The sequence below is a fragment of the Enterococcus sp. DIV1937 genome, from assembly GCF_050535975.1.
Taxonomy (GTDB): Bacteria; Bacillota; Bacilli; order Lactobacillales; family Enterococcaceae; genus Enterococcus; species Enterococcus faecalis.
This window is the reverse complement of the sequence record NZ_CP172909.1, coordinates 1-57,671: the sequence shown is the minus strand read 5'-3', so window position 1 is coordinate 57,671 and position 57,671 is coordinate 1. Positions and strand designations below refer to the sequence as shown.

Sequence of the window (57,671 nt, the reverse complement as noted above, 5' to 3'; positions counted from 1 at the left end):
AATTCGAGGATTTTTTTCAAATAACTGAAAATAGTTCGCCATTTCTTAAAAAAAAAGAAATAAAGGAGAAAAACTTTCGTTTTTCTCCTTAGTTTCTTTGCATTTTTTGTTTTCGTTGGACCATGACAACCACTCGGCGATAAATATTGACTAATAAGAATAAACCAATAAAAATTAGGGTAATGCTTGCACTCGGTGGTGTTTCCAAATAATACGAGCTAGTCAACCCTGTTAGCATGCCAATCAAGCCCATAAACACACTGATGATAATCACCGTGTTGAAGCCTTTACCAATTCGCATACCTATCGCAGCTGGTAAGACCATAATTGCTGAAATTAACAAGGCTCCCGCGATCGGAATCATCACAGCAATCGCCACACCAGTAATTACATTAAAAAGCATCGACATCCAATGAATAGGTAGCCCATCAACATGAGCAGTATCTTCATCAAATGTTAAAACATACATTGGGCGTTTAAATAACATAAACAATAGAACTAAAACTACGAATAAAATTGCCAACATAACCACTTGATCCCACGTAATCGTGACGATGGAACCAAATAAATACGATTGAATACTAGCAGCTGAATTGCCTCCTGTTAAATTCATTAAAACTAACGCCAAAGCCAAACCGCCTGACATTAAAATAGCAATCGAAATTTCTGAATAGGTGCTATAAATCATTCGTAAATATTCTAGAATGATTGCAGCCACAATCACGACAATTAAGGTCATTAAATTAGGATTCCAATTAAAAAAGAAGCCTAGTGCCACACCGGCTAATGACACATGTGAAAGGGTATCTGCCATTAAAGATTGTCGGCGAATAACTAGAAAGACGCCGAGCATTGGGGCAATCACTGAGATAAACAGTGCTGCTAAAAAGGCCTTTTGCATAAATGCATAAGAAAGCATTTCTGCCATACGATTCACTCCTTACCGCTAAAATGAACACTACCATTGTAGCGACGTTTAAGCGAATTAAATTTTTTAATTCCTGCTTATTTTTTAAATTTTTCCAACATTTCTTTAAGCCGTTCCTTGGCTTTCGTTATTATCGAGCCAGATAACGTTTTATTGGAAAATTTACGTATACGATTCTTCACTCATATGGAAGCAACGCCATTTCGAATCTTCTTTGCGGACAAGACGAATTTGACGATCCACATAGGTTTTGATATCTTCATGATCATGCGTAATCATCAAAATAGCTTTTCCATGTTCATGCGCACTGTGTTGCAACAATTGATAAAATTCGTTTCGCGATTGTTCATCCATACCTGTTGTTGGCTCATCTAAAATAAATAAATCTGGATCGGTCGCAAACACTCGTGCTAAACTAATTCGTTGCTTTTGCCCGCCAGAAAGCTCGCCAATTCGTTTGTGGCGCATTTCCCACATGTCCACTGATTTCAAAGCTTTTTCCACATGAAGATGATCTTTTTTCGTCAACGGTTTGAACCAACGATTTCTGGGAAAACGACCTGAACGTACTAATTCAATGACGGTGCTAGGAAAGCCCGCATTGAAAGAAGCGACTTGTTGTGGAATGTAGCCAATGCTGATTTTTTCACCAGCACTATTTTTTTTAGCGACCGTAATTTTGCCACTTGTTGGTTTTAATAACCCTAAGGTACTTTTGATCAGCGTTGACTTGGCAGCGCCATTTTCTCCTGTTAAAATAACGAATTCCCCTGGATCAACATAATAAGAAACATCTTCTAAAACAGGTTCATCATCATAATAGAAGGTTAAATTTTCGACTTCAATATAATGCATAAGTTGGCTCCTTTCTGTTGCCAGATTAATGAATGCTTTTTTGTAAAGCAGCGAGGTTTTCTTTCATGACAGACACGTAGTTCTCGCCTGCTTCTTGTTCTTTTTGAGTTAAACTCTCTAAAGGATTCAATACGGCTAATTCGACGCCTGTCTCGTCTGCCAATGTTTTGGCTACTTTTGTAGAAGCCGATGCTTCAAAATAGATCACAGAAACATTGTTTGTTTTAATATATTTTTTTAATTCGGCTAAACGACTTGGCGAAGGTTCTTGGTCTGGAGAAATCCCAGCAATCGGTTCTTGGGTCAAGCCATATTGTTTCGCCAAATAGCCAAATGCAGCATGTTGCGTCACAAAGGTCCGATTTTTAGCGTCTGCAAATGCAGCTTGGTATTCCTTATCTAGCGCAGTCAATTTTTCCAAATAAGCAGCGGTATTTTTTTCAAATACGGCTTTTTTCTCAGGATATTTTTTGATAAGCGCATCCCGAATCGCTGTTACTTCTTTTTGCGCTAACACGGGATCTAACCAGACATGCGGATCCAGTTCGTGGGAATGGTTATGGCCTTCATGACCTTCTTCGCCAGATTCTTCCTCTTCTGTTCCTTGCATCAATTGAATGGATTGACTGGCTTCCACGATTGAAACTTTTTTCGTGTCCAAGTTTTCAATAACATTCGGAACCCAAGTTTCTAGCTCTTTACTATTATAAACAAAGACATCCGCATCAGTAATTTTCGCTAAGTCTTTTGCGCTTGGTTCATAATCGTGTGGTTCCGTTCCAGCTGGAATCAACAGCTCAACCTCTCCCTCATCACCAACGACTTGTTTTGCGAAGTCGTACATCGGATAAAAAGTAGTCATTACCGTGAGCTCTTTCTTCTCTTTTGGCGATTGTGTGGTTTGCCCACAGCTAGCTAAAAGAAAAGCACTGATTGCTAAAGTAACGCCGATTATCAAACGGCGGTAGATTTTCGTCATGTTCTGTCCTCTTTTCGATTTACCTATTATAAACCGTAATATTTACGATTTGCCAGGAATAATGTACCAAATGGATCACGGGACGTCAAGGAATAAATTTAAAAAAACAACAGAGCGTGGGACAAAAATCACTTTGGGTTTTTGCTCCACGCTCTGTTGTTTTTATTTATTTCAATGTCCGAACCAAATAAACTTCTTCGCAAAAGCCTTTAAGTCCATTATAAATCCGTTGTGCTCGTGTTTTCTTTTCACATAAAGCAAAGACTGTCGGTCCACTGCCGCTCATCAACGCTGCATCAGCGCCGTACTTCAGCATGCGATCCTTGATTTGTTGCACGATCGGATGTCTGGCAATCGTGACACTTTCCAACGCATTGCCGACCGTTTGGGTCATCCCAGTATAATCACCATTTTCAATAGCTATTCTTAGTCCAGCAATATCTGGATGGTGCAATTCATCTACCGCTAAATCATTAAAAACGGTACTAGTGGATACACTAATTCTTGGTTTAACTAACACAATCCAACATTGAGGCATGGTCGGTAATGCTTCAATTTTCTCCCCACGTCCGTTTGCAAAGGCTGTTCCGCCCCTTAAACAATAAGGAACATCCATACCAATTTGGCTGCCAATTTCACAGAGTTCGTCCATCGTCAACCCCAGATTCCACAGTTTGTTCAAGCCTCGTAATGCTGCGGCACAGTCACTGCTCCCCCCTGCTAAACCAGCTGCCACGGGGATACGTTTTTCAATATATATTTTAATTCCTTTATGAATATTATAGGTACGCTTTAATAAGTCAACTGCTTGATAGACATGATTCCGTCGATCCACGGGTAAAAAAGAGCTGTCCGTTTCAATACGAATGATGTCTTCTTCTAGATTTTCAAAAGTTAAATGATCGGCTAAATCTACACTTGCAAAAATAGATTCAACTTCATGATAGCCATCCACACGTTTATGCAGAACATCTAACCCAAGATTAATTTTCGCAGGAGCTCGTTCGATTATTTCCATCGGTTCCCTGATTCACCTTCCTTAATCTTTTGTCTACCAACATTTTAATCTTTTAGATTCTATCATATGTCCATGAAGAAGTACACCGAAGATTGCTCTTTCTCTGACAACAGATGGGTGAAATTAAAAAGAGCTTAGGAACGAAGGGCTCTTCCTTCACTCCTAAGCGGACTTTCTAAATTATACGGCTTGACCGATGAATTCGATTTCAACGGTGCGTGTTAAAACATCTGAATAGCTATAAGATACACGTTCAAATGAGTTCTCGTCTGGATCCAAGTCAACAACAAAAACAGATGGATAAGTCTCCGTTAAGATTCCTTTACGTTCTGTTTGGCGCTTTCTTCCAGTCTGAGCAACTAACATAATTTCACTGCCGATACGGCCTTCCAAATCTTTCTTAATTGACGATAACGTTGTTGGCATTGCATTCACCTCGAGAAACATTATATCACTTTTTTTAAAAAATTTCAAGTTTATCATACTAGAAGTCTGTTTGCAACTACTTTTGCTCGACAAACCGGCTGTTTTGTCGAATTTTTATTCATTTTCTAATGTATATTTCATTTTTGCTTTGGCACGATCATAGGCACTTCGGACAGCTGAAAAAGTTCCCCCACGTACTTTAGCGATTTCTTCTAACGTGTAGCCTTTTAAGTATGCGTTTAAAATTTGTTGTTCCAACGAGGAAAGACGTGTCGGAAAAGCTGCCAATTTTTCTTGAATCATTAATTGACCTAATGGGTCGGTAGCCGCTGTCCCTAAATAGTCCACTAACTCTTCACCAGCGCTTTCTAATCGTTGTTCCAGAGAAATAGACAAGGTATCTGTTCGCCGCTTATAGGCGCATTGATGGCGAATTAAGCTATGTACGTGATTTTCAAAATTTCGTTTAAAAAACTTTCCTAATGATGCTTGTTTTTCTGAATCAAATCGTTCTAACGTCCGAAAGAAGACAATTCGTCCTTCTTGAAGCCAGTCCTCAGTATCATAATCTTTTAAATAGTATTTTTTCATGCACTTATAAATCACTGGCTGATATTGCCCATATAAGGCTTGAAATTGTTCTTGGTCTCCTGCTAATGCTTGTTGAATCTGTTCTAACATAAAAAGCCCTCCTTTTCGATAAACGTATCGAATGATTTAGGAGAGCATAGCATGTTAGAAATTTATGACTTAAGCGAACATTTGTTTAATCTTTTTTTTGAGACAATTCTTCTAGCTTCTCAGAAAGTTTTGATAACTGCTCCACGTTCCATGGAGAATTTCGACGAAATTGCTGGAAATGGATATCCGTTGCATGAATGGCAATCGTCTTTTCTGTTTTCTGGACAGCTTTGTAAAGTTCATTGGCCGAAGTCCGCAATGCACCTTGTGAAAAGACCACCCATTGTTCAGCCAAATCACTCGTTGCGACTGTTACTTGCGTTAAACGATCATTTTTTTCACCAGCTAGACGTTCAATATAACTATCTGCTGTTTCATCTTCTTTGGTGAAAACCACGGTCAAAAGGTACTTTTTGTACGTTTGCTGAATACCTGGGACTAATTGGGCATCAAAGACCACAATGATTTCCAACCCTTCATATTTGGCATAATTGGACAGACGACTAAGAAGCAGTTCACGCGCATCCTCTAAACGCTCTTGCTTTTTCAACTGGACCAATTCTGGCCAAGCACCAATCATATTATAGCCATCAACGATTAACAATTGTTTTTTCATACAATCGCCTTCTTCTATAATGGGTTGCGGCCACGATAGACTTCATACATTAGCAAGCCTGCAGCCACACCAGCGTTTAAGCTTTGAACGTGTCCAGTCATTGGAATCGTTAATAATTCATCCACTTCTTTATGAAGACCTTGACTCATGCCACGACCTTCATTTCCGATGATTAAGGCAATTGCGCCTTGTGTATTCCAGCGACGATAATCCGTCCCAGACATATCTGTACCAAAAATCCAAAATTGATTCTCTTTTAGCGTTGCAATACTTTGCGCTAGATTCGTTACACGAGCCACTGGAATATGTTCCACGGCCCCTGTTGACGCTTTGGTTACGGTTGGTGTAATTCCCACTGCACGATGTTTCGGAATGATAATACCGTCCACGCCTGTCGCATCAGCTGTTCGCAAAATTGAGCCAAAGTTATGTGGGTCCTCTAGACTGTCTAAAATTAGGAAAAATGGTGTTGCTGTCTTTTCTTTTGTTTGTTCCAATAATTCTTCTAAAGTTAAATATTGATACGCCGTGATTGCTAAAACCATGCCTTGATGCACGCCGTGATCACTCATCGTATCTAACTTTGCTTTAGGCACCCATTTAACTGGAACAGCCTGTTCTTTCGCTGCTTGTTTTAATTGCTCAATTTTCTCGCCACGAGCATCTTCTTGTAAAAACAATTTATTCCCGCGTCCTTGCTGCAACGCCTCAACAGTGGCATGGAAACCAAAGACAAAGTTATCTGCTAGCTCTTCTGAGGTTCCATCAGCACCTGCTGTCGCTGGTCGTGGGTTCCGTTCTTTTGAACGCTTATCTGAACGTTCTGGACGTTTCTTACCTTTTTTAAAAGGACGAGATTTTTCATTTTTCATTGGTTTCACCTACTTTCTTGATACACCAGTTAATTAATTCTTCTAAACGTTCTTTTTGTTGTGTTAAATGTAAATAACCCATCAAGGATTCGAAACCGGTCGCTACCCGATAGGTCGTCACATCAGCATTTTTGGCAAAGGTGTGACTTTTAGCATTCCGACCGCGTTTGTACATCACTTCTTCTTCCTCCGTTAGCATTTCTCCCGCTAACATCGCTTGCATTAAGCTTGCTTGGGCTTTTGCTGACACGTAATGTGTCGCCATGCGATGCAAAACATTCGGTTTCGTTTGTCCCAAGGAAACTAAATAATCACGAATGTAAATTTCATAAATCGCATCGCCAACATAGGCCAAAGCTAAACCGTTTAATTGTTTGTAATCTCTCATTCACTTCTTCTCCATCTCGTTCCTTGCGGAGTATCTTCTAAAACAATGCCTTGTTCTTTTAATAAATCGCGGATTTCATCACTTCGGGCAAAATCACGGTCTTTCCGTGCTTGGTTCCGTTCTTCAATTAACGCATCGACTTGTGCGTCCACTAATTCTTCGTTTTTAAAGAATAAACCAAAAATAGCTAACCAGCCACTGAAAAGCTTATCCATTGCCACTAGAACTGGTTCCGAAACTGTCGCTTGTTCACTGTACTGATTCATCATCTTCGCTAATTCATAAACGACCGTAATCCCGTTAGCTGCATTGAAATCATCGTCCATTTCCGTAATAAAACGTTGTTCTAATTCGTTTAATTGAGCCAAATAGTGTTCATCCTCTGGCAAACTTGCGACCGCATCTGCTTGTCTAAAACGTAAATTTTCAAACGCATTTTTCAATTTTTGATAATTGGCTGCTGCCTCTTTTAGAGTGCTTTCGCTATAACGAATCGGGCGACGGTACTGGGTGGTGGACATAAAGAAACGTAAAATTTGCGGATCCACTTTTTGAATCATTTCATGAACAGTAATGAAGTTACCTAGGGATTTGCTCATTTTTTCATCGTCTTCACCAATTGTGACATAGCCGTTATGCATCCAGTAATTGGCAAAGGTATGGCCTGTTTTGGCTTCGCTCTGTGCAATTTCATTCTCATGATGTGGAAATTCTAAATCTTGTCCACCGCCATGAATATCAATCGTCTCTCCCAAGTGTTTTGTCGCCATGACAGAGCATTCAATATGCCAGCCGGGACGTCCTTTACCCCAAGGAGAATCCCAAGAAATTTCATCTTCTTTGGCACTTTTCCAAAGAGCAAAATCCAATGGGTCTTCTTTTAATTGTTGTTCAACGCCAGTTCGTTGACTTGCCCCCACTTCTAATTCATCAATCGATTGATGGCTTAATTTACCATAATTAGGGAATTTACGGGTGCGATAATACACATCACCTGCGACCTCATAAGCAAAACCTTTTTCAATTAAAACTTCGATGAAAGCTAAGATATCAGGCATGTGGTCCATCACCCGAGGATGTAACGTTGCTGGTTGGACATTCAATGCTTGCGTGTCTTCTTCAAAGGCTTTGATAAAACGCTCCGCCACTTCCGGCGCAGTAATTTTCAATTCTTTAGCTGCCTTGATAATTTTATCATCGACATCTGTAAAGTTCGAGACATAATTCACTTCATACCCACGATATTCAAAATAACGACGAATCGTATCAAAGGCGATCGCACTGCGCGCATTACCGATATGGATATAGTTATACACGGTTGGTCCGCAGACATACATCCGAACTTTATGCGCCTCAATTGGCGTAAATACTTCTTTTTCTCTGGTCAATGTATTATAAATTTTAATCATGCCCTTTTTCCACCTTTCTTCCATTTAGACGAACGACTTTCGCAGGAACACCCACAGCTGTGGCATCTGCTGGGATGTCTGAAATAACAACAGCACCCGCACCAATTTTTGAACGTTCACCAATCACAACTGGCCCTAAAATTTGAGCTCGTGCCGAAATCATCGCTCCTTTTTTCACTGTTGGATGGCGTTTACCCGTATCACGACCGGTCCCACCTAACGTCACTCCGTGAAACAAAACAACATCTTCTTCTATTTCCGCGGTTTCCCCAATCACAATGCCCATGCCGTGATCGATAAAAACTCCCGCTCCAATTGTGGCTCCGGGATGAATTTCTACGCCCGTTATGAAACGCCAAAATTGTGCATGAATCTTCGCCAACAAAAACAACTGATGCCTATATAAGAAATGAGACAAGCGATGCCAAAACAGGGCGTGCAAGCCAGGATACGTTAAAAGAACTTCTAGTGTGGTCCGCGCTGCAGGATCGTTTCTTTTAACAGCTGCGACGCTACGTTTCAACCAACTCATAGGGTGAACTCCTTTCTACTATACAAAAATAAAAAACGTCTTTTAAGCAACAAAAAAACGTTGCTTAAAAGACGCCCATGCGTGGTTCCACTTTTCTTCACAAGAACTAGCTCTTGCCTCGATACAGTTAACGCCTGCCGACGTCTTCGGTTACTTTTTTCACCAAAGCCACTCATAGATGCATTTCGACAAAAGATGCTCGCTGTTCTCACCACCCACAGCGTCTCTGAAATCCATCTGATTGTCTACTTCTTCTATTCTTTGTGTTTTTATAACACTTTATTTAAATGATCTAATGCTTTTTCTTTGCCTAATAACTCGATGGTTTCACCTAATTCAGGGCCATGCATTTGTCCAGAAACAGCAATTCGAATTGGCATAAACAAGTTTTTGCCTTTAACGCCGGTTTCTTTTTGGACGGCTTTAATCGCTGCTTTAATACTTGGCACATCGAAAACGTCCAAGGCTTCTAATTGTTCTTTAAACGCATGTAACACAGTTGGCACTGTTTCTCCTTGCAAGAATTCTTTCGCAGCATCATCTAAAACTGGATGTTCATTAAAGAACAAGTTTGATAGTTCCACAATTTCAGCTGCATAACTCATTTGTGGTTGATACAAGCTAACTAATTGTTTTAACCATTCGATTTTTTCAGGAGATGGATTTTCTTCAACACGACCGTCAGCGACTAAATAAGGAATACACATATCTGTTAGTTCACCTAAGTCCATTTGTTTCATGTATTGATTGTTAATCCATTCTAATTTTTTCGCATCAAAGGCCGCTGGTGACTTGCTTAAGCGTTGTTCATCAAACAATTTAATCAAGTCTTCTTGTGAGAAGATTTCTTCTTCGCCAACAGGAGACCATCCTAGTAAAGCAATAAAGTTGAACATGGCTTCTGGTAAGTAACCTAATTCACGGTATTGTTCAATAAATTGTAAAATTGTTTCATCACGTTTGCTCAATTTTTTGCCAGTTTCTGAATTAATGATTAAGGTCATATGGCCAAAGACAGGTGGTGTCCATTCAAACGCTTCGTAAATCATTAATTGTTTTGGTGTGTTCGCAATGTGATCATCGCCACGTAAAACGTGAGAAATTTTCATTAAGTGATCATCTACTGCAACGGCAAAGTTATACGTTGGCATCCCATCGCGTTTTTGGATGACAAAATCGCCACCAATGTTATCTGACTCAAAAGTAATTTCACCTTTCACGATGTCATCAAATTTGTATTCTGTATTACGTGGCACACGGAAACGAATCACTGGTTCTAGACCAGCCGCTTCTTTGGCTGCTTGTTCAGAAGGTGTTAAATTCGCACAAGTGCCTGCGTAGTGAGGCATTTCCCCACGAGCTTGTTGTGCTTCACGTTCTGCTTCTAATTCTTCTGGCGTACAATAACACTTATACGCACGATTGCTACTTAATAATTGATCAATCAATGGTTGGTAAATTTCTTTACGTTCTGATTGACGATATGGACCATATTCTCCCGGATGAGCAGGTGATTCATCCCATTCCATCCCTAACCATGCTAAGTTTTCCAACTGACTTTTCTCGCCGTCTTCGATGTTCCGTTTTTGGTCGGTATCCTCGATACGAATGATAAATTCTCCGTCATTGTGGCGGGCAAATAAGTAGTTAAATAATGCTGTTCTTGCATTCCCAATGTGCAAGTGTCCAGTTGGACTTGGTGCGTAACGCACACGAACTTTCGTCATGTTCATTCCTCTTTCCATTTTTTAAAAACAGACGGTTTAACGTCGTTTTCAGTTATTTTTCCAATAAAGCAACGGCAATTGCGCCGATTCCTTCTTTTTTACCAACAAAGCCCATCGTTTCCATGGTCGTTGCCTTAATGTTCACTTGTGTGACCGCTAAGTGGCAACTCGCGGCTAGATTCTTTTTCATCTCTGCCAAGTATGGGCTCATCTTTGGCTCTTCCGCTAAAATTGTACAATCAATATTGCCAATAGTAAAGCCCGACCGCCCAACTTTTTCATTTACTTTTGTTAATAAGTTTACAGAATTCGCATTTTTGAACTGCGGATCGGTTTCGGGAAACAGTTGCCCAATATCACCCAGACCAGCGGCACCAAGGATTGCATCAATAATTGCATGTGTTAAAACATCGGCATCTGAGTGACCTAACAGACCTTTTTCATAAGGAAGAGTAACCCCACCAATAATTAAAGGTCGTTGCGGAACTAATTGATGAACATCAAAACCTTGACCGATTCGAATCATACTAAGTCCTCACTTTGCTTAATTTTTATCGTTTTTAGGATGGTTATCCTTGCGATCATTAATCCCGCGACCCGCGTGTGCCGGTTTGGCAAAAATCATACGCCCAGCTGCGGTTTGTAAAGCACTTGTGACGACCACTTCGATTTGCTCATTCATGTAATGCTGGCCATCTTCTACCACAACCATTGTGCCATCATCTAAGTAAGCGACCCCTTGTTGACGCTCTGTTCCGGCTTTTACAACCATCACATTCATCGTTTCACCTGGAATCACCACTGGTTTCACAGCATTAGCTAAAGCATTAATGTTTAAAACAGGCACATTTTGAAATTCAGAGACTTTATTTAAGTTGTAGTCATTGGTCACAACCACGCCATCTAATAATTTTGCTAATTTGATTAATTTACTGTCTACTTCAGAGATATCCTCGAAATCTCCGTCATACATCTCAACGGAGATACCTTCTTCTTTTTGTAAAGCATTTAAAATATCTAAGCCACGACGACCTCTCACCCGTTTTAAACTGTCTCCAGAATCAGCAATGTATTGTAATTCATATAAAACAAAGTTAGGGATGAGCAAAACACCTTCTAAAAAGCCTGTTTTAGCGATATCGTAGATTCTGCCATCAATGATGACACTGGTGTCTAAAATTTTGTATTTATGGAAGTTGTCTTCCACTTTACGTTCCAACATTTGTCCTTCGGTGTCTTCCGTATTTGCTTTCTTTTGGCGAGGTGTGAAAACTTTTTTCCACTCCTCAATCCGTGTTGTTCCCATTCGGAAACCTAAGTAACCCAGAATAATCATAACTAGAATTGGTAGTAAACTATTCACGACAGGAATTTGTAAGTTGTACATTGGAATGGAGATAATGACGCCAATTGTTAAACCAATGATGGCACCAATACTTCCAAATAATAAATAGGTTAAACTCATTTCATTTAAAGCTGCTTCGATTTTTTTGACAGCGGAAACAATATACTTTGCTAACCCTAAAGATAAAATAAAGAAAATAATTGCACCAATTAATCCGTTCGTAAAGTTATTGTTTAACCAACTGTTATTGCCTTGCTTAGCCATTTCCCAAGCCATTGGGAAAAGAGAAATTCCTAAACTTGCACCAGCAATGATCATCAGCAACGTGATGATTCGTTTTTGCATATAGCCATCCTCCTCGTTTATTTAATAAAGACGTCTAGTGTTGTGGGGCGTACAAAAATCATACGCCACCAAAAACCTAAACGGATTATTTCTACTTTCATTATTTAAAAACTTTTCTTAACGTTTCACCAATTGTTGAAACGCCAATAATTTCAATACCTTCAGGCGCTTCCCAGCCACCAAGGTTATTTTTAGGGACATAGACTTTTGTAAAGCCTAGTTTTTGCGCTTCACGCACTCGTTGTTCAATACTATTCACGCGGCGAATTTCACCAGTTAAACCAATCTCACCAATGAAACATTCCGAAGATGAGGTTCCTTTTTCTTTATAGCTAGAAGCAATACTGATTGCTAACGCTAAATCAATAGCTGGTTCATTAATTTTGACTCCACCAGCCGCTTTTAGATACGCATCCTGGTTTTGTAACAAAAGGCCTGCCCGTTTTTCTAAAACCGCCATGATTAAAGAAACGCGATTAAAGTCCAACCCGGTGGTCGTTCGCTTGGCATTGCCAAACATCGTTGGGGTAACTAACGCTTGGATTTCCACCAAAATAGGGCGTGAACCTTCCATTGCTACCACAATTGAAGATCCGGTGGCTCCTTCTAAACGTTCTTCTAAAAAGACCTGAGAAGGATTCATAACTTCAACCAATCCATGTGTCTGCATTTCAAAAATACCAATCTCATTCGTTGAGCCAAACCGATTTTTGACAGCCCGTAAAATTCTAAAGGTGTGATGCTTATCTCCTTCAAAATAAAGAACCGTATCTACCATATGTTCCAACATCCGTGGCCCTGCGATAGACCCTTCCTTCGTTACGTGTCCGACAATAAAAATGGCAATCCCATTCGTTTTTGCCAGTTTCAATAATTCGGCAGTTGTTTCTCGGACTTGACTGACACTACCAGCAACGCTGGTAACATCTGGCTGCGTCATTGTTTGAATCGAGTCAATAATGACATAGTCTGGTTCTAATTTTTCAATGGCTCGTGATATTTCGTGCATATCTGTTTCTGCGTATAAGTAAAATGTCTCGTTGACGGTGCCTAGACGCTCCGCTCGTAATTTAATTTGCTCAGCACTTTCTTCACCAGAAACATATAAAACCGTGCCACCTGTGGCTGCTAATTGTTGCGATACTTGTAAGAGCAATGTTGACTTACCTATTCCGGGATCGCCACCGATTAAAACTAACGAACCTGGAACAACGCCACCACCTAAAACCCGATTCAGCTCCACTAATTCAGTTTTTACACGAGGCTCTTTTTTAGGTATGACTTCAGATAGCCGTTGTGGTTGTGTCTTTTTACCAGTCAAACTTACTCTAGCACGACGATCAGAAGTATCTTGAATAACCTCTTCCACCATCGAATTCCATTGTCCGCAATTAGGACAGCGGCCGAGATATTTTGGAGACACATACCCACAGCTTTGACATTCAAATTGAACTTTTGCTTTTTTTGCCATGTAGAATCTCCTTATCTGTTGTTTATTTTAACATTTATTAAATGGTTTGAATAACGTTGCCTACTGAAAAAATGGGCTTTATTTTTGTCCAGACGAACCAAAACCGCCCGTTCTTTCTGCCTCGACTTGGTCATCATCCGCTAATAAAAACGGCTTAAAAATCCCTTGGCCAATTCGTTCACCTTTTTCAATGACAACATCTTCATATCCAAAGTTTAAAAATTGGAACATGATATGTCCTTCGTTATTCTCGTTATTATAATAATCACTGTCAATGACTCCGACACCATTCGCTAAAAGTAGGAATCGTTTTAGCGGGTTCGAAGAACGACTTACCAATTCTAAATATTCAGAATCAGGCATATACGCCTTAATTCCTGTTTTAACTAAAATTGGTTTGGGATTTTCTCCAGCTTGTTGTAACTTCCAAAGACTTGGTACAACGACCGTTTCGGCTGCTTGAAAATCATACCCCGCGGCACCTTTTGTTGCTCGTTGTGGGACACTCAAGCCCTCTTCTTGATACTTAGAAATAATCTCAAAACCACGTTGTTTCATATTCATTCTCCCCTACTGTCTAAACTACTCCTATTTTACCATAATCTCTGATACTCTGGTTGTTTTTAGTAAGTTTCTCATTTCTAAAAGCCCAGTTAATCTAGACTACGCAAAAAAGAGGAGAATTTTTGTTTATTTTCCTTCTTTTAGTCTATCATCTTCTCTTAAAATAAACAGACCAAATCCCAAAAAGTCCCAAGATTCCCTCAAAAAGTTCACACTTTCATTAAACTTTCTTTACTATTCATTATTTAGCACTTTCTAGTAGCCGCTGATTTTGTTATAATGAGTGTCAAATTTTACTGTAAAAAGAAACGAGGCACTTATGAGAAACAAACTCCAACAGGCCAAACGAATTGTGATCAAAGTCGGAACCAGTTCTCTGATTTATCCCAATGGCAATATTAACTTAAAAGCAATTGATCAATTAGCCTTTACTTTGAGTGATTTAAGCAACCAAGGCAAAGAAATTATTTTAGTTTCTTCTGGTGCAATTGGTGTCGGACTGAATAAATTAAATCTATCTGTACGCCCAACGACAATTCCCGAACAACAGGCAGTCGCTGCAGTCGGCCAAGCAGAATTAATGAACATTTATAATCAGCGGTTTTCAACCTATAGCCAACAAATGGCACAAGTTTTATTAACTCGTGATGTTATTGAATATCCTGAAAGTCGCAATAATGTTACCAATACTTTTGAACAACTGTTAAAAATGAATATTATTCCTATCGTCAATGAAAATGATACTGTCGCAATTGAAGAATTGGATCACTTAACCAAGTTCGGGGATAACGATCAATTGTCTGCCATTGTCTGCCAAATTGTTCAAGCTGACTTGTTAGTTATGTTATCAGATATTGATGGTTTCTTTTCAGACAACCCTACTGTCAACAAAGAAGCCACGTTATTTTCTGAAATCAATGAAATTAATGAAGACTTGTTCCAATTAGCCGGTGGTAAGGGAAGCCGCTTTGGCACTGGTGGGATGTCTAGTAAATTAAAAGCTGCTGAACGTGTGTTAGCTAATCAACAGGCGATGATTTTAGCAAACGGAAAGCAGCCAAAAATCATTTTTGAAATTTTAGAAGGAAAAGATATCGGTACGTTATTTATTAAAGGAGGGCATGAAAGTGACTGATTTAAAGCAACTAGGGCAACAAGCTAAAGAAGCCTCTTATACGCTAGGCTTGATGGATACTCGTCAAAAAAATACTTTGTTAAACAAAATGGCCGCAGCCATTGAAGCCAATGCACCCCGCATTTTACAAGCAAATGCATTAGATTTAGAGCAAGCCGCTACCCACGGAATTTCTGAAACAATGCAAGACCGCTTACGTTTAACAGAAGAACGGATCACAGCGATGGCTGAGGGCATACGCCAAGTCGCTACTTTACCCGATCCAATTGGGGAAGTAGATAAAATGTGGCGCAATGAAGCGGGACTGTTAATTGGGCAACAACGCGTGCCTTTAGGTGTTATTGGAATCATTTATGAATCGCGGCCAAACGTGACAACAGATGCCGCTAGCCTTTGTTTCAAATCGGGAAATGCTGTTATTCTTCGAGGCGGAAAAGAAGCGTTTCACTCCAATCAGATATTGGTGACAATTTTACAAGAAGCGCTAATACAAGAAGCCATTTCTCCCCATCTCATTCAATTTGTTGATGATACTTCTAGAGAAACAGCCCAACAACTTATGCGCTTAAATGACTACTTGGATGTCCTCATTCCACGTGGCGGCGCCAACTTAATCAAAACTGTTTTGACAACAGCCACTGTTCCTGTTATTGAAACAGGCACAGGCAATTGTCATATTTACGTGGACAAAGACGCCCAGTTAACAATGGCAACTGAAATTATTGTCAATGCTAAATGTCAACGTCCTTCTGTCTGTAACGCCGCCGAAACGTTATTAATTCATCAAGAGGTGGCTGAATCCTTTTTACCAACAATTGAAAAAGCCTTGAAGGAGTTTCACGTGGAACTTCGGGCAGATGAACGTGCGTTAGCAATTTTTGAAGAAGCCATTCCAGCGACTGAACAAGATTGGGAAACGGAATTTCTCGACTTTATCTTAGCAGTGAAAGTCGTTGATTCTTTAGACGAAGCCATCCAGCATATTAATCGCTACAATACAAAACATTCTGAAAGTATTATTAGTGATAATTACTTTGCCACACAACAATTTTTACAACAAGTGGATGCAGCCGCTGTTTATGCGAATGCTTCAACTCGTTTCACGGACGGTTTTGAATTTGGATTTGGCGCCGAAATCGGCATTAGTACGCAAAAATTACATGCCCGTGGACCTATGGGCTTAGCAGAGCTTACTTCGACAAAATATGTTATTTATGGAAATGGGCAAGCACGTTCTTAGAAAGAAAAACCCTTGATTTAAAAATCAAGGGTTTTTCTTTCTCCTCTCCAATGTGCATTTTTACACATGAGATTGTTCACAGTTCCACAATCTATTCTTGATATTTTTTTTGAATCCTCATTATACTTTCTACATACGCTTGTTTCACTTGAACTGGCTCTAAAATTGTCACTTCTTCACCAAAGCCCATAAAATAGTTGGCTAAAAATTGTGTTTCTGTTGGATGAATCTGTCCAACTAAAAAACACTGCGTGGGCGTTTCTTCCAACTGAATATTGTCAAAGCGATGTTTATAAAAAAATTCTTTGCCTTTTTCTGTAATGATTGCTTTAAATGGAATCGTACGTGCTGTCGTTTGTTGATGGCGATACGATTCTTTCAGTTCTTCAGTCGTAAAATCCAGTGTTTGGTTTAACTGCTGAATAGCCTCCATAAAATCACAGCGGTAAGTACGCCAAGCCTTTTTAGTCACATCATAGCCTGAACAATACCAATACCCTTCTAAAATAGTTAACCGGGTTGGTAAGATTTTTTTCGTTGTTTCTTCATATCTGGTATAGTTAAACTGAATTACTTGTTGCGCCAAAATACAATGAAACAGCTGCTCTAAATTGCCTGGTGCTTCTACTTGTTCAATTCCTTCGTAATAGACGACTTTACTCATTTGACTGATTTTAAATTGGGTTGGTTCATCTAAAGAATGCAATAATTTTTGCTTAATTTGCTGATAGGAATGACCAAACGGTGACTCTGCGACTAATTTCAGTAATTGTAACGAAAAAAAGATTGCTAACACTTCATTTTCGTTAAAATAAATCGGCGGCAACAACGGTTTGTTTAAAACTCGATAGCCACCATAACGACCATTCTCCACATATAGCGGCACGCCTAAATGTTCCAAAGCTTCAATATCCCGCAAAGCTGTGCTTTTAGAAATCCCAAAAGTTTTCATTAACTGATTTAAATTAAACTGAGGATGGGTTCTCAAGAAAAAAAGTTCCTGATTTAAACGTTCTGATTTTTTCATTTTCCCCTCCATCGGTGTCACTTTTTGACACCTTTTATTGTTATGCTTATCTTATCAATCTTAGGAGGTTCAAACAATGAAAAACACACAATTTGCCCTTTTTATGGTCTTAAACGGACGAGCAACGGAAGCCTTGACGTTTTACCAAGAAGCCTTTGCTGGTGATATTCTTTTTAAAATTACTAATCAAGAATTTAAAGAGCGCTTAAATCCTTCTTTGACCATTCCCGCTGGCGAAGAACACTGGCTTTCTCACTCGATTTTACAAATGGACACTTTTCAATTACAACTAGCTGATAATCCTTTGTTTGCAGGAATGAATACCACGCCCACAGAACAATTGACCCTCAGCTTAACCGTCAATAGCCGTCACTCTGCCAAAACAATTTTTGAAAAACTCACGCGCCATCCCGAATCCTGTATTATCCAAGAACCAATTGAAAATGAATTTGCAGCATTTTATGCGATTGTGAAAGATCCTTTTGGTTTAGTCACTCAAATTACTCAAGAAAAACAAGCAGATCCTACCAAGAAAGGAAGTTAGCCGAAGAATGCGAACCTATGAATCAAAAGAAGCCTTGATTGAGGCCATTCAAATAGCTTCACAAAAATATTTAGCTGAATTTGCAGAAATTCCTGAAACACTTAAAGATCACCGAATTGAAACAGTAGCTAAAACACCTTCAGAGAACTTAGCCTATCAATTAGGCTGGCTCAACTTGCTGCTTTCTTGGGAAGAACAAGAACAACGTGGTCTGACCGTTCAAACGCCAGCTGAAGGTTATAAATGGAATCAACTGGGTGCTCTCTATCAATCATTTTATCAAACCTATGGACAAATGAGTTTAGAAAGTCAGCTGATTGCGTTGCAAGACATCTTAGAAAAATTACTTCATTGGATTGACTCGCTTTCCGAAGACGAATTATTTTTACCTCAACAACGGGCTTGGGCGACTACCAAAGCACAATGGCCTCTTTGGAAATGGATTCACATTAATAGCGTTGCCCCTTTTACTAGTTTCCGAACGCAAATTCGCAAATGGAAAAAAGCGTGTCTTTAAAAAGTTATCCACATTTTTTCAAAAAAAGCTTGACAAGCATTTTTAAATTCTCCACAGAAAACTTTGTGGATGAAATTTCTTGTTTTTTCCAAAAAACTTTTCCACAATGCTTATTTGTTCGACATTAAATCTTTGTAAATTCTAGAAAAAAGAAGATGAAAACGTTGTTTTAATAACGTTTTCATCTTCTTTCAACTTTAGGGATTCCTTTATTTTTAGCAAGCAGGCCTTCTGAACTTGCGTCTATTTTTTTTAGCAACTCGAAAACTTATCCTTGTGGATAAACGGAGATAAAAAGCTTTTTTGTGGTTTTCAACAGAGTTATGCACAAAGTTATCCACAGGGCGTTTTCAGCAATTTTTCGGAGAATATTCGTTGTTTTAATCTGGTGATTTAGCATTTGAATGTCAATCTCTTACTACTAATTCTTCTTCACTCCACCCTTAGGATCCTAATAAAATTTTAAAGTTTTTCTTCTATTGGTACATCAAATAAAGAGTATGATAAACTATAGGTACTTTCGAAAAATCAGGTGAGGTTATTTATGAAAAATAAAAGTAGGCAGTTTTTAAAAAACAACTGGCCTTATATGTTAGCCAGTTTCTTCATTCCGTTTTTAATTATGGCAATTATCTATTTGAGTATTGGGATTTATCCAGGAAGTAGTCGCAGTGTTTTAGCCAGCGATGCCTTTTCTCAATTTTCAAATTTTCACGCAAGCTTTAACAATGTTCTTCATGGAAAACAAAGTCTTTTCTATACGTGGAATGCTTCTTTGGGACTAAACTACTTGTCCTTAATTTCCTATTATCTTGGTGGCTTATTTACGCCGCTCGTCTTTTTCTTTAACAATCAAAACATGCCTGATGCGCTCTATTTCCTAACGTTGTTGAAAATTGGGAGTGCTGGCTTGAGTTTTTGGTTCTTGGCAAAACAAACCTTTAAGATTCCTAAATGGTCCCATGTGACTTTAAGTGTGTCTTATGCGCTAATGTCCTTCATTGTGGCCCATTCAGAATTAATTATGTGGCTGGATGCCTTTATTTATCTGCCACTCGTAATTTTAGGAATTCATCGTTTAATGGACCAACGAAAACCGACATTATTGTTTGTCAGTTATTTCTTGCTTTTCATTACAAATTATTATTTTGGCTTTATGATTGGGTTGTTTTCCTTCCTGTACTATTTTGCACGAACGTTTACAGACTGGCAACGATATAAATCTCGAATCGTTGCGTATTTTACTACTTCTCTTTTAGCTGGTGGAGCATCTATGATTATGGTCTTACCTGCTGTCTTAGATTTACGAACCAATGGTGAAACTCTTTCTGAAATTACAACCTTTAAAACAGAAGCGACTGCCTTTTTAGATATTATTATGAAAAATATGATTGGCGTTTACGATACAACCAAATATGGGTCCATTCCTTTTATTTACATTGGGTTGTTGCCTTTGATTTTTTGTCTCTTCTATTTCGTTACGAAAGAAATTCCATTGAAAAACAAACTACTTTTTGGCAGTTTGTTTGTCCTATTGATTGCTAGCTTTTACATCACGCCCTTAAATTTATTCTGGCACGGTATGCATGCGCCGAACATGTTTCTTTTCCGCTATAGTTTCCTCTTTTCATTCCTAGTTATTTTGCTTGCTGGTTATGGTTGGGAAAAATTTGAAAAGGATGATCTCGGCGTCTTAAGCGGCTTGATTTTGATTCTTTTAGCAATTTTTGCTCTTGCAATGGGCACAAAAGGTGCTACTAGTTATACGTATGTGACTTTAACCTCTTTCGTATTAACGGCAACTTTTTTGCTATTATACTTTTTCGGGATTGCTTTTTATCAATTGAAAAAAGCGCCTATGCAATACTTAGTGATTTTGTTATTGCTGCTCGTTTCTGGTGAAGCAATCATTAACACACGGGCGATGGTCACTGGTATTTTAGATGATTGGAACTACGCATCACGTAGTTTGTATTCTGAACCTTATCCTGACTTAAAAAATCTAGTCGATCAAACAAAAAAAGAAAATGATACTTTTTATCGCTTGGAAAATTTAAATGGTGTTTCGGCCAATGACGGCATTAACTATGGCTACAGTGGCATTAGCATGTTTTCTTCCGTACGGAACCGACATTCTTCAACATACCTAAACGCCTTAGGTTTCCGCTCGCGAGGCACGAATTTAAATATTCGTTACCAAAATAATACCTTGTTAATGGATGCTTTGATGGGCATTAAATACAATATTGCTGAAAATAATCCAATGAAATTCGGCTTTGAACGACAAGCAGCTGCTGGTAAATATCAGCTTTATCGCAACGAAAATGCTTTGCCGTTAGGATTTTTAGCAGACAAAGAGATTTACAATGTCCGGCAACCTCTCAATGATAATTTAGGTAGTCAAACAAATTTACTAAATGCTTTAGCCAATACCAATGAACGGTATTTTACCTTTTATCAACCAACGATGACGCTTCAAAATAACGTGACAATTACGCAAAATACAGCTGGCGTAACTTTTACGGAGAAACAACATAACGTAGCCAAAGAGATTTCTTATACAGTCAATGTGCCCGCCAATACGCAAGCTTATTTGAGTTTATTCCCAACGGATTTTGCTCAATTGGAAAGTTCCACTGCGACGGTCACCGTGAACGGCTCGAGTCAGCAATCACAAATTGGCATTACTGGCCAATATTATAATTTAGGCTACTATCCAAAAGATACAACCGTTAACTTCAAAGTAAGTTTTTATGGAACCAAAGCAGTAAGTTTTGTTCAGCCGCAAGTAGTTGGCTTAAATACCAATGCATTTGAAAAAGCCATTTCCGCCGTGCAAGAAAAAGGCGTTGATTTAACCACTGGCAAACGCTCTGCTTCAGGTACCTTTACCGCCGACAAAGATCAAGTACTCGTCACTACAATTCCTTATGACAAAGGTTGGCGTGTCAAAATTGATGGCAAAAAAGTTACCCCAAAAGCCTTTAAAGATGCCTTTCTAAGCGTTCCTGTCAGCGCTGGAACCCATACTATTCAGTTCTCTTATTTACCAGAAGGATTGATTCCTGGCATCGTGTTATTCGTTCTATGTACTGGTGGTTTCGTTGCCTACGTAACCTTGATTCCAGCTAGACGAAACCGTAAAAAAGAAGACAAATAAAAAATCACGCGATGGCTAAGGGAACTGACCCAATAAACTGAGACAAAATAAAAAAGCACCTCTTGTTGAATTCACGTTAAAATGAATTTAACTAGGAGGTGCTTTTTCAATGGGAAATCGAGTGCCTTATCCGATTCACATCAAAGAAATGGCTATACAGATGAAAAAAGAGAATATTCCTGTAAAATAATTATGGAAGAATTAGGAATTAAAAACAAAACACAAATTGAAGCATGGGGGCGTTGGTACCGTAATGGCGAGAATCATCGTCTGGTTCAACCCGTTGGAAAACAATATGCTTATGGAACAGGTCCAGAAAATCTATCAAATGAACAACAGCTTAGAAATGAAAATAACTATTTAAAAATACACATTGAGGTGCTTAAAAAGTACAAAGAATTGGAAAGGACGTGGAGCCAGAAATAATGGTGAAATTATCGCCTATACCATCGGTGATAAGCAAGATACGGCTTTTGTTCTGGATACACTTGATCAATTGCCCCAAACAACGGATTGTCTATTGCATAGTGATCAGGGCTCTGTTTATACTTCCTTTGACTACCAGAACCAAATAAAAACAAAAGGCATTACCATTAGTATGTCCCGCAAAGGGACACCTTCAGATAATGCCTGCATCGAATCGTTTCATGCCTCACTAAAGTCTGAAACGTTCTACTTAGATGGGCTCACAAATGAACCTACATCTATTGTAATAGAAATTGTAAAAAAATACATTAATTATTATAATGAAAGTCGAATTCAACAAAAACTAGACTACCAATCGCCGATAGACTATCGGAAATCAGCAGTCTAGGAAAATGCTTTTTTATTCCTGTCTCACAATCTTAGGTCAGTTCCTAAGTCATCGCGTGATTTTTTTAAATTTCAGTCATTGCTTCTTCCACAAGCGAAACACTTTGATGTCTCCCTTTCGTAATCAACAAAGAAAGTTGCACAAAAGCAAAGAGTACACTGGTCCGCTTAGGATAAGCAAAATAACGTGGTTGCCAACTAGTGACATATTGTTCTTTGCGCTTGCGTGTATCTTGAAACGCATAAATTTGATAACTATACTTGTAAAAAATATTAACAAAGCGTTCTTTTAAGAAAGAGTACTTGCTCTCCCCTACGTTAGCCAACGGCGCCATCCCAATATCAATTAATTGATAGCCCTGCTGTTGATAGGTTTCAATAAAATGAGTGAACAAATATTCTCTAGTAAAAGCAGGTGCTTCTGAACGAATACGTAACAAATCATACGAAATACTTTTGCCTTTTTCCATTTCTTTTCCAGTAATGAAACCGATGACCGTTTGTTTCTGTCTCACCAAGCCCACGCTACTGCATTTCAAGTACTCGGGATCCAACCGTCCACCAATAAAGTAGCGCTCTTTTTGATTCCGTGACCAGTCCGCAGAAACTCGTTCTAACTCTTGATATAAGGCATCACTAATCGTTTCAGGATAAAATTCAAACTGAAAATCCGCTGCTTCCGCTGCTATTTTTTCAGTCACTGTTTCCGTCCAGGCTGTTTGATTCACTGTTGACGGCTCATCAAATTGAATCAAGCCTTCTTCCCCAACTTTCATAAATTCAAAACCGCAATCGTGAAGATTCATAACATATTCTTCCGAAATACGATAAAAAACTAATTGATAGCCTAACAAATCGGCTTGATCCATAAACGCCAGTGTCGCCGCTGTCCATTTCTCTCGTTGCCCAATTGGATCCGCCAAGACAAAGCATTTATTAAACTTCATTTGAAACCCAAAAAGTACTTGATCTTCGCCTTCTTCTTGGTAATAAAAATGACCATAATCCTTTAAATATAAAAATTGACTGCCTTCGTTGCCACCAAATTTTTCCAAAAAGCGTGTCAACCGCGCTTCCTCAAACCCCTCACCTAAAGTAACAGTTGTTTCGGCTAAATATTGATACAAAAAGAATAAACCAATCAAGGAAATACTTAATCCAATCAATCCGTTAAACCAAACATCATCTGACGGAAACAACAAAAAGTGATTGATAACTTGATTGCCACCAGCTGGTCGTGCGGCGTAATAGCCAGCAACCGCATAACCGATAAACAAGCAGCCAAACAAAATACTATCTACCGTTAAAGCGCCCCATGAATAAACAAACTTTTCACGATAAAATTCTTTACGAGCCAAAATAACCGCCAATAAAATAACAGCATAAACAGCAATTAACTGCCACGAAGTCGTTCGTGCCACCGTATTTACAATACAAAATCCTAGTAAAATAATTGTAGGCCAATAAGCTTTTTTCACTTTCATAGAAATGCCTCGAGCTAAACCTAATAACAAGAATCCTACAAATAAATTCAATGTTTGATCTAAAAAATTAAAAGAAAAGGGAAGTAACACTTGGAATAAACGACTGACATTCGACAAATTCGTCACAGTCGACAATAGAACCATCATAATTCCTGCAAAATATAACGCCGCCACCAAAATAAAATGCGCCACTTTTTGTGAAAATAACCGAGGTAAATTATCAAAAAATTGATTGACTTTCATGCCTGCTTGTTGCAAGAACAAAATAACTCCTGTCATAAAAGGCGTCACATAATAAAACAAACGATAATACAACAACCAGACGACCGCTTGTGATCGATCAATCCCTAATTGTGATAAGCCCAAAATCATTAAGACATCAAACGTTCCCATACCACCAGGAACCATGGTTAACATACCGATTAACGTAGCGATAACAAACATTGGGTAAACAGAAACCATCGAAACTGGCACCTGCATCAAGCGACCTATCATCAAGAAAGCAAACATCCCACCTAGCCATTGACCTAATGAAGCGCCGAATAATAGGAGCACCGCTTTTGGAAAAAATGTTTTAAACAATGTTCGCCGTTTTAAATACGTGAAAAACCAGAGCGCTGGCGCAATCAGGCTGCCCAGTAATAACCAAACCCAATATTCACGAAAAACATTTTGGGTTCGAATAAAAAATAAATCAACAAACGCCACAAAAGATAAAATAGATAACCCTGAAATCAAGAACAGAGCAACTTTTGAGACCGTTGCTACAACCTTGCCCCGCGGTACATCTTTTCCGTAAAAATTAATCCGTAGCGTTGCACCAACCACGCCGCCAAAACCCGCTAAGTTATTAATGGTATTGGTGACCCAAGCCGAAGTTAACCAATCCATTCGTTTCATTGGTGGCTTACCTTCTTTTTCCAATAACTTAACGACTACATAGTCATAAAGGAGCATTGGAATAACCCCTAATAGTCCTGCCAAGACCATACCAATTAAACGCCCCGTACTTTGTTGTTCCATCGTGGAAAAAATATCCGCCCAGGTCATGCCTTGAGCGATATGTGTCACTTGGTTAGCCACGAAAACTAATACAGAACCAAGAAAAATTAGTTTCAATAATAAACTGTGTTCTTTCAACCACTGCGTTAGTTGGCTAATATTTTTTTTCATCTTATAGCCTCTTTCATATCTCTTTTCTATTCATTTAACTTTCGTTTTATCGATTTTCTTCCATGGTAGCCTATTTGCTGAAAATTTTCCAGCACGGCTAGACATTTTGGCTGAATCGTATTGTTTTATTGAAAAAAAAAGAGTGAGAAAAAAATCTAAGACGATTTTTTTCTCACTCTTTTAACTGTATTTTTTACGCCACTACTTCTGCGATAATCTCAATCTCCACCAACACATCCATCGGTAATTTAGAGATTTCAATCGTTGTGCGTGCAGGATATTCCGCACTAAAATACTCAGCATAGACTTCATTGAATGCCGTGAAATCCGCCATATTTTGTAAATAGCATGTCGTTTTGACTACATGAGCAAAATCACTACCAGCTTCTGTTAAAATCCCTTGAATATTTTTCAGTACTTGATTGGTTTGTTCTTTAATCGTTGTACCAACCACCTTGCCTGTTTCAGGATCCAGTGGAATCTGACCAGAAGTAATCAATAAACCATTCACAATTTTTGCTTGTGAATATGGCCCAATTGCTTGTGGTGCTTGCTTTGTTTTAATTGTTTTCATTTCTTTTCCCCCAGTAAATGACAAGTTGTTACTTTTTGTTATTTTATTTGTTTCTATTTTTCCATTGTACTGCAACCATTTTCGGAATGCTATCTTTTCTCAATTATTCCCAAGCGCTGATGCTGTGCCATCCTTTTGTAAAACAACTTCAAAACCTTGGCGCATCCTTTCAAGTCCCTCGTGTAGTTTTGCTTGCGAACAGCCAATATTTAACCGTAAAAATCGTTGTCCATTACCGCCATAAATCGAGCCGTCCATAATGGCGACTTTCCCCACAGAAACTAAAGCCTCTTGTAAGCGGGCCACATCTGGAACTGCCGCTGATACATCCAACCACATTAAGTAAGTGGCTTCCAGCTCCGTCACTTTAATTTTTGGCAAATATGTCTGTAAAAAATCTTTCACGTAACGTTGGTTCTCCGCTAAATAATCATTCAACTCGTCAACCCAAGTACCACATTTTTGATAGGCCGTCATGGTTGCTAGCATTCCCAAAATACTTGTTGATGATAAACCATCGGCGTTTTTTAATTTGAGCTGAAAAGCGTCACGTAATTCGTTATCTGGAATTAGGGCGTAAGCAAAAATCAGCCCTGGAAAATTAAAGGTTTTCGTGCCACTGGTAATAATGGCAGATTTTTTATAATCAAATTGCGTAATTGGTCGATGAACTTGGCCTTTATTAACGATATCCATATGAATTTCATCAGAAAGTAAAAACACATCATACTGTTGGCACAATGAAACCATTCGCTCTAATTCCCATTGCTCCCAAACACGTCCTGTTGGATTATGCGGGGAACATAAAAGCAAACAGCGATTTTCTGGTTGCGCTAGTTTTTTTTCTAAATCAATAAAATCAATGCTGTAGCGCTTCTCTTGATAAAGCAGTTCATTTGCCACTACTTGCCGCTTATTTTCCTGAATAACTTTAAAAAATGCATCATAGGCAGGTGTTTGTAAAATAATGCCCTCCCCTTCGTTAGTTAATAATTGAATCAAAGCAGAAATCCCGTAGATAACGGTCGGGGTATACATAATCCAGTGTTCTTCAATCTTCGTCTGGAATCTTGTCTGGTACCACGTTTGAATTGCTTCTTTTAATTGCGGATGGTTCCACCTCGTATAGCCAAATACTGGATGGTTCAAACGCTCCTGTAATGTTGCCAGAACTGCCTCTGGCACAGCAAAATCCGTATCGGAAATAGTGAAGGGAAGCAAGTCCGCTTCCCCAAATCGGTCTTCTACAAAATCCCACTGTGTACAATACGTTCCTCGTCGATCAATTGCTTTATCAAACGACACACTCTTCACCTTCTGTCTTTTTTCTAACCTAAAATCATCTCTAATTGATTACGGACCGTTGTCACTTTGGTTCCGATAATCACTTGTACATTCTGCGCATCTAAATGTACAACGCCTAAAGCCCCTAATTGCTTTAATTTGTCATCATCTACTTTATTAGCATCTGCTAACACTAAACGTAAACGCGTAATGCAATTATCAATAGCTTGAATATTCTCTTGCCCACCCAAAGCCGCTAAAATCCCAGGCGCATCATAGCCACCCGTTTTCTTATATTGAACTTCTTGATCGGTATATTCAGTCTCATCTAAGACCTTGTCTCGTCCAGGTGTTTTTAAATCAAAGGTTACAATGACTGTTTTAAAGACGAAATAATAAACAACAAACCAGATAGCGCCGACAATGAGAACCCACCACCATTTTGTATAAGTTCCTTGTAACAAGCCAAAAATAACAAAGTCCAGTAGCCCGCCATCAGTGTTCCCAATCACAACACCTAATAAAGCCATTACCATGAAACCTAGACCAGTCATAATGACATGAAACAGCCATAATAATGGACTAATAAATAAGAATAAAAATTCAATTGGTTCTGTAATGCCAGTGATAGCCGTAGCAATTACACCCGAAAGGAGTAAGCCTTTAATCTTATGTCGATTCGCCGGAGCTGCAGTATGATACATCGCAAGTGCCGCCGCTGGTAAGCCAAAAATAAAGGTCGGCATTTTCCCTTGTGACAAGAAAGCTGTTGCGCTTGGTGAAATCGGTAAATTATTTTGCAATTCTGCATAGAAAATATTTAACGCACCAAACACTTCTTTGCCAGCCACCACCGCTGAACCCCCTGCTTCAGTAAAACGAATCATGGAAACCAAAATATGATGCAACCCAAACGGTAACAGTAGACGTTCCCCTGAACCAAACAGAAAAGGCCCAAAAATACCAGAACGTTGGATAAGTTGGCCAATCGCCATAATCATTAGCGCAAAAAGTGGCCAAACTAACGGAATTACTAAGCCCACGAAGGCCATCACTAATGAAGTAATAATTGGTACAAACCGTGCGCCAGAAAAGAAGGCAAAACTATCTGGTAGTTGCACCGTATAAAATCGATTATGCAACTTATAGACAATAAGCCCAGCGATAATTCCACCAAGAACGCCCATTTCAATCGTTTGAATCCCAAAAACCATTCCTTGGCCGGCTTCCCGCAACTGCTCAGGATCCACGAGGCGATTCGTCTGCACTAAATAGAAATTAATCGCTAAATTCATCACCGTATAGCCTACGAAACCTGAAAACGCAGCAATTCCTTTTTCTTTCCGAACTAACCCCAACGGAATGGCCATTGCAAACATGACAGGTAAATAGGCAAACGCAAAACCACCAATTGTCGACATAAATTGGAAAATAATTTTCACTGCGGGCTTTCCTAAAAACGGGATCGTTTCAATCATGGATTCACTGGAAAAAGAACTTCCTAATCCCAACAAAATCCCCATAAAAGCTAATAAAGCCACTGGCAACATAAACGTTTTACCTAATCCTTGGAAAAACTCCCAGAAAGTCGCTTTCTTTTTCTTTACTGCCATTTCTTAACTCCTCCATTCATTCTTTACAAAACTAAAAATGATTGCGTTTACATTCATTGCCCTCATTATAACTAGCCCAAAACAAAGAAAAAAGAGGCTACACTCTTTCTGTATCCCCTTACATCATTTAGTATGGTGTTGCATAAAATTACCGCGGCTGCTTTGCCTCTGCATACATTAATAAAACCGTATCGAACAAACAAATGACAGCAATTCTTGAACTTAAATCCACGCGCTGATGATAACGTGTCGTCCCTTTGGCAAATAACGTCGTCGTCGACAATTTTTCCAAGGTGCTTCCTTTAGTCGAAATCAAACTAATCATCGGCACTTGCTGTTCCTGCGCTACACGTGCATACGCTAAAATCCCCTTAGTTTCTCCTGTATAACTGACAAAAATGGCTAAATCCTGTCCGTCCAGATTCTTAACTGCTGCCGCTTGTTCATCCCAATCAGATCGTGCATAGGCTTTTTTTCCTAAAAATGTTAGCTTTCGTGCAAAATCAGTACAAATAGGAAAACTGCCACCAACACCGAACACTTCAATCGTATTCGCACGCTCAATCATTTTAAGCATTTCCGCGACTTTGGCTTCATCCATTTGTTGAAAACTGTCTTGCACATTGGCGATCAACTGTTGCGTAATAGCTTGAAAACTACGACTATCGCTTTCTGTGCTCTCGCTCTGCACCGATTGGACGATTGCGTATTTTAATTCTTGGAAGCCTCGATAACCTAAGTGTTTTGCCGTTCGAGAAATAGTGGCTGTTGAGACAAACAACGCCTGCGCCACCTCATAAATGGTTTGTGAACTAATTTCCGTCATATGCGTCAAAATATAATCCAGTACTTGATTTTCAATTTTACTTAAATGATTTCGTTTCTTTTCTAACAAAGCGATTAATCCCTCAGTCGACATCCAATCCCTCACTTTAAATCCTTTTTTATAATTATACACCAGAATATTCTGATTATTTCAATAAGAAAGTCCAAAATAACCAACAGCGGCTCCATCATTCGCCAGAGAAAAAAATCAGCCTTCCGATGGAGGTGTTTGTTGCGCTTTCTTGCTATACTCTGTATATAGAAAACAGGAAAAATTTGGAGGTAGTACGTATGAATAATCAACGACCAATGTTTATAAATATTCTTTTAGTGGTCCTTTTATTTTTAGTTGTCGGTTCACTCTTTAGTGCCGTTGTCGGTATCGTGGGAAGCTTATTGTGGCTAGCAGTAAAAATTTTAGTTCCCGTAGCGATTATCGTGTGGCTTGTTCGAACAATTTCGGGAAATAATGGCAACTGCCGCCGTCGTTATTAAAAAAAACAGGTTTTCCTTTTCGGAAAACCTGTTTTTTTTACTTCTTTTATCTAAAAGCATATACAATATTGCTAATACCAAACATCATAAAGTAGAAGCCAACTAAGAAGCTTAGAGTTAATGCTGAAGACAATGGATTAAATAATAACATTACACCTAAGATAATCCCTAAAACGTCAACAATTAATGTGAACCAGAAGTAACCTGTGCTTACTCGTTTAGCAAAATCTAAAGTAAATAAGCCGAAAATTGAGTCGAATAAAAACCAAATTGCAAAAACAAATGGTAACACAGCGACACCAATATTTAAGTTAAACAATAAGTAAACACCAATTAGGATATCAATAATCCCTAAGATGATTGGTGCATAAGCTTTGTAGCCTAGCAATTCTTTCATACGATTACGTACAAAAATTTCGAAAATCCCTTTAATAATAGCAAAAATCGCAAAAACCATCACAATGGCAATTAAATTACCGGCAGGATTTTGGAAAGAAATTAATGCAGTCAGAACAAATAGAATTCCTAATACTAATGAACCCCAGTCCATTCCATGATGTTGTCGTTGTTCCATGACACTCACTCCTCTATAAAATAATTTATTACACTTATTATGTTACTACTATTTTACAAGGTGTCAAATATTTTCATCGTGCTTTCTGAAAACCATTTCAATGATAACTCCATTAAAAACAACGTATCACTTGATTGTCTCTTTTTTGGTGCACAATTGTGCCTTTTTTGTATAAATAAGTCCCTCGTTTTCCCACAAAAAAACCGCTACTTTTTCATCTAGTTTATAAAAAAGTAACAGTTATAAATTATTTTTTCTTTTTCCCAATCGAGAGAATCCCTCTTTTTATGACATCAAAGAAACTCAAAGATTGGACCATATGATCTGGGTCAACATATTCACGAATAGCTCGTAACACTCGCTTCGGCTCTTTTGAAGCAAACGTATACGTCCCATTTTTCTTGGTTTGAATCGCATAACGAGGAATCCATTTTCCTTTGAACATTACTGAAGCCAACACGTAATCGACTTCTTCCCACGGAATTTGGATAAACTTACGTGGATCTTTGGCATGGTAAAATTCAAACCCGCGGTCACCTATCATAATTTGTCCATAATCTGTTAATCCTGTAAATGCCGTCGCATCTATAACTAAATCAACTTTTGTGTTTAATGATTGTACCATGTTATCTGCTCCATTTCATTCGACTAATTCCTCTTTATTATACGTTTCTTTCCTGATCGAAACAAACAAAATTACATCTTTGTTTAAAAAAGCGGAAGAAAAGTTTCTCGACTTCTCTTCCGCTTTTTTTGTTCCAGGATCAAAACCTGATAAACGGCGGAAACAGAACCAGCTCCTTCGGAAATAAGCCGAAATTCTCCAAAAATTAAAGAGCAATTTTCGAAAATTTCTTCTTATTTCTCGGAGCTAAACGGTGCTGTCCCGACCTCGTCATTCTTATAATAAGCCGATTAAGTGGCCGACTACGCCGACTACGAATAAACCAAGAATGATAACGATTGGGCTAACTTTTTTCTTCAATAACCACATACATAAGAATGTAAGTAGTAATGGTGCTAGACCTGGAATCAATTGATCTAAGTTATCTTGTAAAGTAGTAACTTTCGTTGGTGAAAGCGCCAAGCCTTGGTTCACTTGTTCAAAGGCTTTATGCATTCCTTCACCGCCAGCAGGAAGTTTATCCCACTCGATATAAGCACCTTTGTCTAACTTAACTTGTGAAACAATTGGTAAGAACTTAATCGATACCCAACGTTGAACCAATGCGGCCAGTACGAACATCCCTAAAATAGAAGCACCTTTTGTAATATCTTGTAGTAAACCACCTGAAAGGTCATCAGTAATTTTAGAACCTGCTTTGTAACCAAACTCTTGTGTATACCACATGAATGACCAACGAATTAAGTTCCAAGCAACGAAGAATAAGATTGGGCCTAAGATATTACCACCCATTGCTAAGGAAGCACCTAAAGCTCCTAACATTGGACGAACAGTAAACCAGAAAACTGGGTCACCGACACCGGCTAAAGGACCCATCATCCCAACTTTAACCCCTTGAATCGCTACGTCATCAACTGGTGCGCCATTGGCACGTTCTTCTTCCAAAGCTAATGTTACACCAAGGATTGGTGAGGCAATGTATGGGTGTGTATTAAAGAACTCTAAGTGACGTTTTAACGCCGCTGAACGTTCTTCTTTCGTTTTATATAATTTTTTGATTGCTGGAATCATTGAGAATGCCCAGCCGCCGTTTTGCATACGTTCATAGTTCCAAGAACCTTGGATAAATGTTGAACGCCAAGCTACAGCTAAACGATCTTTTTTAGTTAATTGAATTTTTTCTGCCATTTTCTTTGCTCCTCCTTCAGAATTAGTAGTCGTTTAAAATATCGCCTAATGGGTCGCCAGAGTTGCCTCCGCCATTTGAGTTAGAAGAACCGCCCATTTTAGATAAGTTCAAGTAAATAAGAGCTAAAGCGACACCTAAAGCACCTAATGCGATTAATGTTAATTGAGAAATCGCTGCGACTACGAAACCGATAATGAAGAATGGCCATACTTCTTTTGTTGCCATCATGTTGATTACTAATGCATAACCTACGGCAACGACCATACCACCACCGATAGCCATACCATCAGTTAACCAAGCTGGCATTGATTCTAAGAAATTACGAACAGTGTCTGCAGGAATGAATAGTAACGCACCTGCTGGAATCGCAATACGAATACCTTGTAAACATACAGCGAAAATGTGTAACATTTCAACTTGTTTAATGTTGCCTTTTTCAGCAGCCGCATCCATCATGTGAACGATTGGAACCGCAACTGTCCGAACGATCATTGTTAAGAACAAACCTGCAACCGCTAAAGGAACTGCGATGGCAATCGCTGAAGGAACACCTTTAACACCTTGGCCACCTAAAACTAAAATAATTGCTGAGGCAACAGATGCTAAAGCGGCATCCGGTGCAACGGCAGCCCCGATGTTCGCCCAACCTAACGCGATCATTTGTAAAGTACCACCTAAAACAATTCCGGCTTCTAAATTACCAGTAACTAATCCGATTAATGTACATGCTACTAACGGTTGGTGGAATTGGAACTCATCCAAAATCCCTTCCATACCAGCTAGAAAGGCAACGAGTAAAACTAAAATAATTGATATAACAGACATGATAAGCCTCCTATTTTGATTTGTATTTGGCGAGTTACGCGTTTGCTAACTCATTTTTTGCTTTTTTCAAAATTTCGTCCATATTCGCTTTTGAATCATTTGGCACTTTACGCACATCAAATTTGATGCCTTTGGCTTTTAATTCATCAAACGTATCAACGTCTTCTTGACCCATTGATAATACTTTGCTTACAACGACTTTTCCAACAGAGTGAGCCATTGAACCAACGTTTACTTCTGGGATTTCTACGCCGCCTTCAACCACTTTTAAGACGTCTTCAGGATTTTCAAATAATAATAATGCTTTTGTATTGCCAAAACGTGGATCTTTCGCTACTTCAATCATTTTACTGATTGGAATAACATTGGCTTTTACTCCTGGAGGAGCTGCTTGTTCGATTAATTTCTTACGTAAGTCATCTTTTGCAACGGCATCAGAAACAACAATAATTCTGTTTGGTTGTGTTGCTTTTGTCCAAGCTGTTGCTACTTGACCATGTAATAAACGTGAATCAATACGTGCTAGCACAAATTTAATTTTGCCATCGCCAACAACTGTACCTGGTGGTAACGAACCTTTTGGCTGTGCATCTTCTGTCGCAGCAGCTTTTGGTGCTTCTGCTGGTTGTAACTCTTCTGGTTTAACTTTGACACCATCTTTTGCTGTTTCAAGAATATGTGTCGCAATTTCTTGTGCTGATTCCATAGAGAAACGAGAAGCATATGCTTCAATAACCATTGGTAAATTCATACCTGCAACGATTGCCCATTTGTCTTTATGATCTTCTAACAATGAGTTCGCTTGGTTAAATGGTGTTCCTCCCCATAGGTCAACTAAAAATAGTACTTCGTCTTGATTGTCAAACGATGCAATGGCTTCTTGCATTTTTGCTTTTACATCATCGGGACCTTCGCTAGGCATTAACGTAACTGCTTTTACATTTTCTTGTTCGCCAAAGATCATTGCACCAGATTGCAAGATCCCTTCAGCAAATTCACCGTGACTTGCTAGGATAATTCCTACCATTTTTATACCTCCTGTATAATTGATGTTTTTTTTCATGGTTGTACTGCTAAACGCTTTCACTTTTTGAAAAAAATCAGATAAATCAGATTCTGACAAAAATAAATGAAAAAATTTCAATAGTTCTTGATTTTTTTCAACATCAGCACTTGCCTTTATCAATACAGTTCATGAAGCAATGATGTTGGTCCTAGGCCACCACATCCTTTCAATGTCTTTCGTCTGTAAAAATGAACGTCAGCTGGCGTTATTTTCTTTGCTACGCTCTTTTTTCAGTAAATCCATCAAATTCACTTGGCTGTCTGCTGCGACTTTTCGAATTTCCAATTCAATACCTTGTTCATTTAAAAACAGAAATGCTTTTAAATCGTTGGCATCCACTGCGACTGCATTCGTAATCATTCGCTTGCCTGTACTGAAACTCATTCCGCCAATATTCACAGAAGTTAGTTGTACACCGCCTTCGACCACTCGTTTCACGTCCAAAGGATTAGTGAATAACAACATGGCTCGAAACGAATCAAAACGAGGATCAGGGTAAACATCAATCATTTTTTGAACAGTGATGACATTTACTTTGACACCAGGTGGAGCAGCTTGAACCAACAAGGCTTTTCTCAAATTGTCATGAGCAACGGAATCACTAACCACTAAAATGCGATTAATGTTCGTCAATTTTGCCCAAACAGTTGCTACTTGGCCATGAATTAATCGATCATCAATTCGAGCTAAACGAATATCCATTACCATCGGGAATGCTCCTTTAAATTCATTTTTAAAGGTTAGGACCTTTGTCTTTTTACCTAAAAATTTTAGGTAAAAAGGGACACCTTATTATAAGCAAGTTTCGTGCCAACTTTAGTGTATCGGTTCGAAACCTAGAAAATTATAGGTTTTTTTAAGAAAATCAAAAAAACGATACACTAATAAATAGTGTATCGTTTTTTCTGTATTAATCTAGTGTATCAATTTCGGTGATTTTATCTTCGATACACTGAGCATTTTTGACTAACTGTGCGATAAAATAAACTTCTTCTGCTGGAACATCCATATTAAGAGCTTCTTCCATAGTCTCAATTGAGGCCACAATCACTGGATAAATTGGCTCTTGAACCAATCGACCAAGTTCCTTTTCTGAAACCGTCAGTGTATCATTCCGTAAAATACGCTCCAACATGCCCGATGTGTGCATAATCAAATTGATATAAAATGTGTACTCTTCTGGCATCGCTAATTGGGTTTGGATATTTTTAGCGAATGACCACAACAGATCAATGATTTTTTTTCCATTAATGAAAGTGAAACTTTGCTCCATATATTTTAGACAAATTTCTTTTGCTGCCGCTTCGTCCAACGGCTTATTCATTACTTCTTCTTTCCGCTCTGCTAGTAATTGCTGAATAATTTTTTCTGCTTCACCGGAAAAGAAATTTTCCATGGAAATATAAGGAACTCCAATTTTGGGATTGGTAATCCCAGTTGTCGCAATAATTTCATAGTCTTCTTGAATTTTAGGCAAGACTTCTTTCATATTTACAATGGACAAAGGAATCACTTCTAAATGCCAGTCTATTTGTGGCAAGACAGCTTCCTCAATAAGCTCTTTCATTCGGCGCGCAGTTCCTTCTCCAGAAGCGCAGATAGCAATAATTGCTCTTGTTTTCCAATTTTCAATGATTTGTTTCGTTTCACTTTGGCGAATATCGGCATAGCCATGAAAGTTTTTTAAAGACTCGTGAAGTGTTTCCAATTGCGTATCAATTAATGCGGTTTTGCGGGCCGCTTCAAGAACAATTGGCGTGGTCACCATGTCTACTGTCCGCACATCAATGCCTGTCTGGCGTACAATTTCTTCTGAAAACGTACTTAATGAACCCATATCCACCAATAATAGTACGCCATTCTCTTCATTCACTTCACCAACTGCTTCAACGATTTTACGCAAAGCTTCTTTCGGTGGCATATCTAAAGGCATATCCACAGCCTTCAAATTATCAACATTTAACAATTGAGAAACCACTTGTACCATACTGCTAGCGGTACTATTTCCGTGCGCAGCCACGACAATGCCAATCCGGCCAGCCTCAGGATTTTCTCTTAAAGAAATGAGCAAAACAGCTAAATAGTAACTTTCAGATTCAGGAATCTCCATCTGATAACTACTTTCAATAATATTTTTAATTTCTTTTGCTGTTTCAAACTCTGTTGGATAATCTAAAACCATATTTCGAATACTTTCATTTAAAGGATGCTTAGGATCTTTACCTAATTGGATGCGTTTCAAGAAAGAACTAATGTGTAAACTCATTGCATAAATAAAATTGGGTTGAAACGAATACGATAACCGCTTCGCTGCAAAATTATAAATTTTCTTAGTGACATCAATAATTCGTTGGTCAACAATTTCAGCCAATTTATTTTCTGTATCAAAGGTGAATCCATAATCTTTGTAGAAAGATTTTAAATGAACATTGATATCCGTTGTAATAAAATTATTAATTAGTTCTTGGTCCAAGCCGTCTGCTTTTAAGAGAGCCGCTTTATCTCCAATAATCTCATATAGATTGTAAGGCAATTCATAGGCATCTGACTGAATAGCTACTAAAGATTCATTTGGTGATACCACTAATTGCGGTTCCAGATATTTCGATAACTCCGACAATACTTCTCGATTACTGGCAAGTTGCATAATGCCTTCTTTAATATTGTCCGTTAATTCGTCCATCGTAATCATTAATTCCTCTTGTTCCATCTGATTAAGGAACCCTCGCGCAGTCACAAGTTGCACATTCGATTTTAGCTGACCGACATTTCCATAAGAAACACTTCCAATTAACGCTTTGACCACATCTTCTGACAAAGAGATTCGCCGTTGAATCCGCGCTGCTTCCATTGAAACCATCACTTTTAGGAGGTCAATTTTTTCTTTCGCAGGACGGTCACTAAAGTTCGGTAATTGAATGATAATCGGAATGCGTCGCACAAAAGTATTCAATAAAGAAGAAGTAGGATTCTCCGTCGTAGCACAAATAATCCGAACATCCGCATGATGTGATTTCACTGTTTCACCTAAACGCGCGTACACGCCGTGATCCATAAAATAAAAAATCATTTCTTGTCCTTCGGGTGGTAACCGATGTACTTCATCTAAAAACAGAATGCTGCCATCTGCTTCATCAATAATCCCTTCTTTCGCTTTCGTAGCGCCTGTGAAGGCCCCTTCCACATACCCAAATAAATGCGACATCAAAAGTTCTGGATTATGCGCATAGTCTGCACAGTTAAACACCACAAACTCTTTTTCTTTGGCCACAATTTGGTTCAGCTTCGCAAATTGAAACATGGCATGAGCAAAATAAGTTTTCCCAGAACCTGTTGGTCCAGTAATTAAACAATTCAAGCCTTTTGGCGGATATAAAATCGCTGCTTTGGCTTGTTCAACCGGCGTTTTCATGCTTCCAGCTGAACCGATAATTTTTTTGAAAATATCTTCAACTTCTGGGGTTTTACTTGTCGTGACTACTGGTTCAACCAATGGTTCGATAAAAGTTTTTGTGGAGTGATCCATTGATTTTTCCCGATAACTTTTAACTGGCTTGGTTAATGGTCGATGCTGAAACGCCACCTGCGCGACATATTTTACTGGTCGACCAGATAATTTTTTCAAGCGCCCTTCACGAACCAGTTGATTCAAATCTTTACTAGCATTGGTCCGCTGAATGTTTAAACGTTCTGAAATTTCTTGTGTCGTGACTCCCGCATCACTTGTTAAGGTCATTGGCGTTAAATTCTTCGTTTGCTCTTTAACATATTGATAGATTTTTTCAATCCGCTTCATTTTTGATGGCTCCTTTAATCGATACACTAATTAATTTACATGATACAGTGTATCATTAAAAAAATACACTAAAAACCCTTTCATGAAAAAAATTTCTGTTTCACATGAAACATTTTAAAAAAGCGCCTTTTTTCTATAAAAAACCCACCTTTTTATTCGTTTCTGTAAAAAGATTGAAACTCCTTGAAAAAAGGTTCTGTAGCCGATATAATGCAGAGAGGTTCAAGAATATATTAAAAGCGAGGAAAACAATTGATTACTGTTAATGATGTAAGTTTACAATTTCCAGATCGTAAACTTTTTGAAGAAGTGAATATTAAATTTACTCCTGGCAACTGTTACGGCTTAATCGGCGCAAACGGTGCAGGAAAATCAACGTTTCTTAAAATTTTATCAGGTGAGATTCAACCGACAACTGGCGTGGTTTCAATGGGTCCTAATGAGCGACTAGCGACGCTGAAACAAAATCACTTTGACTACGAAGACTACACTGTTTTAGAAACTGTAATTATGGGACATAAACGTCTTTACGAAGTAATGAAAGAAAAAGATGCTATCTATATGAAAGAAGATTTTTCAGATGAAGATGGGATTCGTGCCGCAGAACTAGAAGGCGAATTTGCTGAACTTGACGGTTGGGAAGCAGAACCTGAAGCAGCTGTTTTACTCCAAGGGCTAAACATTCCAGAAGAATTACATGATCAAAAAATGAGCGAATTAACAGCTGGTCAAAAAGTCAAAGTATTATTAGCTCAATCTCTTTTTGGCAAACCAGATGTCTTACTATTAGACGAGCCGACAAATGGTTTAGACACTCGCTCAATCAATTGGTTAGAAGAATTTTTAATCAACTTTGAAAATACCGTTATCGTGGTTTCCCATGACCGTCATTTCCTAAACAAAGTCTGCACTCACATGGCAGATTTAGACTTTAGTAAAATCAAACTTTACGTTGGTAACTATGATTTCTGGTTGGAATCAAGCCAACTAGCGACAAAATTGCAAGCACAATCTAATGCCAAAAAAGAAGAACAAATCAAAGAATTACAAGACTTTATCGCTCGTTTTAGTGCCAATGCCTCAAAATCAAAACAAGCAACGTCTCGTAAAAAAATGTTAGATAAAATTACCTTAGATGACATTCAACCTTCCTCTCGTCGTTATCCATTCGTTGGTTTTACACCAGAACGTGAAATCGGCAATGACTTATTACAAGTTGAAAATGTCTCTGTAACGATTGATGGCAAAAAAATCTTAGATAATATCTCGTTCAACTTAACAAAAGATGATAAAGTGGCATTCATCGCTGACTCAGATATTACAACGACTACGTTATTCAAAGTGATTATGGGCGAAATTACTCCCGATACAGGTTCTGTTCGTTGGGGCGTTACAACTAGCCAAGCTTATTTACCAAAAGACAACAGCAAAGACTTTGAAGAGCCATTAACCATTTTAGATTGGTTACGTCAATTTGCTGGTAAAGAAGAAGATGACAATACGTTCTTACGTAGTTTCTTAGGTCGGATGTTATTCTCTGGTGAAGAGGTACTAAAACCAGTCAATGTTCTTTCCGGAGGCGAAAAAGTGCGTGTCATGCTTTCAAAATTGATGCTTTCCAAAGCCAATGTCTTAGTTTTAGATGATCCAACGAACCACTTAGACTTAGAATCAATCACTGCATTAAATGATGGGTTGATGGCTTTCACTGGTTCAATTCTTTTTGCTTCACATGACCACCAATTTATCCAAACATTAGCGAACCGAATTATTGCTGTTTCTGATAAAGGGGTCATTGATCGGGCAGAAACAACCTATGATGAATTCTTGGAAAACCCAGAAATTCAAAAACAAATGGACATTTTATTCAGTTCAGATTATTAAAAAATGAGGTCGGGACAGAAGCGTTTAACTCCGAGAACCAAGTAGGTACTGTTCAACATCTATTTACTTTGCAAATAGTGTTTCTCAGCAATAAGAAGGAATTTCCGAAAATTGTCATAAAACACAACGAGGAACGAGTTGATGTTGCATGATACCTACCCGGTGTTCTATAATTTTTGGAGACCAAGTAGGTATTGTTCATCATCGAATCACTACGTTCTTCGTGATTCTCAACAATTTCGGCTTATTTCCGAAGGACCTTCAACTCTTAGAGCTTTAGCTCTTAGAAGTTGTTGAGATCGGAGCAACGCGTAGTGTTGCTTCTGTTCCCGCCGTTTATCAATTTTTAAGCCTGGGACAAAAATCCAAAGTGATTTTTGTCCCAGGCTCATTTTTTATTTTCTTTTTTCACCAAAAGAAAACACAGCAATACAACCTATTCCAGTATGACTAGTAATGGTGGGGCCTAGAGGATAAATCAGTATCTCATTAACCTCTATTTCTTTTTCAATTAATTCTTTGACTTTTTCCGCGTCATCTTTCGTTCCCGCATATGCAATCAACAGTGTTTGTTTCATTGGCTCTACAATGCCTTGAATCGTTTCTTGCGCAATCTTTTGCAAGGACTTGTTTCGTCCACGAGTTTTACCAACGGATGCTAGTTTGCCTGCCGCATCCACGCGAATAATTGGTTTAATGTTCATTAAGCCACCAAGTGCTGCCGCTGTTTTAGAAATCCGTCCGCCACGTTCTAAATGTTTTAAATCATCTACCGTTACCCACGAGTGAAGTTTCATTTTTTGCTCTTCAAGATAGGCAACAACTTCTCCTAATGAATGACCATCTGTTTGTAATCGAATGGCTTCTCGGACTAACATCCCTTGACCTAAGCTAGCTGCTTTTGTATCAATAATATGAATTTCTACATTATCGTACTCTTCTTTTAACATCTCTACTGATTGCAACGCACTTTGATAAGAGCCACTTAACCCAGATGAAAAAGCTAAATAAATCACCGGTAACCCTTGCTCCACAAAAGGACGGAAAAATTCATTGTAGCGTCCTACATTAACTTGAGAGGTAGTGGGCATACTTCCATTTTTAATAGCCGTTAAGAAGTTCTGATAATCAAACGTTTCGCCTAAATCATCGCGATATTCTTTCCCGTCAATTTGAATATTCATGCTAATAAAAGGTACTTGGTTTTCTTTTAAGTATGTATACGGCAAGTCACAACAAGAATCTGTCACTAATTGATAATTCACGGACAATTGCCCCCTTCATGTTTTCTTTTATTTTACCATAGTTTTTAATTTTTATATAAAAATTAAAAAAGAACGTAAAGGCTGAACTGGCATAAGCCATCCTTTACGTTCCCTTAAAAATCTGCTTAAATTTGTGCCCAAACGCTTTCTAAAACGTTCGTTTGGTTACGGTCTGGACCTACAGAGAATGTTGAAATGCGCACACCAACTAATTCTGAAATCCGATGCACATAGTTACGAGCATTAGCTGGTAAATCGGCTAAAGTTTTGCAACCAGTGATATCTTCAGACCAACCTGGTAATTCTTCATAAACTGGTTTACAGCGGCTTAATTCTTTCAAGCTTGCTGGATAATGATAAATTAATTCACCATCAAGTTCATAAGCTGTACAAATTTTCACCGTTTCTAAACCACTTAACACGTCAATCGAGTTTAATGACAAGTTTGTAATCCCTGATACACGTTTTGAATGACGCATGACTACTGAATCAAACCAACCGACACGACGCGGACGTCCTGTTGTTGTTCCGTATTCTTTACCGACACGACGAATGGTTTCTCCTGTTTCATCAAATAATTCTGTTGGGAATGGGCCGTCACCGACACGTGAAGTGTACGCTTTGCAGACACCAACCACTTTATTAATTTTTGATGGACCAACGCCACTACCGATAGTTACGCCACCAGCTACTGGATTAGAGGAAGTAACAAATGGATAGGTTCCTTGATCGATATCCAACATGACACCTTGTGCCCCTTCAAATAAAACCCGTTTTCCAGCATCTAATGCATCGTTTAAAATAACCGAAGTATCTGTAACATATTGTTTAATTTGTTGTCCGTATTCATAGTATTCTTCAAAAATATCATCAAATTCAATGGCTTCGCTATCAAACATTTTAACGAATTGACGATTTTTTTCTTCTAAGTTAATTTGCAAACGTTCCGCAAAAATTTCTTTATCCAATAAATCAGCGATACGGATTCCCACCCGTGCTGCTTTATCCATGTAGGCTGGGCCAATTCCTTTAATCGTTGTCCCAATCTTGTTTTCACCTTTCGCATCTTCTTGCAATTGATCCAATTTAATATGATACGGCAAGATGACATGGGCACGATCTGAAATACGTAAATTATCAGTGGCAACATTATTTTCTTTTAAATAAGCTAATTCTTTTACTAAAGATTTTGGATTCACAACTACGCCGTTACCAATTACACTAATTTTTTCTTTATAGAAAATCCCTGAAGGAATTAAATGTAATTTATACGTTACGCCGTCGAATTTAATGGTATGTCCGGCGTTATCTCCGCCTTGGTAACGAGCGATCACTTCTGCGTTTTCACTTAGAAAGTCTGTAATTTTTCCTTTACCTTCGTCGCCCCATTGCGTTCCAACAACTACTACTGATGACATTCGAACACCTCGTTCATAATTTTTTTGTCCTGAATCATTGTACCAGTAAAACCAGTCCCTTTCAAGGGTAAAAATCGAATATTCTTTCACAATCAAAAGCGTTTCTGTCAGAAATACGAACATTTTTAGTTATGTTTTTGTAAAATAATAAAATATACGAATATTGTTCGTGTTTTACTCTCTGATTTTAATCCCTTAATAAGCAAAAAAACGAACTCAAAAAATGAGTTCGTTTTTTAAAATTCTGTCCTCGGCGAAAGCGAAGAAAATTTATTATATTCTTTAATGAAAAGTAATTCGACCGTTCCACGCGCACCACTACGGTTTTTCTCAATGATGACTTCTACAACATTGTCAACTTCTGGTGGCTCATGATCGCCGTCTTCTCCTTCACCACGATCGTAGTAATCATCACGATAAAGAAAGGCAACGATATCGGCATCTTGCTCAATGGAACCTGATTCACGAATATCACTTAACACAGGACGTTTATCTTGACGTTGTTCCACGCCACGAGAAAGCTGTGACAAAGCGATAACCGGGACTTTTAATTCTTTCGCTAATTTTTTTAATTGACGTGAAATATCAGAAACCTCCTGTTGGCGGTTCTCTTTTCCAGTTCCTTCAATCAATTGTAGGTAGTCGATCAAAATTAGACCTAAGTTGCCTTTTTCTTGTGCTAATTTACGACATTTCGCACGAATTTCGGTAATTTTAATCCCTGGTGTGTCATCAATATAGATATTCGCACGGGACAAACTACCCATCGCAATAATTAAGTTTTGCCATTCTTCTTCAGATAATTGCCCTGTTCTTAAATGGCTGGCCTCAATGGATCCTTCTGCACAAAGCATCCGGTTCACTAATGATTCTGCCCCCATTTCTAAACTAAAAATAGCGACAGCTTTATCTGTTTTGGTGCCGACATTTTGGGCAATATTTAATGCAAAAGCGGTTTTCCCTACCGCTGGACGGGCCGCTAAAATAATTAGCTCTTCCGCTTGCAAGCCGGCAGTCATTTTATCCAATGCTTGATAGCCTGTAGGTAAACCAGTAATCTCTTCATCATTTTGGTATAATTGGTCAATATTCGCAATAGTTGTATTTAGAACATCTGAAATTGATAAAAAGCCACTACGATTCCGCTTTTCGGAGACTTCTAAAATGCTTCGTTCTGCATCATCCAAAATAGATTCAACATCTTCACCTTGCTCAAAGCCTTTAGTTACAATCTCTGTAGCGGTTTGGATTAAGTTGCGCAGCAACGATTTTTGTTCAACAATTTTTGCATAATAAATGACATTGGCAGCTGTTGGCACAGCTAAAGCTAAATCTGACAGATAACTTAGTCCACCAACATCTTCTAACAAATTCTCTTGTTCTAGGCGATCTTTGATTGTTACCACATCAATCGCTTCATTTCGGTCGCTTAAGGTCATCATCGTTTGGAAAATCAACTGATGACTACGACGATAGAAATCTTTAGGTTCCACATATTCCATCGCTTCTATTAGCACATCTGCATCTAAGAAAATAGAACCTAAAACGGCTTGTTCCGCTTCAATATTTTGCGGTGGTACCCTATCTTGCAATAATTCATTCATTTTGTTCTCTCCCACGATGTCTTACTTTCTGGTTCATTTAGTCTATCCATTTTAACACAATTTCATTAAAAAAAGTACATTTTTTCTCTGCTGATTTCTCTATTTTTAGTTCACTTTCCAATTCTAAAAAATATACAAATAATAAAAATATAATACTTTTGTTAATTTAAAGTGTTGTTTATTTGATTTTTAAATATTATAAAAATAATTCGAGTAATTTATTTTGCATAAAAAAGAAGCCGGAGAAATCGGCTTCTTTTTTATCGATTGTATTATTCCGCTACGACATGAACCTTAATTTTCGCTGTAACTTCATGATGTAGTTTGACTGGTACGTTAGTGTAACCTAAAGAACGAATTGGGTTGGCTAATTCGATTTTGCGTTTATCCAATTTTACATTGTATTGTTTGTTTAAGGCTTCTGCAATTTGTTTTGAAGGAATTGAGCCAAATAAACGGCTGTCTTCTCCAGCTTTTGCCTTGATCTCTACGACAGTCTTTTCATCTTCTAAAAAGGCTTGCATTTCTTTTGCTTGTGCTAAAACTTCTGCTTCATGTTTTTCTTGGGCTTTCTTTTGACCCGCTAACGCACTCATGCTCCCTTTATTGGCTTCTTTCGCATAACCATTTTTAATTAAAAAGTTTTGGGCGTAACCAGTTGGCACTTCTTTTACGTCCCCTTTTTTTCCTTTTCCTTTAACGTCTTGTAAAAAAATGACTTTCATTTCCTTCACTCCTGTTCATACATTTCATTAATATTTTGACGAATTACATCAAGTAGTTGCTCTTTTACTTCTGCTACTGTTACGTTTGATAATTGTACTGCCGCATTAGTAAAGTGACCGCCACCACCTAAATTTTCCATAATAATTTGGACATTAATTGAACCATTACTCCGAGCACTAATGCCAATCTGTTGATCCTTCCGCTTGGTAATGACAAATGCTGCATTAATCCCTGCCATAGAAAGTAATGTGTCCGCTGTTTTGGCAGCTGTGACACTATCATATTCTTTGTCTTCACTCCCGGCAACAACGACGGTATCTTTTGTGACATATTCGCTTTTAGAGATTAAGTTGTTCATTTCCAGATAGCTTGTAAGATCAGAACTTAATAGATATTGTACTAAAGATGAGTCTGCTCCACAAGTTCGTAAATAACTAGCCACATCAAATGTTCGCGCCGTCGTTCGTGTATTGAAACTTTTCGTATCAACCACAATTCCCGCCAACATCATGGTTGCTTCAAAGGCCTGCAGTTTATTTGCGCTATTACTTTGGTATTCGATCAATTCTGTGACTAATTCTGAAGCAGAAGAGGCAGAAGATTCAATATAAGAAAGCAAGGGTTTTGCTGGAAATTCGTCTCCTCGTCGATGGTGATCAATGATTACTACTTTATCAAAACGCTCATAGAGCTCTTGTGAGATCGATAGAGACGGTTTATGGTAATCTACCATAACTAATAAGCTACTTTCTTTCTTGCGCTTCATGGCCTCTTTAGGACTAATAATGCGCTCTTCTAATTCTGGGTACTCTTTAATCGCCTCTAACACTCTTTTGACATCGGGAATGATTTCATTTTCATCTAAAACAATCCACGCTTTTCGATTATTAAACGAAGCTAAACGAGCAACACCAAATGCTGAACCTAACGCATCCATATCTGGATAACGATGGCCCATAATATAGATATCAGCTGATTCCGCAATAATTCCCTTAATTGCCATGCTCATTGCGCGAGAACGTACTTGGGAACGTTTCGTCGTTACTGCCGTTTTTCCACCAAAAAATAACGGCTTCGCTTCATCTTTGGCTTCTTTTACAACCACTTGATCGCCGCCACGTACTAAAGCTGTATCTAGGTTTGTTTGAGCTGTTGTCCCGGTTTGATCTAAGGTTGGCCCCCCATAAGCAATCCCCATGCTTAACGTAATGGCTACTTCATGGTTAGCTGATTCCTTACGGATCGTATCCAAAATAGAAAATTTTTCGTCCATCATTTTTTGAATATCTTCCCATTGGGCAATGAAAAAATAACGTTCTGCGTTGATTCGCTTATAAAAAACTTTGTATTGGTCCATCCAATCAGAAACCATCGTCGTAATGAAACTATTCAAATAAGAAATTTCTTTCTCATCCATTGTATCGGTGACATCATCATAATTATCGACAGACACAATGCCAATAGCCGTTTGCATTTCGACTTTTTCTTGATACAAATTACTTTCTTTAGTGATATCTTCAAAAGTAATTGTATGTTGTTCTTTATTGACGCTAAAGCGATAGGTATTTTCGTCAATTGTAAAAATATCTTGGTTTCGTTCTGCTAATTCTAAATAAGACGTAACTTGGCTAGCGGTTAACGTTAGCTGATTGTCTTTATTAAAAATAGAAGCAGCATAAGGATTAAGCCATTCTACCGCGCGTGTTTCCCCGTTATACGTAATAATTCCTACAGGTACTTCATTCACAACATAATCCAACGATTGTTCAGCAATGGAACTTGCTTCTTGAATCTTTTCTACGTTCGTAATTTCTACATCTCTAATCAACAGCCGAATAACCACTAAGAGAAAGATATCTAATGCGATAATTACCGCCAATAGCAGCCATTTATTTGTTAGTAAGAAATAGAGGAGAAATTCTACTAAGAGAAGACCCACAACAATTAAGAAACCGTTTTTTTGAATTCTCTTCTTTTGCATTTTTTTTTGCCTCCAATCTTTCTGCAGACCTTTGAGGCGACTTGTTCCAACGAGCATATTGCTCTGGTGATTCACTAGTTATTTCATCCCTTATTTTATCACAAAACACTTCATTCTGCGAACCTTGTTATGTTTCACGTGAAACACTAGTCAAGATAAAAAAGAACCAAAGAGCAAGCTCTTTGGTTCTGGAAATTGTCATAAAATTATTGTTCGTCACTAACGAATGGTAATAATCCCATGATACGTGCGCGTTTAATAGCAATCGTTAATTTACGTTGGTTTTTAGCGCCAGTACCTGTAACACGACGTGGTAAAATTTTGCCACGTTCTGAAATGAATCGTTTTAACAATTCAGTATCTTTATAGTCGATGTATTCGATGTGGTTTGCTGCGATGTAGTCGACTTTCCGACGTTTACGTCCGCCTCTTCTTTGTTGTGCCATTCTTGTTCCCTCCTATCAAATTCGTTTAGAATGGTAAATCATCATCTGAAATGTCGATAGATGAACCTGAGCCACCAAATGGATCAGAATCTTTATCGAAATCAGGCATACCGTTATTGTTTTGCGACTGAGAAGATGATGGATTGAAACTATTGTTGTTGTTATTAAATCCAGAACCGGCATTGTTATTACCAAAGCTACGATTTTGTGATTGATAACCATTTTCGTTGTTATTAAAGCTACCGCCGCCAGTTCCTCTTTGTTCTGAAGCAGAACGAGATTCTAACAATTGGAAGTTTTCACAAACCACTTCAGTTACGTAGACACGTTGACCTTGTTGGTTCTCGTAGTTACGAGTTTGAATTCTTCCGACAACACCTAATAATGTACCTTTACGGGCATAATTAGCCATTGTTTCTGCGGGTTTACGCCAAATCACACAGTTGATAAAGTCTGCTTCACGGTCACCATTTTGATTCGTAAAGTTACGGTTTACAGCAAGTGTAAAGGTCGCAACAGCTGAACCACTAGCGGTGTAACGTAAGTCAGGATCTTTTGTCAATCTTCCGACTAATACAACGTTATTAATCATTCAAAACATCTCCTTTCGTCAATAAATGTTTCATGTGAAACAAATTATGCTTCTACCTTCACGATCATATGACGGATAATATCGTCATTGATTTTTGCTAAACGATCAAACTCGTTGATTGCGCCAGCTGTTGATGGAGAAGTAACATTAACGATATGATAGATGCCTTCACGGAATCCGTTCATTTCATATGCTAAGCGGCGTTTTTCCCAATCTTTAGATTCGATAACTTCTGCTCCGTTATCTTTTAAGATTGTGTCGAAACGTTCTACTAAAGCAGTTTTTGCTTCTTCATCAATGTTCGGACGAATAATGTACATGATTTCGTACTTCGTATCTTGACTCATTGATTTTCACCTCCCTATGGACTTCAAGGCTCTTAGTTGGCTAAGAGCAAGGAGAACATACCTAAAAAGGTAGTTCACAATCTCTAATTATATGCTAATTGATGGACAAAAGCAAGAAATAGTTTTGAAAAGCCCCAATAAAAAAGTTTCGCCAACTGGCGAAACTTTTTTATGTTATTCTTCTGTTTCTGATGTTGTTTCGTTTTCTGTTGTTTCTACAACTTCAACGATTTCTTCTTCCACTTCTTCTGGTTCTACAACAGCCATTGTTACCACTTTGGCACCATCTTCCATTCTCATTAAACGAACCCCTAATGTTGCGCGTCCTGTTTGAGAAACAGAATCAACGTTAAAGCGGATAATGACGCCTTTGTTCGTAATCAATAAGATATCTTCATCCCCATTGACCGTGGTTAAACCAGCTAATGGACCATTTTTCTCAGTGATATTTGCTGTCTTAATCCCTTTACCGCCACGTCCTTTAACTGGATATTCAGAAGCTTTTGTACGCTTACCATAACCATTTTCAGTAATGACTAGGACTTCTTTGTTTTCATCCAGAATCGCTGCACCGACCACATAATCATTTTCGCGGAGACGGATTCCCCGAACACCTGATGCTGTCCGGCCCATATCACGTACAGTATTTTCATCAAATGTGACAGAGTATCCTGCATGTGTTCCGATAATCATCTTCTGATTGCCATTAGTCGTTACCACGTTAACTAACTCATCATCTTCTTTTAAGCTAATGGCGATTAATCCATTACTACGGATATTAGAAAAGGCTGTTACGGCTGTCCGTTTGACGGTTCCTTTTAAGGTTGTGAAGAACAAGTATTTACCTGCTTCCGCTTTGCCCTCAACAGAAATAATCGCTTGAATTTTTTCTGCAGAATCAATTCCCAGTAAGTTAATTACTGGAATTCCTTTTGCTGTTCTACCGTATTCAGGGATTTCGTAACCTTTTGCTCGGTAAACTTTCCCAGTGTTCGTAAAGAATAATAACGTGTCGTGTGTTGAACAAGAAACTAGGTTTTTCACGAAATCATCATCATGAACGCCCATGCCTTGGACACCACGTCCGCCACGGCGTTGCGCCCGGAATTCGGAGTTTGCCATCCGCTTAATGTAGCCGTTATTGGTTAACGTAATCACGACTTCTTCTTCTTCGATTAAATCTTCATCTTCAAGACTTAGGACTTCACCTACTAATAATTCTGTGCGTCGTGCATCACCAAATTTTGTGCGAACGTCATTTAACTCTGTTTTAATGATTTCAATGACGCGTTCTGGGCGGGCTAAAATGTCCTCTAAGTCCGCAATGAATTTCAATAGCTCTTGATATTCATTTTCAATTTTGTCGCGTTCTAAGCCTGTTAAACGGCGTAAACGCATATCTAAAATCGCTTGCGCTTGACGATCTGAAAATTCAAAGCGTTCAATTAACGTTGCTTTTGCTTCGTCATCTGATTGTGATCCACGGATAATGGCAATGATTTCATCGATATGATCTAAGGCAATTCGTAGACCTTCTAAAATATGCGCCCGTGCTTCTGCTTTGTTTTTGTCAAAAATCGTCCGGCGAGTAATGACTTCTTTTTGGTGCTCGACGTAATTTTCTAAAATACGTTTCAAGCTTAAAATTTTCGGTACGCCTTTTTCAATGGCTAACATGTTAAAACCAAAAGATGTTTGTAAGGCAGTCATTTTGTACAAGTTGTTTAACACAACAGAGGCACTCACATCTCGACGAACATCGATGACGATCCGCATGCCTTCACGAGAAGATTCATCCCGCAAATCAGTAATTCCTTCAATTCGTTTATCTCTGTGTAATTCAGAAATTCGTTCGATTAATTTGGCTTTATTCACCATATAAGGCAATTCAGTTACTAAAATACGTTCTTTTCCATTCGGCATTTCAGTCAATTCAACTTTTGCACGAACAGTAATCGAACCTTTCCCTGTTTCATATGCTCGGCGAATCCCTGATTTCCCCATCACTAAACCGCCTGTTGGAAAATCTGGTCCAGGTAACACTTCCATCAATTCATTCGTCGTTACATCAGGATTGTCCATCAATAAACTTGTTGCATCAATCACTTCACTTAAATTGTGTGGTGGAATATTTGTTGCCATCCCCACCGCAATCCCCGTTGTTCCGTTAACTAGTAAGTTTGGAAAACGAGCAGGTAAAACTACTGGTTCTTGTTCTGAATCATCATAGTTTCCTTGGAAATCGACTGTATTTTTGTTAATATCTCGTAGCATTTCTAAAGCAATTTTACTCATACGTGCTTCGGTATAACGCATAGCGGCAGCGCCGTCACCATCGACAGAACCGAAGTTTCCGTGGCCGTCAACTAACATAGCCCGATAACTAAAAGGTTGTGCCATCCGCACCATTGATTCGTAAATCGCACTGTCCCCATGGGGGTGATATTTACCCATAACATCCCCAACAATCCGGGCTGATTTTTTGTGTGGTTTATCAGGGGTTACCCCTAATTCGTTCATTCCATATAAGATTCGGCGATGAACAGGTTTTAAACCGTCACGAACGTCAGGTAACGCGCGGGCTACGATAACACTCATTGCGTAGTCAATGAAAGATTCTTTCATTTCGCTGGTCAGATTGACGTCTTGAATGTTTTCTTTAATTTCTTCACTCATGAATTTTTTCCCCTCTAAATATATGTTCTAGCGTCTCTTACAACGTTGCGACACATTAAATATCCAAGTTTTTCACGTAATGGGCATTTTCTTCGATAAACGCACGACGTGGTTCCACACGATCGCCCATTAGCATTTCAAAAATTTGGTCAGCTTCAATGGCATCATCGACACTCACTCGCGCCATTAATCGTTTTTCTGGGTCCATTGTTGTTTCCCAAAGTTGGTGATCATCCATTTCACCCAACCCTTTGTAACGTTGAACACTTGGTTTTGGTGAAGCAGGTAATTCTTCTAACACTTTTGCTAGTTCCTCTTCAGCATGTTTGCCCGGTTGAACGTAGGTGATGTTTTTCCCTTGTTTCACACCATATAGTGGTGGTTGGGCAATATACACATAACCAGCTTCAACAATTGGCCGCATGAAGCGATAGAACAAGGTTAATAACAACGTTCGAATATGCGCACCATCGACATCGGCATCGGTCATAATCACTAGTTTGTGATAACGTGCTTTAGAAACATCGAAATCTTCGCCGAAGCCTGTTCCCATAGCTGTAAATAATGACCGAATTTCTTCATTGGCTAAAATTTTATCCATGCTGGCTTTCTCGACATTCAAGATTTTCCCACGAATTGGTAAAATGGCTTGGAATTCACGGCTACGGCCTTGTTTTGCTGAACCGCCGGCCGAGTCTCCTTCGACGATAAATAATTCGCATTTTTCCGGATCTTTACTTGAGCAATCAGCCAGCTTCCCTGGCAAGTTGCTAATTTCTAACGCGCCTTTACGACGGGTGACTTCACGGGCTCTTTTAGCGGCTAAACGAGCTTTTGAGGCCAACATGCCTTTTTCGACAATTTGTTTGCCGACTGTTGGATTTTCCATCAAGAATTTTGTAAAGTATTCTGAGAATAAACGATCCGTGACGGTCCGTACTTCTGAGTTTCCTAATTTCGTTTTGGTTTGTCCTTCAAATTGAGGATCTGGATGTTTGATGGAAACCACTGCGGTTAAGCCTTCACGAACATCTTCCCCAGTTAATTTTTCATCGTTTTCTTTCATCAATTTTTGTTTACGTGCATAGTCATTAATCACACGTGTTAAAGAAGTTTTAAAACCAGATTCATGCGTTCCGCCTTCATAAGTATGAATATTGTTGGCAAAACTTAAAATATTTGAGTGGTAGCCATCTGTATACTGCATTGACACTTCCACTGTAATATCTTGTTGCTCTCCTTCAATGAAGATTGGCTCTGGGAAAATAACGTCTTTATTGGCATTTAAATGCTCAACATAACTCTTAATCCCGCCTTCATAGTGATACTCTTTTTTATCTTCTTGTCCTTCACGACGGTCTTCAATTGAAATGTGTAAGCCTCGATTTAAAAAGGCTAATTCACGAACCCGTGTTGCTAATTTATCAAAATCATAAACGGTTGTTTCTGTAAAAATTTCAGGATCTGGAATAAAGTGAACAGTGGTTCCGTGACGATCCGTTTCTTCGATAACTTTTAGGTCATCAACAACCGCACCACGACGATATTCTTGGTAGTACACTTTGCCATCTTTATAAACACGAACATCTAAACTGGTCGATAAAGCATTAACAACAGAGGAACCAACACCGTGCAAGCCACCTGATACTTTATAGCCGCCACCGCCAAATTTCCCGCCGGCATGTAGCACTGTAAACACTGTTTCCACAGCTGGGCGACCTGTTTTGGCTTGAATCCCGACTGGAATTCCACGACCATCATCGATAACAGTAATACTATCGTCTGGTTCGATAATTACTTGAATTGATTTAGCAAATCCTGCTAAGGCTTCGTCGATAGAGTTGTCAACGATTTCCCATACTAAGTGGTGTAACCCTTCGCCACTAGTAGAACCTATGTACATACCAGGACGTTTCCGGACAGCTTCTAAGCCCTCCAAAACTTGAATCTGACTAGCGTCATATTCTTGCGCACGTTCTCTCATGTTTTTTTCTTCTTCTGTCATGTCGCTGAATTCCTTTCTATCTTGCCTTGTTGAACATAGAAAATATCTGGTTCAACTGTTAGCTTGTCTTTTATGTGATCTAAACTAGTTGTCGTTAAGAACGTTTGAACTTTGCCTTCAATCGTTTCTAACAAGTGAATTTGACGTTCATTATCTAATTCACTCATGACATCATCTAGTAATAACACAGGATATTCTCCTGTTTCTGAATGCATCAAATCAATCTCTGCCAATTTAATACTTAAAGCTGTCGTTCGTTGTTGGCCTTGTGAGCCATACGTTTGAACATTTTGACCATTGACAATAAATAGCAAATCGTCACGATGAGGGCCTAAAAAAGTATTCGCTTTAAACAATTCACGCTTACGATTGTTCATTAATTGTTGGAGCAATTGATTTTGAAGTGCTTCTAAGGAAAGATCCGTGTTGTCAATTGGGATGCTTGATGCGTAGTCAATGGTGAGCGTTTCGCGTCCATGACTAATTTTTTGATGGAGTAAGTTTGCCCAGTGTTCTAATTTTTTAAGAAAACCTAACCGAGCGTATAGAACTTTCCCGCCAAATTCAGCTAGCTGCTCTGTCAAAATATCCAGATAAACAGTATCTGTTTGTTTCTTTTCAGCTAGTTGTTTTAGGTATTGGTTCCGTTGCTTTAAAACAGACTGATATTGGACAAGATCATAAAGATAAATAGGACTCACTTGTCCGAGTTCCATGTCAATAAATTTCCGGCGGACTTGAGGTGAGCCTTTCACCAAAGATAAATCTTCTGGGGCAAATAAAATAACATTCAGTTGCCCAATGTACGCACTGAGCCTTTTTTGCTCAATGTGGTTAACCTTGGTTTTACGTCCTTTGTTGGAAATTAAAATTTCCAACGGCACGGTGCCTGTCTTTTTTTCAACCACACCGCTAATTTTAGCTGCTGCTTGTTCCCAGCCAATTAATTCTTTTTCATTGCTGGTTCGATGACTTCGTGTCATTGCTAGAACATAAATGCTTTCTAACAAGTTGGTTTTTCCTTGGGCGTTTTCGCCTAAAAAAAGATTTAACGTTTTTGGAAAATCTAAGCTGACTGTTTCATAATTACGATAATGCTGAAGTGTCAGCTCATTCAGCCGCATCGTCGGACTCGTTTCCGTTTTTCACCATAAAAAAAGTACCTTCTTCAGGTATCTCAATCATCATGCCCGCATAAAGTTTCCGTCCGCGACGATTTTCCAACTCGCCATCAACAAACACGCTATTGTCTGCCAAATACCATTTGGCTTGGCCGCCACTACCAATGACGTTGATTTCTTTAAGAAACTGACCAAGCGTTATATACTCAGTTGCTAAAACAAACGTTTTTTTCAATGTGCATCCCTCTTTTTTCTAATACGTTCTCATATATATTATACCCTTTTTCATAAGAGAAAACAAATTTATCTGTCTAATTTTCATTCTAAGCAATTTTAATTCTAAATGACCGAAAATATTATTAGGATAAAAAAACTCTTAAAAAGCATTTTAAAACGGTAATTGATATTTTCTTGAGAAAAAAGGGACCTGATTTGGCAGAAATGACGAGTAGCGTTTAACTAAAAAACAATTAGGGGTAACTCAAAGACAAACGAAGAGGGCGCGCAATGAAGAAAAGTAGCTTGTAGAGGTCTGAGCGTCGTTTTAAGCAACGTAAACTTCTTTCACTAGGAAATGTTCATAAAAAAATGAACAGCTCTTAAACGAAAAATTAAAGGGCTTTTTTCTTTATCCACTAAAAAAAAAGGCAGAATTTATTCGTCAAACGATAGTTCAAACATTCACAATCATATTAGCGTAAAAGCTATTTCAGTTTTAAAAAGCTTATCTAGTAGCGTTTATCGACTTTAAATAGACGACAAAAAAGAACCTTCGGCGATCATAGTGATTTTCCGAAGGTCTTTTTTAAACATGATTAATTTGTACGAACCGGTGTAATTAGTTGAATGAAATCTAGTTCTGTTTCGGTTGGCTCCAATGTAAACGGACGAATTGGAGAAAGGAATTTCACGGTAATATTCATATCGCCAAACGCTCGCAACGCATCTTTCATATAATCTGGATTGAAAGAAATATCCAACGCTTCACCAGAAACATTTTCATAGTTTAAAGCTTCTTCGACTTTTCCAATTTCAGGTGAATTTCCATATAAAACAACAGAATCTGGTGAAATTGAAAGGCGAACAATATTGTTACGTCCTTCATGAGAAAGTAAAGAGGCACGTTCGATTGCTGAAAGCAATTCTGGTACATAAAATTCAATTTGCGTGTTATGGCTAGTTGGAATTAAACGGTTGGTATCAGGATAATTTCCTTCTAACAAACGAGAATAGAAGTACATTGTTTCTGTTTTAAATAGCACTTGGTTTTCCATAATGCTGATTTCAACCATTTCTTCTTCATTGGTTAATGAACGAGAAAGTTCAGTTAAACTTTTTCCTGGAATTACAATGTTAAAGTCTTCTACTGCTTGTTCTGTCGGGATCACACGTTGACTTAAACGATGTGAATCTGTCGCAACGGCAAGTAATTTTTGATTTTCTAAAATAAAGTGAACCCCAGTTAAAATTGGACGACTTTCGTGCATCGATACAGCAAAACCTGTTTCACTAATAATTTTTGTCAATAAATGAACAGGTAATTTCATTTGGTTTTGAGTATCAATTACTGGTAAGTGCGGATAATTATCAGCATCTAATCCATTGACCGTAAAATCAGCTTTTCCTGAAGTAATTGCAACTTGATTGTTATCTAGAACTTCCATTGTGAACATATCTTCTGGTAATTTACGAATAATTTCGCCAAAGAAACGAGATTGTAAAACGATGCTACCTGTGCGTTCAATGGTCATTTGAGCTTTTTCATCGTCTTTACTTAAAAAACTTTCAATTGAAATATCCGCGTTACTCCCAGTAAGTGATAAGCCATCTTCTGATAACACAATTTTAACACCTGTTAAGATTGGAATCGTTGTTTTAGAAGAAATTGCTCGTTGAACAGTTTGTAATTCTTGTAAAAAGACACTTCGTTTGACCGTTAATTTCATAATGTAAACTCCTTTTTAAGTATTTTCAATACGTTCTAATTTTGTACGCCACTGTTTTGTATATTATATATAAATAAATAATAAAAGTAATAGGGCATGTTGATTCTGTGGAAAAGTCAAAAGAGCATTGATTTTACTAAGTTATCCACTTGTGTATAAGTTGTGGATAACTTTGTTCTTTTTTGTTTAGTTTTCCACATCCTAAGAGTTCAATAAATTTTTAATTTCACTGACTTCTTTTTGAATCGCTGGATCTTTTTCCAATAATTGCTGAATCTTTTCGTGCGCATGAATCACCGTTGTATGATCTTTGCCGCCAAATTCGGCACCAATTTTTGGCAAGGAATTGTCGGTCATTTCTCTAGCAAGATACATTGAGATTTGACGAGGAACCACAATTGTTTTCACCCGTTTTTTCCCTTTTAAATCCTTAAGAGGCACATGATAATATTTGGATACTTCTTCTTGAATTTGTAAAATGGACAATTGATTTTTACTACCAACTGATTTTAGAGATTTCAAGGCGTCCGCCGCTAAACTAGTGGTAATATCTTCTCCATTAATAGTTGCAAAGGCTTGAACGCGGACCAAAGCACCCTCTAATTCACGGATGTTGGAATCAATTTGACCAGCGATATAACTTAGTGTATCATCCGGAATTTCTAAACGCTCGGCATCTGCTTTTTTGCGCAAAATTGCAATCCGTGTTTCTAAATCAGGCGGGGTGATATCGACAGACAAACCCCAAGCAAAGCGAGAAACTAATCGTTCAGGTAATTTTGGAATATCATTCGGCGGGCGATCACTTGTTAAAACAATTTGTTTATTTTCATTGTAAAGATCGTTGAAGGTATGGAAAAATTCTTCCAATGTTGCTTCTTTTTCCGCCAAAAATTGAATATCATCGACTAATAATAAGTCAACATTGCGATATTCTTTCCGAAATTGTTCGGATGTCTTTGTTTGAATTGAGTTGATAAATTCATTCGTAAACGTTTCGCTACTAACATATTTGACTTTGGCATCTGGTTGATTCACTAACATTTGATGACCAATAGCATGCATCAAATGGGTTTTCCCTAACCCTACACCACCATAGAAGAAAAGGGGATTGTAAATCGAACCAGGATCCTCGGCAACAACAAGCGCTGCAGCGTGCGCCATTTGGTTTCCTTTACCAATAACGAAGGTGTCGAAAGTGTACTTAGGATTAAGCATCGCTTTTTTACTTTGTTCACTAAAAACAACTTCTTCTTCGGCAGGTTCTTCGAGTTCTTGTGCCAGTGCTGCGTCTTTTTCATCGGCAACAACAAAATGGGGCATCACTTCTGCACCGGTCAATTTAAATCCAGTTTCGACAATTTTTGCCGAAAGATTTTTTTCCCAGTAATCACGATGAACTGCAGAAGGGACTTCTAGCCACAATTGATTGTTGTCTAATTTCAAAGGGCGTGTGGTTTTAATCCAAGCATCAAAACTTGGCGCCGACAAAATCGCTTGATAGGCTTCTTCAAGGCTATGCCAAAAACTTTCCACGTCGGGCAT

Annotated in this window: 51 protein-coding genes, 1 pseudogene and 1 other annotated feature; of the genes and pseudogenes, 8 read left to right on the top strand and 44 right to left on the bottom strand. The window is 38.4% G+C overall.

The features are described 5' to 3' along the window. Nucleotides 1-88: 88 nt before the first annotated feature. The 16 genes from IGL13_RS00260 to IGL13_RS00185 all read right to left on the bottom strand — a co-directional run bounded on the left by IGL13_RS00260 (nucleotide 89) and on the right by IGL13_RS00185 (nucleotide 14,156). Entirely contained in the window at nucleotides 89-928 is an 840-nt protein-coding gene (locus tag IGL13_RS00260) for a metal ABC transporter permease (protein ID WP_002383493.1), read from the bottom strand. A gap of 162 nt (nucleotides 929-1,090) precedes the next feature. Then, the gene (locus IGL13_RS00255; RefSeq protein WP_002356064.1) at nucleotides 1,091-1,783 is read right to left on the bottom strand and encodes a metal ABC transporter ATP-binding protein; all 693 of its coding nucleotides are present in this window, start codon (nucleotides 1,781-1,783) and stop codon (nucleotides 1,091-1,093) included. Between the two features lie 25 nt (nucleotides 1,784-1,808). Further along, complete coding sequence (locus IGL13_RS00250; protein WP_002378686.1) at nucleotides 1,809-2,762, bottom strand: metal ABC transporter substrate-binding protein; 954 nt, start codon at nucleotides 2,760-2,762, stop codon at nucleotides 1,809-1,811. A gap of 166 nt (nucleotides 2,763-2,928) precedes the next feature. Beyond that, complete coding sequence (ispE, locus tag IGL13_RS00245) at nucleotides 2,929-3,780, bottom strand: 4-(cytidine 5'-diphospho)-2-C-methyl-D-erythritol kinase (protein WP_002356061.1); 852 nt, start codon at nucleotides 3,778-3,780, stop codon at nucleotides 2,929-2,931. 180 nt (nucleotides 3,781-3,960) lie between these two features. Continuing rightward, a complete protein-coding gene (locus tag IGL13_RS00240) occupies nucleotides 3,961-4,263 on the bottom strand; it encodes a Veg family protein (RefSeq protein WP_002383497.1) in 303 nt (100 codons plus the stop codon). A 57-nt stretch (nucleotides 4,264-4,320) separates the two neighbouring features. Further along, on the bottom strand, nucleotides 4,321-4,887 hold the full coding sequence (locus IGL13_RS00235) for a sigma-70 family RNA polymerase sigma factor (protein WP_002356059.1): 567 nt from the start codon (nucleotides 4,885-4,887) through the stop codon (nucleotides 4,321-4,323). Between the two features lie 85 nt (nucleotides 4,888-4,972). Continuing rightward, a complete protein-coding gene (locus IGL13_RS00230) occupies nucleotides 4,973-5,503 on the bottom strand; it encodes an NYN domain-containing protein (RefSeq protein WP_002356058.1) in 531 nt (176 codons plus the stop codon). A 14-nt stretch (nucleotides 5,504-5,517) separates the two neighbouring features. Further along, entirely contained in the window at nucleotides 5,518-6,375 is an 858-nt protein-coding gene (rlmB, locus tag IGL13_RS00225) for a 23S rRNA (guanosine(2251)-2'-O)-methyltransferase RlmB (RefSeq protein WP_002378685.1), read from the bottom strand. Beyond that, nucleotides 6,365-6,763, bottom strand: a complete 399-nt coding sequence (locus IGL13_RS00220; protein ID WP_002356056.1) for a Mini-ribonuclease 3 — start codon at nucleotides 6,761-6,763, stop codon at nucleotides 6,365-6,367. The genes rlmB and IGL13_RS00220 overlap by 11 nt, the downstream gene beginning before the upstream one ends. Next, a complete protein-coding gene (gene cysS / locus IGL13_RS00215; protein ID WP_002359235.1) occupies nucleotides 6,760-8,172 on the bottom strand; it encodes a cysteine--tRNA ligase in 1,413 nt (470 codons plus the stop codon). The genes IGL13_RS00220 and cysS overlap by 4 nt, the downstream gene beginning before the upstream one ends. Continuing rightward, nucleotides 8,165-8,704, bottom strand: a complete 540-nt coding sequence (gene epsC, locus IGL13_RS00210; RefSeq protein ID WP_002356054.1) for a serine O-acetyltransferase EpsC — start codon at nucleotides 8,702-8,704, stop codon at nucleotides 8,165-8,167. Before epsC ends, cysS begins: the two co-directional genes overlap by 8 nt. Before the next feature lie 64 nt (nucleotides 8,705-8,768). Then, nucleotides 8,769-8,975, bottom strand: a binding site (T-box leader). Beyond that, nucleotides 8,974-10,431, bottom strand: a complete 1,458-nt coding sequence (gltX, locus tag IGL13_RS00205) for a glutamate--tRNA ligase (RefSeq protein ID WP_002381335.1) — start codon at nucleotides 10,429-10,431, stop codon at nucleotides 8,974-8,976. (Overlaps the previous feature by 2 nt.) A 52-nt stretch (nucleotides 10,432-10,483) precedes the next feature. After that, a complete protein-coding gene (gene ispF / locus IGL13_RS00200; RefSeq protein ID WP_002359233.1) occupies nucleotides 10,484-10,957 on the bottom strand; it encodes a 2-C-methyl-D-erythritol 2,4-cyclodiphosphate synthase in 474 nt (157 codons plus the stop codon). Nucleotides 10,958-10,975: 18 nt separating this feature from the next. Continuing rightward, nucleotides 10,976-12,121 carry a PIN/TRAM domain-containing protein gene (locus IGL13_RS00195; RefSeq protein ID WP_002368622.1) on the bottom strand — a complete coding sequence of 382 codons (1,146 nt, stop codon included), beginning with the start codon at nucleotides 12,119-12,121 and terminating at the stop codon, nucleotides 10,976-10,978. A gap of 100 nt (nucleotides 12,122-12,221) precedes the next feature. Then, nucleotides 12,222-13,592 carry a DNA repair protein RadA gene (gene radA / locus IGL13_RS00190; protein WP_002361473.1) on the bottom strand — a complete coding sequence of 457 codons (1,371 nt, stop codon included), beginning with the start codon at nucleotides 13,590-13,592 and terminating at the stop codon, nucleotides 12,222-12,224. Between the two features lie 78 nt (nucleotides 13,593-13,670). Continuing rightward, nucleotides 13,671-14,156: a dUTP diphosphatase gene (locus tag IGL13_RS00185; RefSeq protein ID WP_002361472.1), complete on the bottom strand. Its 486-nt coding sequence runs from the start codon at nucleotides 14,154-14,156 to the stop codon at nucleotides 13,671-13,673. Nucleotides 14,157-14,475: 319 nt separating this feature from the next. Here IGL13_RS00185 and proB point away from each other — a divergent pair, with 319 nt between their 5' ends. Both proB and IGL13_RS00175 read left to right on the top strand, forming a co-directional pair. After that, on the top strand, nucleotides 14,476-15,291 hold the full coding sequence (proB, locus tag IGL13_RS00180; protein WP_002389550.1) for a glutamate 5-kinase: 816 nt from the start codon (nucleotides 14,476-14,478) through the stop codon (nucleotides 15,289-15,291). Continuing rightward, on the top strand, nucleotides 15,278-16,531 hold the full coding sequence (locus IGL13_RS00175) for a glutamate-5-semialdehyde dehydrogenase (RefSeq protein ID WP_016632574.1): 1,254 nt from the start codon (nucleotides 15,278-15,280) through the stop codon (nucleotides 16,529-16,531). Before proB ends, IGL13_RS00175 begins: the two co-directional genes overlap by 14 nt. A gap of 91 nt (nucleotides 16,532-16,622) precedes the next feature. Here IGL13_RS00175 and IGL13_RS00170 read toward each other — a convergent pair whose 3' ends face one another. Then, nucleotides 16,623-17,570: a helix-turn-helix transcriptional regulator gene (locus IGL13_RS00170; RefSeq protein WP_002401638.1), complete on the bottom strand. Its 948-nt coding sequence runs from the start codon at nucleotides 17,568-17,570 to the stop codon at nucleotides 16,623-16,625. 64 nt (nucleotides 17,571-17,634) lie between these two features. Between IGL13_RS00170 and IGL13_RS00165 the strand changes: the two genes are divergently transcribed. The 4 genes and pseudogenes from IGL13_RS00165 (at nucleotide 17,635) to IGL13_RS00150 (ending at nucleotide 22,593) form a co-directional block, all read left to right on the top strand. Continuing rightward, the gene (locus tag IGL13_RS00165) at nucleotides 17,635-18,102 is read left to right on the top strand and encodes a VOC family protein (RefSeq protein ID WP_002378681.1); all 468 of its coding nucleotides are present in this window, start codon (nucleotides 17,635-17,637) and stop codon (nucleotides 18,100-18,102) included. A 7-nt stretch (nucleotides 18,103-18,109) separates the two neighbouring features. Further along, a complete protein-coding gene (locus IGL13_RS00160) occupies nucleotides 18,110-18,619 on the top strand; it encodes a ClbS/DfsB family four-helix bundle protein (RefSeq protein WP_002378680.1) in 510 nt (169 codons plus the stop codon). Nucleotides 18,620-19,163: 544 nt separating this feature from the next. After that, nucleotides 19,164-21,779, top strand: coding sequence for a YfhO family protein (locus IGL13_RS00155; protein WP_002370603.1), 2,616 nt, complete (start codon nucleotides 19,164-19,166; stop codon nucleotides 21,777-21,779). Nucleotides 21,780-21,888: 109 nt separating this feature from the next. Then, nucleotides 21,889-22,593: pseudogene (locus tag IGL13_RS00150) on the top strand (transposase). Between the two features lie 64 nt (nucleotides 22,594-22,657). Here IGL13_RS00150 and mprF read toward each other — a convergent pair. The 5 genes from mprF to IGL13_RS00125 form a co-directional block, all read right to left on the bottom strand. Continuing rightward, nucleotides 22,658-25,249: a bifunctional lysylphosphatidylglycerol flippase/synthetase MprF gene (gene mprF / locus IGL13_RS00145; protein ID WP_002378676.1), complete on the bottom strand. Its 2,592-nt coding sequence runs from the start codon at nucleotides 25,247-25,249 to the stop codon at nucleotides 22,658-22,660. A 193-nt stretch (nucleotides 25,250-25,442) separates the two neighbouring features. Continuing rightward, entirely contained in the window at nucleotides 25,443-25,823 is a 381-nt protein-coding gene (locus IGL13_RS00140) for a RidA family protein (RefSeq protein ID WP_002356039.1), read from the bottom strand. Nucleotides 25,824-25,922: 99 nt separating this feature from the next. Next, entirely contained in the window at nucleotides 25,923-27,137 is a 1,215-nt protein-coding gene (locus tag IGL13_RS00135) for a MalY/PatB family protein (RefSeq protein WP_002401641.1), read from the bottom strand. A gap of 14 nt (nucleotides 27,138-27,151) precedes the next feature. Beyond that, a complete protein-coding gene (gene malX / locus IGL13_RS00130; protein WP_002378674.1) occupies nucleotides 27,152-28,720 on the bottom strand; it encodes a maltose/glucose-specific PTS transporter subunit IIBC in 1,569 nt (522 codons plus the stop codon). 148 nt (nucleotides 28,721-28,868) lie between these two features. Continuing rightward, entirely contained in the window at nucleotides 28,869-29,639 is a 771-nt protein-coding gene (locus IGL13_RS00125) for a MurR/RpiR family transcriptional regulator (RefSeq protein WP_002387434.1), read from the bottom strand. Between the two features lie 197 nt (nucleotides 29,640-29,836). Between IGL13_RS00125 and IGL13_RS00120 the strand changes: the two genes are divergently transcribed. Next, nucleotides 29,837-30,040, top strand: a complete 204-nt coding sequence (locus tag IGL13_RS00120) for a hypothetical protein (protein WP_002381332.1) — start codon at nucleotides 29,837-29,839, stop codon at nucleotides 30,038-30,040. Between the two features lie 46 nt (nucleotides 30,041-30,086). Here IGL13_RS00120 and IGL13_RS00115 read toward each other — a convergent pair whose 3' ends face one another. From IGL13_RS00115 to IGL13_RS00080, 8 genes are all read right to left on the bottom strand, one after another. Continuing rightward, nucleotides 30,087-30,614, bottom strand: a complete 528-nt coding sequence (locus IGL13_RS00115; protein ID WP_002356034.1) for an HdeD family acid-resistance protein — start codon at nucleotides 30,612-30,614, stop codon at nucleotides 30,087-30,089. A gap of 247 nt (nucleotides 30,615-30,861) precedes the next feature. Beyond that, nucleotides 30,862-31,239, bottom strand: a complete 378-nt coding sequence (locus IGL13_RS00110) for a DUF956 family protein (protein ID WP_002356033.1) — start codon at nucleotides 31,237-31,239, stop codon at nucleotides 30,862-30,864. A gap of 15 nt (nucleotides 31,240-31,254) precedes the next feature. Beyond that, a complete protein-coding gene (locus IGL13_RS00105) occupies nucleotides 31,255-31,455 on the bottom strand; it encodes a hypothetical protein (RefSeq protein WP_016632573.1) in 201 nt (66 codons plus the stop codon). Between the two features lie 60 nt (nucleotides 31,456-31,515). After that, nucleotides 31,516-32,427 carry a PTS system mannose/fructose/sorbose family transporter subunit IID gene (locus IGL13_RS00100; protein ID WP_002356032.1) on the bottom strand — a complete coding sequence of 304 codons (912 nt, stop codon included), beginning with the start codon at nucleotides 32,425-32,427 and terminating at the stop codon, nucleotides 31,516-31,518. A 22-nt stretch (nucleotides 32,428-32,449) separates the two neighbouring features. Further along, nucleotides 32,450-33,253 (bottom strand): PTS mannose/fructose/sorbose transporter subunit IIC, encoded by an 804-nt coding sequence (locus tag IGL13_RS00095; RefSeq protein WP_002356031.1) that lies wholly within the window; start codon nucleotides 33,251-33,253, stop codon nucleotides 32,450-32,452. 34 nt (nucleotides 33,254-33,287) lie between these two features. Next, nucleotides 33,288-34,280, bottom strand: a complete 993-nt coding sequence (locus tag IGL13_RS00090; protein WP_002356030.1) for a mannose/fructose/sorbose PTS transporter subunit IIA — start codon at nucleotides 34,278-34,280, stop codon at nucleotides 33,288-33,290. Nucleotides 34,281-34,514: 234 nt separating this feature from the next. Then, nucleotides 34,515-35,027, bottom strand: coding sequence for a mannose/fructose/sorbose PTS transporter subunit IIB (locus tag IGL13_RS00085; protein WP_002385473.1), 513 nt, complete (start codon nucleotides 35,025-35,027; stop codon nucleotides 34,515-34,517). Between the two features lie 202 nt (nucleotides 35,028-35,229). Next, complete coding sequence (locus IGL13_RS00080) at nucleotides 35,230-38,115, bottom strand: sigma 54-interacting transcriptional regulator (RefSeq protein WP_002356028.1); 2,886 nt, start codon at nucleotides 38,113-38,115, stop codon at nucleotides 35,230-35,232. A gap of 252 nt (nucleotides 38,116-38,367) precedes the next feature. Between IGL13_RS00080 and IGL13_RS00075 the strand changes: the two genes are divergently transcribed. After that, a complete protein-coding gene (locus IGL13_RS00075; RefSeq protein WP_002356027.1) occupies nucleotides 38,368-39,999 on the top strand; it encodes an ABC-F family ATP-binding cassette domain-containing protein in 1,632 nt (543 codons plus the stop codon). Between the two features lie 395 nt (nucleotides 40,000-40,394). On the opposite strand, the gene IGL13_RS00070 is transcribed toward IGL13_RS00075, so the two are convergent. The 14 genes from IGL13_RS00070 to dnaA form a co-directional block, all read right to left on the bottom strand. Continuing rightward, nucleotides 40,395-41,264, bottom strand: a complete 870-nt coding sequence (locus tag IGL13_RS00070) for a DegV family protein (RefSeq protein WP_002359214.1) — start codon at nucleotides 41,262-41,264, stop codon at nucleotides 40,395-40,397. 125 nt (nucleotides 41,265-41,389) lie between these two features. Continuing rightward, the gene (locus IGL13_RS00065) at nucleotides 41,390-42,682 is read right to left on the bottom strand and encodes an adenylosuccinate synthase (RefSeq protein WP_002359213.1); all 1,293 of its coding nucleotides are present in this window, start codon (nucleotides 42,680-42,682) and stop codon (nucleotides 41,390-41,392) included. Nucleotides 42,683-42,918: 236 nt separating this feature from the next. Further along, nucleotides 42,919-44,286 (bottom strand): replicative DNA helicase, encoded by a 1,368-nt coding sequence (dnaB, locus tag IGL13_RS00060; RefSeq protein ID WP_002381331.1) that lies wholly within the window; start codon nucleotides 44,284-44,286, stop codon nucleotides 42,919-42,921. A gap of 272 nt (nucleotides 44,287-44,558) precedes the next feature. Beyond that, the gene (rplI, locus tag IGL13_RS00055; RefSeq protein ID WP_002356023.1) at nucleotides 44,559-45,011 is read right to left on the bottom strand and encodes a 50S ribosomal protein L9; all 453 of its coding nucleotides are present in this window, start codon (nucleotides 45,009-45,011) and stop codon (nucleotides 44,559-44,561) included. Between the two features lie 5 nt (nucleotides 45,012-45,016). Continuing rightward, on the bottom strand, nucleotides 45,017-46,993 hold the full coding sequence (locus IGL13_RS00050) for a DHH family phosphoesterase (RefSeq protein WP_010710069.1): 1,977 nt from the start codon (nucleotides 46,991-46,993) through the stop codon (nucleotides 45,017-45,019). Between the two features lie 206 nt (nucleotides 46,994-47,199). Further along, nucleotides 47,200-47,439 carry a 30S ribosomal protein S18 gene (rpsR, locus tag IGL13_RS00045; protein ID WP_002356021.1) on the bottom strand — a complete coding sequence of 80 codons (240 nt, stop codon included), beginning with the start codon at nucleotides 47,437-47,439 and terminating at the stop codon, nucleotides 47,200-47,202. A 25-nt stretch (nucleotides 47,440-47,464) separates the two neighbouring features. Continuing rightward, nucleotides 47,465-48,031: a single-stranded DNA-binding protein gene (gene ssb, locus IGL13_RS00040; protein ID WP_002364599.1), complete on the bottom strand. Its 567-nt coding sequence runs from the start codon at nucleotides 48,029-48,031 to the stop codon at nucleotides 47,465-47,467. A gap of 44 nt (nucleotides 48,032-48,075) precedes the next feature. After that, nucleotides 48,076-48,378 (bottom strand): 30S ribosomal protein S6, encoded by a 303-nt coding sequence (gene rpsF, locus IGL13_RS00035; protein ID WP_002356019.1) that lies wholly within the window; start codon nucleotides 48,376-48,378, stop codon nucleotides 48,076-48,078. 174 nt (nucleotides 48,379-48,552) lie between these two features. Then, entirely contained in the window at nucleotides 48,553-51,054 is a 2,502-nt protein-coding gene (gyrA, locus tag IGL13_RS00030; protein ID WP_002361457.1) for a DNA gyrase subunit A, read from the bottom strand. A gap of 55 nt (nucleotides 51,055-51,109) precedes the next feature. Then, nucleotides 51,110-53,059, bottom strand: a complete 1,950-nt coding sequence (gene gyrB / locus IGL13_RS00025; protein WP_002359210.1) for a DNA topoisomerase (ATP-hydrolyzing) subunit B — start codon at nucleotides 53,057-53,059, stop codon at nucleotides 51,110-51,112. Then, complete coding sequence (recF, locus tag IGL13_RS00020) at nucleotides 53,056-54,183, bottom strand: DNA replication/repair protein RecF (RefSeq protein ID WP_002356016.1); 1,128 nt, start codon at nucleotides 54,181-54,183, stop codon at nucleotides 53,056-53,058. The genes gyrB and recF overlap by 4 nt, the downstream gene beginning before the upstream one ends. Beyond that, nucleotides 54,170-54,415: a S4 domain-containing protein YaaA gene (gene yaaA / locus IGL13_RS00015; protein WP_002356015.1), complete on the bottom strand. Its 246-nt coding sequence runs from the start codon at nucleotides 54,413-54,415 to the stop codon at nucleotides 54,170-54,172. The genes recF and yaaA overlap by 14 nt, the downstream gene beginning before the upstream one ends. Nucleotides 54,416-54,995: 580 nt before the next feature. Continuing rightward, nucleotides 54,996-56,126: a DNA polymerase III subunit beta gene (dnaN, locus tag IGL13_RS00010; RefSeq protein WP_002356014.1), complete on the bottom strand. Its 1,131-nt coding sequence runs from the start codon at nucleotides 56,124-56,126 to the stop codon at nucleotides 54,996-54,998. A 201-nt stretch (nucleotides 56,127-56,327) separates the two neighbouring features. Beyond that, nucleotides 56,328-57,671 (bottom strand): chromosomal replication initiator protein DnaA, encoded by a 1,344-nt coding sequence (gene dnaA / locus IGL13_RS00005; RefSeq protein ID WP_002356013.1) that lies wholly within the window; start codon nucleotides 57,669-57,671, stop codon nucleotides 56,328-56,330.

Coding starts and splice junctions, on each gene's coding strand:
- IGL13_RS00175 (WP_016632574.1), top strand. CDS start 15,278: ATGAAAGTGACTGATTTAAAGCAACTAGGGCAACAAGCTAAAGAAGCC.
- IGL13_RS00100 (WP_002356032.1), bottom strand. CDS start 32,427: ATGGCAGAAAAAATTCAATTAACTAAAAAAGATCGTTTAGCTGTAGCT.
- IGL13_RS00260 (WP_002383493.1), bottom strand. CDS start 928: ATGGCAGAAATGCTTTCTTATGCATTTATGCAAAAGGCCTTTTTAGCA.
- IGL13_RS00220 (WP_002356056.1), bottom strand. CDS start 6,763: ATGAGAGATTACAAACAATTAAACGGTTTAGCTTTGGCCTATGTTGGC.
- IGL13_RS00050 (WP_010710069.1), bottom strand. CDS start 46,993: ATGCAAAAGAAGAGAATTCAAAAAAACGGTTTCTTAATTGTTGTGGGT.
- IGL13_RS00165 (WP_002378681.1), top strand. CDS start 17,635: ATGAAAAACACACAATTTGCCCTTTTTATGGTCTTAAACGGACGAGCA.
- epsC (WP_002356054.1), bottom strand. CDS start 8,704: ATGAGTTGGTTGAAACGTAGCGTCGCAGCTGTTAAAAGAAACGATCCT.
- rplI (WP_002356023.1), bottom strand. CDS start 45,011: ATGAAAGTCATTTTTTTACAAGACGTTAAAGGAAAAGGAAAAAAAGGG.
- IGL13_RS00080 (WP_002356028.1), bottom strand. CDS start 38,115: ATGAAGCGGATTGAAAAAATCTATCAATATGTTAAAGAGCAAACGAAG.
- rpsF (WP_002356019.1), bottom strand. CDS start 48,378: ATGAGTCAAGATACGAAGTACGAAATCATGTACATTATTCGTCCGAAC.
- IGL13_RS00090 (WP_002356030.1), bottom strand. CDS start 34,280: ATGGTAGGAATTATCCTAGCAAGTCACGGTGAATTTGCTGAAGGGATC.
- IGL13_RS00115 (WP_002356034.1), bottom strand. CDS start 30,614: ATGGAACAACGACAACATCATGGAATGGACTGGGGTTCATTAGTATTA.
- dnaB (WP_002381331.1), bottom strand. CDS start 44,286: ATGAATGAATTATTGCAAGATAGGGTACCACCGCAAAATATTGAAGCG.
- IGL13_RS00155 (WP_002370603.1), top strand. CDS start 19,164: ATGAAAAATAAAAGTAGGCAGTTTTTAAAAAACAACTGGCCTTATATG.
- IGL13_RS00195 (WP_002368622.1), bottom strand. CDS start 12,121: ATGCAAAAACGAATCATCACGTTGCTGATGATCATTGCTGGTGCAAGT.
- malX (WP_002378674.1), bottom strand. CDS start 28,720: ATGGCAGTAAAGAAAAAGAAAGCGACTTTCTGGGAGTTTTTCCAAGGA.
- gyrB (WP_002359210.1), bottom strand. CDS start 53,059: ATGACAGAAGAAGAAAAAAACATGAGAGAACGTGCGCAAGAATATGAC.
- IGL13_RS00095 (WP_002356031.1), bottom strand. CDS start 33,253: ATGTCTGTTATATCAATTATTTTAGTTTTACTCGTTGCCTTTCTAGCT.
- IGL13_RS00160 (WP_002378680.1), top strand. CDS start 18,110: ATGCGAACCTATGAATCAAAAGAAGCCTTGATTGAGGCCATTCAAATA.
- IGL13_RS00110 (WP_002356033.1), bottom strand. CDS start 31,239: ATGGTACAATCATTAAACACAAAAGTTGATTTAGTTATAGATGCGACG.
- ssb (WP_002364599.1), bottom strand. CDS start 48,031: ATGATTAATAACGTTGTATTAGTCGGAAGATTGACAAAAGATCCTGAC.
- IGL13_RS00120 (WP_002381332.1), top strand. CDS start 29,837: ATGAATAATCAACGACCAATGTTTATAAATATTCTTTTAGTGGTCCTT.
- radA (WP_002361473.1), bottom strand. CDS start 13,592: ATGGCAAAAAAAGCAAAAGTTCAATTTGAATGTCAAAGCTGTGGGTAT.
- IGL13_RS00235 (WP_002356059.1), bottom strand. CDS start 4,887: ATGTTAGAACAGATTCAACAAGCATTAGCAGGAGACCAAGAACAATTT.
- IGL13_RS00170 (WP_002401638.1), bottom strand. CDS start 17,570: ATGGAGGGGAAAATGAAAAAATCAGAACGTTTAAATCAGGAACTTTTT.
- rpsR (WP_002356021.1), bottom strand. CDS start 47,439: ATGGCACAACAAAGAAGAGGCGGACGTAAACGTCGGAAAGTCGACTAC.
- gyrA (WP_002361457.1), bottom strand. CDS start 51,054: ATGAGTGAAGAAATTAAAGAAAACATTCAAGACGTCAATCTGACCAGC.
- ispE (WP_002356061.1), bottom strand. CDS start 3,780: ATGGAAATAATCGAACGAGCTCCTGCGAAAATTAATCTTGGGTTAGAT.
- IGL13_RS00185 (WP_002361472.1), bottom strand. CDS start 14,156: ATGAATATGAAACAACGTGGTTTTGAGATTATTTCTAAGTATCAAGAA.
- proB (WP_002389550.1), top strand. CDS start 14,476: ATGAGAAACAAACTCCAACAGGCCAAACGAATTGTGATCAAAGTCGGA.
- IGL13_RS00255 (WP_002356064.1), bottom strand. CDS start 1,783: ATGCATTATATTGAAGTCGAAAATTTAACCTTCTATTATGATGATGAA.
- dnaN (WP_002356014.1), bottom strand. CDS start 56,126: ATGAAATTAACGGTCAAACGAAGTGTCTTTTTACAAGAATTACAAACT.
- gltX (WP_002381335.1), bottom strand. CDS start 10,431: ATGACGAAAGTTCGTGTGCGTTACGCACCAAGTCCAACTGGACACTTG.
- ispF (WP_002359233.1), bottom strand. CDS start 10,957: ATGATTCGAATCGGTCAAGGTTTTGATGTTCATCAATTAGTTCCGCAA.
- cysS (WP_002359235.1), bottom strand. CDS start 8,172: ATGATTAAAATTTATAATACATTGACCAGAGAAAAAGAAGTATTTACG.
- IGL13_RS00125 (WP_002387434.1), bottom strand. CDS start 29,639: ATGTCGACTGAGGGATTAATCGCTTTGTTAGAAAAGAAACGAAATCAT.
- IGL13_RS00085 (WP_002385473.1), bottom strand. CDS start 35,027: ATGGTAATGGATATTCGTTTAGCTCGAATTGATGATCGATTAATTCAT.
- recF (WP_002356016.1), bottom strand. CDS start 54,183: ATGCGGCTGAATGAGCTGACACTTCAGCATTATCGTAATTATGAAACA.
- dnaA (WP_002356013.1), bottom strand. CDS start 57,671: ATGCCCGACGTGGAAAGTTTTTGGCATAGCCTTGAAGAAGCCTATCAA.
- IGL13_RS00140 (WP_002356039.1), bottom strand. CDS start 25,823: ATGAAAACAATTAAAACAAAGCAAGCACCACAAGCAATTGGGCCATAT.
- IGL13_RS00065 (WP_002359213.1), bottom strand. CDS start 42,682: ATGTCATCAGTAGTAGTTGTTGGAACGCAATGGGGCGACGAAGGTAAA.
- IGL13_RS00250 (WP_002378686.1), bottom strand. CDS start 2,762: ATGACGAAAATCTACCGCCGTTTGATAATCGGCGTTACTTTAGCAATC.
- IGL13_RS00230 (WP_002356058.1), bottom strand. CDS start 5,503: ATGAAAAAACAATTGTTAATCGTTGATGGCTATAATATGATTGGTGCT.
- rlmB (WP_002378685.1), bottom strand. CDS start 6,375: ATGAAAAATGAAAAATCTCGTCCTTTTAAAAAAGGTAAGAAACGTCCA.
- IGL13_RS00240 (WP_002383497.1), bottom strand. CDS start 4,263: ATGATAAACTTGAAATTTTTTAAAAAAAGTGATATAATGTTTCTCGAG.
- mprF (WP_002378676.1), bottom strand. CDS start 25,249: ATGAAAAAAAATATTAGCCAACTAACGCAGTGGTTGAAAGAACACAGT.